General features: G+C 75.0%; 56 protein-coding genes, 2 tRNA genes and 1 riboswitch (2 of these 59 only partly in view). Of the genes, 36 read left to right on the top strand and 22 right to left on the bottom strand.

The features are described from left to right. Nucleotides 1-563 carry the beginning of a carbon starvation CstA family protein gene (locus ACI794_RS15510; RefSeq protein ID WP_456616796.1) on the bottom strand. The gene continues 1240 nt to the left of window position 1, outside the view, so the window shows 563 of its 1803 coding nt (coding positions 1-563); its start codon is at nt 561-563; its stop codon lies off the left edge, out of view. 63 nt (nt 564-626) lie between these two features. On the opposite strand from ACI794_RS15510, the gene ACI794_RS15505 reads away from it, so the two are divergent. Then, a complete protein-coding gene (locus tag ACI794_RS15505; RefSeq protein ID WP_456603051.1) occupies nt 627-1403 on the top strand; it encodes a hypothetical protein in 777 nt (258 codons plus the stop codon). Nucleotides 1404-1418: 15 nt separating this feature from the next. Here ACI794_RS15505 and ACI794_RS15500 read toward each other — a convergent pair whose 3' ends face one another. Then, nucleotides 1419-2231 carry a Nif3-like dinuclear metal center hexameric protein gene (locus tag ACI794_RS15500; RefSeq protein WP_456616795.1) on the bottom strand — a complete coding sequence of 271 codons (813 nt, stop codon included), beginning with the start codon at nt 2229-2231 and terminating at the stop codon, nt 1419-1421. A 60-nt stretch (nt 2232-2291) separates the two neighbouring features. On the opposite strand from ACI794_RS15500, the gene ACI794_RS15495 reads away from it, so the two are divergent. The 4 genes from ACI794_RS15495 (at nt 2292) to ACI794_RS15480 (ending at nt 7903) form a co-directional block, all read left to right on the top strand. After that, entirely contained in the window at nt 2292-4262 is a 1971-nt protein-coding gene (locus ACI794_RS15495; RefSeq protein WP_456603049.1) for an FUSC family protein, read from the top strand. Nucleotides 4263-4307: 45 nt separating this feature from the next. Further along, complete coding sequence (locus tag ACI794_RS15490; protein WP_456603048.1) at nt 4308-5273, top strand: alpha/beta fold hydrolase; 966 nt, start codon at nt 4308-4310, stop codon at nt 5271-5273. Between the two features lie 159 nt (nt 5274-5432). Then, nucleotides 5433-6881, top strand: a complete 1449-nt coding sequence (locus ACI794_RS15485) for a WS/DGAT/MGAT family O-acyltransferase (protein WP_456616806.1) — start codon at nt 5433-5435, stop codon at nt 6879-6881. Beyond that, nucleotides 6878-7903, top strand: coding sequence for an NAD-dependent epimerase/dehydratase family protein (locus tag ACI794_RS15480; RefSeq protein WP_456616794.1), 1026 nt, complete (start codon nt 6878-6880; stop codon nt 7901-7903). Before ACI794_RS15485 ends, ACI794_RS15480 begins: the two co-directional genes overlap by 4 nt. On the opposite strand, the gene ACI794_RS15475 is transcribed toward ACI794_RS15480, so the two are convergent. Continuing rightward, the gene (locus tag ACI794_RS15475; RefSeq protein WP_456616793.1) at nt 7884-8795 is read right to left on the bottom strand and encodes an alpha/beta fold hydrolase; all 912 of its coding nucleotides are present in this window, start codon (nt 8793-8795) and stop codon (nt 7884-7886) included. The genes ACI794_RS15480 and ACI794_RS15475 overlap by 20 nt on opposite strands. 209 nt (nt 8796-9004) lie before the next feature. On the opposite strand from ACI794_RS15475, the gene ACI794_RS15470 reads away from it, so the two are divergent. Beyond that, the gene (locus tag ACI794_RS15470; RefSeq protein ID WP_456581907.1) at nt 9005-9808 is read left to right on the top strand and encodes an esterase/lipase family protein; all 804 of its coding nucleotides are present in this window, start codon (nt 9005-9007) and stop codon (nt 9806-9808) included. 17 nt (nt 9809-9825) lie between these two features. Here the strand turns inward: ACI794_RS15470 and ACI794_RS15465 are convergent. From ACI794_RS15465 to ACI794_RS15455, 3 genes are all read right to left on the bottom strand, one after another. Then, nucleotides 9826-9897 (bottom strand) — tRNA-Val (locus ACI794_RS15465). 88 nt (nt 9898-9985) lie between these two features. Then, a complete protein-coding gene (locus ACI794_RS15460; RefSeq protein WP_456603045.1) occupies nt 9986-10447 on the bottom strand; it encodes a peroxiredoxin in 462 nt (153 codons plus the stop codon). 15 nt (nt 10448-10462) lie between these two features. Continuing rightward, on the bottom strand, nt 10463-10882 hold the full coding sequence (locus ACI794_RS15455; RefSeq protein ID WP_456581909.1) for a DUF3052 domain-containing protein: 420 nt from the start codon (nt 10880-10882) through the stop codon (nt 10463-10465). Between the two features lie 409 nt (nt 10883-11291). On the opposite strand from ACI794_RS15455, the gene aceE reads away from it, so the two are divergent. Further along, nucleotides 11292-14108, top strand: coding sequence for a pyruvate dehydrogenase (acetyl-transferring), homodimeric type (gene aceE / locus ACI794_RS15450; protein ID WP_456603044.1), 2817 nt, complete (start codon nt 11292-11294; stop codon nt 14106-14108). A gap of 46 nt (nt 14109-14154) precedes the next feature. On the opposite strand, the gene ACI794_RS15445 is transcribed toward aceE, so the two are convergent. After that, nucleotides 14155-15552 (bottom strand): GH1 family beta-glucosidase, encoded by a 1398-nt coding sequence (locus tag ACI794_RS15445; protein ID WP_456616792.1) that lies wholly within the window; start codon nt 15550-15552, stop codon nt 14155-14157. 211 nt (nt 15553-15763) lie between these two features. On the opposite strand from ACI794_RS15445, the gene ACI794_RS15440 reads away from it, so the two are divergent. Next, nucleotides 15764-16789: a LacI family DNA-binding transcriptional regulator gene (locus ACI794_RS15440; protein ID WP_456603042.1), complete on the top strand. Its 1026-nt coding sequence runs from the start codon at nt 15764-15766 to the stop codon at nt 16787-16789. Between the two features lie 10 nt (nt 16790-16799). On the opposite strand, the gene ACI794_RS15435 is transcribed toward ACI794_RS15440, so the two are convergent. Further along, nucleotides 16800-18002, bottom strand: coding sequence for a M20 metallopeptidase family protein (locus ACI794_RS15435; protein WP_456616791.1), 1203 nt, complete (start codon nt 18000-18002; stop codon nt 16800-16802). An 11-nt stretch (nt 18003-18013) separates the two neighbouring features. Beyond that, nucleotides 18014-18595 carry a pirin family protein gene (locus ACI794_RS15430; RefSeq protein ID WP_456616790.1) on the bottom strand — a complete coding sequence of 194 codons (582 nt, stop codon included), beginning with the start codon at nt 18593-18595 and terminating at the stop codon, nt 18014-18016. Nucleotides 18596-18639: 44 nt separating this feature from the next. On the opposite strand from ACI794_RS15430, the gene ACI794_RS15425 reads away from it, so the two are divergent. The 6 genes from ACI794_RS15425 to ACI794_RS15400 all read left to right on the top strand — a co-directional run bounded on the left by ACI794_RS15425 (nt 18640) and on the right by ACI794_RS15400 (nt 25316). Next, a complete protein-coding gene (locus ACI794_RS15425) occupies nt 18640-19818 on the top strand; it encodes a PucR family transcriptional regulator (protein WP_456581915.1) in 1179 nt (392 codons plus the stop codon). A 156-nt stretch (nt 19819-19974) separates the two neighbouring features. Beyond that, nucleotides 19975-21177, top strand: a complete 1203-nt coding sequence (locus ACI794_RS15420) for an acyltransferase domain-containing protein (protein ID WP_456603039.1) — start codon at nt 19975-19977, stop codon at nt 21175-21177. Then, the gene (locus ACI794_RS15415) at nt 21174-22142 is read left to right on the top strand and encodes a beta-ketoacyl-ACP synthase III (RefSeq protein WP_456603038.1); all 969 of its coding nucleotides are present in this window, start codon (nt 21174-21176) and stop codon (nt 22140-22142) included. Before ACI794_RS15420 ends, ACI794_RS15415 begins: the two co-directional genes overlap by 4 nt. A 113-nt stretch (nt 22143-22255) precedes the next feature. Next, the gene (locus tag ACI794_RS15410) at nt 22256-22498 is read left to right on the top strand and encodes an acyl carrier protein (RefSeq protein WP_091934614.1); all 243 of its coding nucleotides are present in this window, start codon (nt 22256-22258) and stop codon (nt 22496-22498) included. 87 nt (nt 22499-22585) lie between these two features. Beyond that, complete coding sequence (locus tag ACI794_RS15405) at nt 22586-23827, top strand: beta-ketoacyl-[acyl-carrier-protein] synthase family protein (protein WP_456603036.1); 1242 nt, start codon at nt 22586-22588, stop codon at nt 23825-23827. Between the two features lie 76 nt (nt 23828-23903). After that, complete coding sequence (locus tag ACI794_RS15400; RefSeq protein WP_456616789.1) at nt 23904-25316, top strand: acyl-CoA carboxylase subunit beta; 1413 nt, start codon at nt 23904-23906, stop codon at nt 25314-25316. A gap of 109 nt (nt 25317-25425) precedes the next feature. On the opposite strand, the gene ACI794_RS15395 is transcribed toward ACI794_RS15400, so the two are convergent. Together ACI794_RS15395 and ACI794_RS15390 are read right to left on the bottom strand one after the other, a co-directional pair. Then, nucleotides 25426-25893, bottom strand: a complete 468-nt coding sequence (locus ACI794_RS15395) for a DUF3145 domain-containing protein (protein WP_456603069.1) — start codon at nt 25891-25893, stop codon at nt 25426-25428. Nucleotides 25894-26249: 356 nt separating this feature from the next. Next, nucleotides 26250-26540, bottom strand: coding sequence for a diguanylate cyclase domain-containing protein (locus tag ACI794_RS15390; RefSeq protein ID WP_456616788.1), 291 nt, complete (start codon nt 26538-26540; stop codon nt 26250-26252). Nucleotides 26541-26665: 125 nt separating this feature from the next. Here ACI794_RS15390 and ACI794_RS15385 point away from each other — a divergent pair, with 125 nt between their 5' ends. Beyond that, nucleotides 26666-27559, top strand: a complete 894-nt coding sequence (locus ACI794_RS15385) for a maleylpyruvate isomerase N-terminal domain-containing protein (protein ID WP_456603033.1) — start codon at nt 26666-26668, stop codon at nt 27557-27559. On the opposite strand, the gene ACI794_RS15380 is transcribed toward ACI794_RS15385, so the two are convergent. Both ACI794_RS15380 and ACI794_RS15375 read right to left on the bottom strand, forming a co-directional pair. Further along, a complete protein-coding gene (locus ACI794_RS15380) occupies nt 27556-28224 on the bottom strand; it encodes a TVP38/TMEM64 family protein (RefSeq protein ID WP_456616787.1) in 669 nt (222 codons plus the stop codon). The two genes, ACI794_RS15385 and ACI794_RS15380, sit on opposite strands and share 4 nt — an antisense overlap. Nucleotides 28225-28259: 35 nt before the next feature. Then, complete coding sequence (locus ACI794_RS15375) at nt 28260-29468, bottom strand: peptidoglycan DD-metalloendopeptidase family protein (protein ID WP_456616805.1); 1209 nt, start codon at nt 29466-29468, stop codon at nt 28260-28262. A 33-nt stretch (nt 29469-29501) separates the two neighbouring features. Continuing rightward, nucleotides 29502-29633, bottom strand: a riboswitch (cyclic di-AMP (ydaO/yuaA leader). A gap of 169 nt (nt 29634-29802) precedes the next feature. Here ACI794_RS15375 and ACI794_RS15370 point away from each other — a divergent pair. Continuing rightward, a tRNA-Ile gene (locus tag ACI794_RS15370) sits at nt 29803-29876 on the top strand. A gap of 38 nt (nt 29877-29914) precedes the next feature. Here the strand turns inward: ACI794_RS15370 and ACI794_RS15365 are convergent. Then, a complete protein-coding gene (locus ACI794_RS15365) occupies nt 29915-30370 on the bottom strand; it encodes a response regulator (RefSeq protein ID WP_456603031.1) in 456 nt (151 codons plus the stop codon). A gap of 422 nt (nt 30371-30792) precedes the next feature. Between ACI794_RS15365 and ACI794_RS15360 the strand changes: the two genes are divergently transcribed. From ACI794_RS15360 to ACI794_RS15340, 5 genes are read left to right on the top strand one after another with little or no spacing between them, the layout of a single operon-like run. Next, on the top strand, nt 30793-31086 hold the full coding sequence (locus ACI794_RS15360; RefSeq protein ID WP_456603030.1) for a hypothetical protein: 294 nt from the start codon (nt 30793-30795) through the stop codon (nt 31084-31086). Nucleotides 31087-31096: 10 nt separating this feature from the next. Further along, the gene (locus ACI794_RS15355) at nt 31097-32176 is read left to right on the top strand and encodes a sigma-70 family RNA polymerase sigma factor (RefSeq protein WP_456603029.1); all 1080 of its coding nucleotides are present in this window, start codon (nt 31097-31099) and stop codon (nt 32174-32176) included. Further along, nucleotides 32173-33084, top strand: a complete 912-nt coding sequence (locus tag ACI794_RS15350) for an STAS domain-containing protein (RefSeq protein WP_456603028.1) — start codon at nt 32173-32175, stop codon at nt 33082-33084. The genes ACI794_RS15355 and ACI794_RS15350 overlap by 4 nt, the downstream gene beginning before the upstream one ends. Next, nucleotides 33081-33470 carry an STAS domain-containing protein gene (locus ACI794_RS15345; protein WP_456616786.1) on the top strand — a complete coding sequence of 130 codons (390 nt, stop codon included), beginning with the start codon at nt 33081-33083 and terminating at the stop codon, nt 33468-33470. Before ACI794_RS15350 ends, ACI794_RS15345 begins: the two co-directional genes overlap by 4 nt. Continuing rightward, a complete protein-coding gene (locus ACI794_RS15340; RefSeq protein WP_456603026.1) occupies nt 33467-33778 on the top strand; it encodes a phosphatase RsbU N-terminal domain-containing protein in 312 nt (103 codons plus the stop codon). Before ACI794_RS15345 ends, ACI794_RS15340 begins: the two co-directional genes overlap by 4 nt. On the opposite strand, the gene ACI794_RS15335 is transcribed toward ACI794_RS15340, so the two are convergent. From ACI794_RS15335 to ACI794_RS15320, 4 genes are read right to left on the bottom strand one after another with little or no spacing between them, the layout of a single operon-like run. Further along, nucleotides 33772-34233 carry a hypothetical protein gene (locus tag ACI794_RS15335; protein WP_456616785.1) on the bottom strand — a complete coding sequence of 154 codons (462 nt, stop codon included), beginning with the start codon at nt 34231-34233 and terminating at the stop codon, nt 33772-33774. The genes ACI794_RS15340 and ACI794_RS15335 overlap by 7 nt on opposite strands. A gap of 7 nt (nt 34234-34240) precedes the next feature. Beyond that, nucleotides 34241-35638, bottom strand: coding sequence for a hypothetical protein (locus ACI794_RS15330; RefSeq protein WP_456603024.1), 1398 nt, complete (start codon nt 35636-35638; stop codon nt 34241-34243). After that, nucleotides 35628-36350 (bottom strand): hypothetical protein, encoded by a 723-nt coding sequence (locus tag ACI794_RS15325; protein WP_456603023.1) that lies wholly within the window; start codon nt 36348-36350, stop codon nt 35628-35630. The genes ACI794_RS15330 and ACI794_RS15325 overlap by 11 nt, the downstream gene beginning before the upstream one ends. Continuing rightward, nucleotides 36347-36769, bottom strand: coding sequence for a hypothetical protein (locus ACI794_RS15320; protein ID WP_456603022.1), 423 nt, complete (start codon nt 36767-36769; stop codon nt 36347-36349). Before ACI794_RS15320 ends, ACI794_RS15325 begins: the two co-directional genes overlap by 4 nt. Before the next feature lie 102 nt (nt 36770-36871). Between ACI794_RS15320 and ACI794_RS15315 the strand changes: the two genes are divergently transcribed. Continuing rightward, the gene (locus ACI794_RS15315) at nt 36872-37303 is read left to right on the top strand and encodes a PaaI family thioesterase (RefSeq protein WP_456603021.1); all 432 of its coding nucleotides are present in this window, start codon (nt 36872-36874) and stop codon (nt 37301-37303) included. Nucleotides 37304-37309: 6 nt separating this feature from the next. Here the strand turns inward: ACI794_RS15315 and ACI794_RS15310 are convergent, their stop codons facing one another. Continuing rightward, on the bottom strand, nt 37310-38599 hold the full coding sequence (locus ACI794_RS15310; RefSeq protein WP_456603020.1) for a hydroxyacid-oxoacid transhydrogenase: 1290 nt from the start codon (nt 38597-38599) through the stop codon (nt 37310-37312). A 154-nt stretch (nt 38600-38753) separates the two neighbouring features. Here ACI794_RS15310 and ACI794_RS15305 point away from each other — a divergent pair, with 154 nt between their 5' ends. Together ACI794_RS15305 and ACI794_RS15300 are read left to right on the top strand one after the other, a co-directional pair. After that, entirely contained in the window at nt 38754-39722 is a 969-nt protein-coding gene (locus tag ACI794_RS15305; protein WP_456582403.1) for a cyclase family protein, read from the top strand. Between the two features lie 7 nt (nt 39723-39729). Beyond that, nucleotides 39730-41379, top strand: a complete 1650-nt coding sequence (locus ACI794_RS15300; protein ID WP_456582402.1) for an AMP-binding protein — start codon at nt 39730-39732, stop codon at nt 41377-41379. 45 nt (nt 41380-41424) lie between these two features. Here the strand turns inward: ACI794_RS15300 and galE are convergent, their stop codons facing one another. Beyond that, entirely contained in the window at nt 41425-42402 is a 978-nt protein-coding gene (galE, locus tag ACI794_RS15295) for a UDP-glucose 4-epimerase GalE (RefSeq protein ID WP_456616784.1), read from the bottom strand. Between the two features lie 139 nt (nt 42403-42541). On the opposite strand from galE, the gene ACI794_RS15290 reads away from it, so the two are divergent. From ACI794_RS15290 to ACI794_RS15250, 9 genes are all read left to right on the top strand, one after another. Continuing rightward, nucleotides 42542-43489, top strand: coding sequence for a UDP-glucuronic acid decarboxylase family protein (locus ACI794_RS15290; RefSeq protein WP_456616783.1), 948 nt, complete (start codon nt 42542-42544; stop codon nt 43487-43489). Continuing rightward, on the top strand, nt 43479-46220 hold the full coding sequence (locus ACI794_RS15285) for a glycosyltransferase (RefSeq protein WP_456616782.1): 2742 nt from the start codon (nt 43479-43481) through the stop codon (nt 46218-46220). Before ACI794_RS15290 ends, ACI794_RS15285 begins: the two co-directional genes overlap by 11 nt. Nucleotides 46221-46285: 65 nt before the next feature. Further along, nucleotides 46286-47032, top strand: a complete 747-nt coding sequence (locus ACI794_RS15280) for an ABC transporter permease (RefSeq protein ID WP_456616781.1) — start codon at nt 46286-46288, stop codon at nt 47030-47032. Then, a complete protein-coding gene (locus ACI794_RS15275; RefSeq protein ID WP_456603015.1) occupies nt 47029-48219 on the top strand; it encodes an ABC transporter ATP-binding protein in 1191 nt (396 codons plus the stop codon). Before ACI794_RS15280 ends, ACI794_RS15275 begins: the two co-directional genes overlap by 4 nt. A gap of 38 nt (nt 48220-48257) precedes the next feature. Next, nucleotides 48258-49478 (top strand): glycosyltransferase family 2 protein, encoded by a 1221-nt coding sequence (locus tag ACI794_RS15270; RefSeq protein WP_456603014.1) that lies wholly within the window; start codon nt 48258-48260, stop codon nt 49476-49478. Between the two features lie 38 nt (nt 49479-49516). Then, nucleotides 49517-50440: a glycosyltransferase family 2 protein gene (locus tag ACI794_RS15265; RefSeq protein ID WP_456603013.1), complete on the top strand. Its 924-nt coding sequence runs from the start codon at nt 49517-49519 to the stop codon at nt 50438-50440. Further along, entirely contained in the window at nt 50407-51375 is a 969-nt protein-coding gene (locus tag ACI794_RS15260; RefSeq protein WP_456603012.1) for a glycosyltransferase family 2 protein, read from the top strand. The genes ACI794_RS15265 and ACI794_RS15260 overlap by 34 nt, the downstream gene beginning before the upstream one ends. A 364-nt stretch (nt 51376-51739) precedes the next feature. Next, nucleotides 51740-53203, top strand: a complete 1464-nt coding sequence (locus ACI794_RS15255; RefSeq protein WP_456603011.1) for a hypothetical protein — start codon at nt 51740-51742, stop codon at nt 53201-53203. Nucleotides 53204-53249: 46 nt separating this feature from the next. Further along, nucleotides 53250-53399, top strand: coding sequence for a hypothetical protein (locus ACI794_RS15250; RefSeq protein ID WP_456603010.1), 150 nt, complete (start codon nt 53250-53252; stop codon nt 53397-53399). On the opposite strand, the gene ACI794_RS15245 is transcribed toward ACI794_RS15250, so the two are convergent. Then, the gene (locus ACI794_RS15245; RefSeq protein WP_456603009.1) at nt 53396-54433 is read right to left on the bottom strand and encodes an ion channel; all 1038 of its coding nucleotides are present in this window, start codon (nt 54431-54433) and stop codon (nt 53396-53398) included. The genes ACI794_RS15250 and ACI794_RS15245 overlap by 4 nt on opposite strands. 158 nt (nt 54434-54591) lie before the next feature. On the opposite strand from ACI794_RS15245, the gene ACI794_RS15240 reads away from it, so the two are divergent. Then, nucleotides 54592-55779, top strand: coding sequence for an acyl-CoA dehydrogenase family protein (locus ACI794_RS15240; protein ID WP_456603008.1), 1188 nt, complete (start codon nt 54592-54594; stop codon nt 55777-55779). Nucleotides 55780-55795: 16 nt separating this feature from the next. Here the strand turns inward: ACI794_RS15240 and ACI794_RS15235 are convergent, their stop codons facing one another. Further along, nucleotides 55796-56056, bottom strand: coding sequence for a hypothetical protein (locus ACI794_RS15235; protein WP_456603007.1), 261 nt, complete (start codon nt 56054-56056; stop codon nt 55796-55798). Nucleotides 56057-56208: 152 nt separating this feature from the next. Between ACI794_RS15235 and ACI794_RS15230 the strand changes: the two genes are divergently transcribed. Further along, entirely contained in the window at nt 56209-56514 is a 306-nt protein-coding gene (locus tag ACI794_RS15230; RefSeq protein ID WP_456582396.1) for a hypothetical protein, read from the top strand. 29 nt (nt 56515-56543) lie between these two features. Beyond that, a protein-coding gene (locus ACI794_RS15225; RefSeq protein WP_456616780.1) for an esterase/lipase family protein crosses the window boundary here: on the top strand, nt 56544-56590 show its 5' portion. The gene runs 730 nt beyond the window's last position; only the first 47 of its 777 coding nucleotides appear in the window; it begins with the start codon at nt 56544-56546; its stop codon lies beyond the right edge, outside the window.

Raw genomic sequence — 56590 nt, 5'->3', positions numbered from 1 at the left:
AGCAGCGCCGAGGAGCGGGTCCGGTAGATGTACACGCCGATGGCGATGGCCAGCGGGATCTCCAGCACGATCGGGATGACCGCGCCCGGGTTGGCGACGAACAGGTTGCCGATGACGACGGCGAAGACCGCGTTCACCAGGGTGAGCAGGAAGAAGATGATCACCAGGAACAGCCGCCGGGCGCGGCCGTTGATGACCTCGCCGGCCAGGGTGCCGATGCTCTTGGCCTTGTGCCGCACCGACACCGCCAGCGAGCCGAAGTCGTGCACACCGGCGGCGAAGATCGTCCCGAGCACGATCCACGTCAACGCCGGGCCCCAGCCCCAGAACACCGCGATCGCCGGGCCGACGATCGGCGCGGCACCGGCGACCGAGGTGAAGTGGTGGCCGAAGAGGACGTGCTTGTTCGTCGGCACGAAGTCGTTGCCGTCGTTGAACTCGTGCGCCGGGGTGACGAACGCCGGGTCGAGGGCGTACACCTTCCGGGCCAGGTAGCTGGAGTAGTACCGGTAGCCGAGGAAGAACAGCACCCCGACCACGGCGGCCACGACGAACGCGGGCACGGCGAACCCCCAGGTCCACGGGCGGCCTCGTCGCCGCCGTCGGAGGGAGTAGACATCCAGGCGATGGACACCACAAGTGTGGGAGCGCTGCACGCCGCAGGCGTGGCCGAACTGTTGTGGGCCGTGCCCGGCGCGCCACCCGGGGCCACCGGCGTCGTCCCCCTGGTGCTCGGCGGGCGGCCGGCGGTCGCCCTGCCCTGGGCGCACGTGGCCACCGCTCGCGCGGTCGCGGCGGCCGGCTCGGCGGCGCTGGTCCTCTCCGACCCGCGCCTCACCGGGTCCCGGTGGTCACCGCTGGCGCTGACCGGCCGCTTCACGCTGGTCGAGGACGGGACCGGCGACCTCTTCACCGAGGACCTCCTCGACCAGGAGCTGCGCAAGCACCCGCCCTCGCGGGCCCTCGCCGACTCGCACATGCTCCGCCGCGAGCACTGGTGGTACCTCCCCCGCCTGGTGCTGCTCCTCGACGCGGCGGACGTCGTCCCGGTCGACCGGCGGGAGGGTCCCGCCGACGCCGTCCTCGCCGTGGACGACGGGGGGCTCCACGTGCGCACCGTCCGGGTCGACGACTGGGACGCCGATCCGCTGGAGCTCCGCGGCGCTCCCGCGGGCGTGAACGGCCCCGCGGTGCTGGTCGGTCAGGAGCTCTCGGTGCCCGACGTCGAGCGCTGGACGGTGCACACCACCTCCGGGCGCTTCGCCGACGGCCGGATCACCGAGGTGCGCCCGGCCGCGACCCGGCAGCTGGAACCGGTCCCCGGCCTGCTCGCCCGGATCCGCCGGCAGCGTTCCCTCGAGCGGACCTGCATCCAGGCACTGCGCGCCGCCGGTCACGCCTGAGCCCGACCCCGCCGGTCAGCCGGCCCGGTAGGCCCAGGGGTCGGTGCGCGGCGCCGCGACGGCGACCTCCACCTCGCCGTCGAGGTCCTGGCGCAGCACGTCGGCGGCGACCGGCAGCCAGGGCCACTCCGAGGCGTAGTGCGCCACGTCGCAGAGCGCGGGCCCGGGCACCTCCAGCGCGTCGGACACCGGGTGGTGCTTCAGGTCGCTGGTGAGCAGCACGTCGGCCCCGGCCGCCGCGGCCGCGCCCAGCAGCGAACCCCCGCTACCCCCGCAGACCGCGACGGTGGCGATCCGGCGGTCGGGGTTGCCGGCCGCCCGCACACCACCGGCCGTGGCGGGCAGCGCCGCCGCCGCGTGCTCGGCGAACCGGCGCAGCGTCATCGGCTCGGGCAGCCGGCCGACCCGGCCCAGGCCCGCGCGCGGGTCCGCGGCGGAGGGCTCCAGGGGGACGGCGTCCTCCAGCCCGAGCGCCGCCGCCAGCGCGTCGTTGACCCCGTGGCGCGGGGCCCGGTCGGCGTTGGTGTGCGCGACGAAGAGCGCGGCGCCGGCCCGGACCAGCCGGTGCACCAGCCGGCCCCGAGGGTCGTCGGCGGGCACGCCGTGCACGGGGGTGAGGAACAGCGGGTGGTGGGTCACCAGCAGCTGCGCGCCGGTCCGCACCACCTCGTCGACGACCGCCGCCGTCGGGTCGACCGCGAACAGCACCGAGCCCACCTGCTCCGCCGGATCGCCGCAGACCAGGCCGACCGCGTCCCAGCTCTCGGCGAGGGCGGGGTCGTAGCGGGCGTCGAGGGCGGCGAGGACCTTCCCGAGCTGCACGGTCACGGCTGGTCAGCGTAGGCGGGGGTGCGCAGGACCGGCCCGGCGGAATGCCAAGCTTCCGCCGTGCGAGAGCGGCGGGGTCGGGAGCGGTCGCTGCGCGCCCCGGCCTGGCTCGAGGAGCTGGTGCGCACCACTCCCCCGCCGGTCCCGTGGCGCGACGTCGCCCGGTTCGCCGTCTCCATCCCTGCGCCCCTGGTCCTCGCCGTCGTGGTGGGCGGCGGGCTGGAGGCCGGCGGCGCGCTGGGCGCCGGCGTCTTCGGCACGATGGGCGCGCTCGCGGCGACCCTGGCGCCCCAGCCCGGCCCCCTGCGCGAGCGGCTGCGCCGCAGCGGCGCGGCCACGCTCTTCGGGATGCTCGGCCTGCTCGCCGGTCAGCACGCCACCGGCGGCGGCTGGACACCGGTCGTCGTCATCGCGGTGCTGTCGGCCGTCGCGGCCCTCGTCAGCGCGGTCAGCGCGACGCTCTCCCTGGGCGCGCTCCAGCTGCTCATCTACACCGCCCTCGCGTCGGGGCTCGTGACGCCGCTGCCGGCCGCGGCCGAGGTCGGCTCCTTCCTCTGCGGCGCGGCGTGGGCCGTGGTGATCACCCTCGTCCAGGCGCGCACCGAGCCGCTGGACCCCGACCGGTCCGCCGTCGCGGCGGTGTTCACCCGCATCGGCGAGCTGCTCGCGGCGGTGGGCAGCGATGCGGCGCCCGAGGCCCGGCGGGCGCTGACGGGCGCGCTCAACGAGGCGTACGACCGGGTCATCCGCAGCCGCAGCCGGTCCGCCGGCCGCAGCCGCGAGCTCTCCGAGCTGGCCGGCGTCCTCAACGCCGCGGCCCCCCTGGTGGAGGGCGCGGTCGCCACGGCCTCGGCGGGGGTCCCCGCCGATCCGCAGGACGTCGTCGCCGCGCACTCCCTCGCGGCGGCGGTCTCCGGCAGCGGGCAGCTCACCGACCAGCGGCCGGCGCCGCTGGCGCAGGGGCACCCCGCGGTTCGGGCGGTCCGGCACGGGCTGCGGCTGGTGTGGAACGTCGTCGGCGACCCCGAGGAGCGCGCCGGTGCCGCCGCGCCGGCCCCGCGCCCGGACCTGCGCACCCGCCTGCACGACCTCGGCGACCGCACGCTGGCCAGCGCCGACGCCCGGGCCTTCGCCGTCCGCCTCTCGCTGTGCATGACGATCGCCGAGATCGCCCGCCAGTACCTGCCGATCGAGCGCCCCTACTGGGTGCTGCTCACCGTCGCGATCGTCCTGAAGCCCGACTTCGGCTCGGTGTTCACCCGGGCCGTGCAGCGGGGCGCCGGGACGCTCCTCGGCGTCCTGATCGGGTCCGCGCTGCTGGCGGCCCTCCCGCGCAACGGCTGGGTGCTCGTCGCGCTGGCCTGCTCGGCCGCGGTGCTGCCGTGGGCGCGCAACGCCAACTTCGGCCTGTTCTCGGTCTTCCAGACGCCGCTGATCATCCTGCTGCTGGACCTCGCGCTGCCCAGCGACCCGGGACTCGTGGGCGCCCGCCTGCTCGACACCCTGATCGGCTGCGCGATCGTGCTGGTCTTCGGCTACCTGCTGTGGCCGCAGACCTGGCGCGCCCCGCTCGACGAGGCGCTGCGCGAGGCCGCTCGCGCCCTGGACGCCTTCGTCGCGGCCGCCTTCACCGGCAGCCCGACCGAGCGCCGCCGCGCCCGCCGGCGCAGCTACCGGGCGCTCACGGAGCTGCAGACCCAGCTGCAGCGGCGGCTGGCCGAGCCGCCGCCGATCAGCACGCGGGCAGCCGCCTGGTGGCCGGTGATCGTCCAGCTGGAGCGCACCTCCGACGCGGTCACCGAGGCGGTCATCGCCGGCCGCGGCGGTGAGCCCGCCCCCGACCTGGCGCAGGTGGCCGCGCTCCGCCGGGCCATCCGCGGGCTGGAGGACGACGTCCGGGCCCGGTCCGCGCCCGACGACGACGCCGAGCTGCACGCCGAGGGCGTGCTGGGCCCGGTCGCCCGGGAGGTCGACGCCGCCCGCCGCCTGGTGCGGGAGGCCGCTCCCGGGCGGCGCGGCAGCGGGCACTGACCGCTCCGGTTTGCGCCCCCGGCCCCGGGCGCCTGGGATGGCGCCGTGCCCGTCGACCCCCCGCTCCTGACCCTGCCCTCGCTCGACGGGCCGCCCCCACCGGGCTCGCGGACGGTGACCACCGACGACGGCGTGGACCTGCACGTCGAGTTCGACGGGAGGGAGGACGCCCCGCTCACCGTCGTCCTCTGCCACGGGTTCACGGCGCGGCTGGCCGAGTGGGAGCTGCAGCGCGCAGCGCTGCGGGACCGGGCGCGGCTGGTCCTCTGGGACCAACGCGGCCACGGCCGCTCCGGCTGGACGCCGCTCAGCCGCGCCACCATCGACCGCACCGGCCGGGACCTCGGCCAGGTGCTGGACGCCGTCGTCCCGACCGGGCCGGTGGTGCTCGCCGGGCACTCGATGGGCGGGATGAGCATCCTGGCACTGGCCCGGCAGCGGCCGGAGCTGTTCGGCACCCGGGTGGTCGGCGCGTTCCTGCTCGCCACCTCCGCCGGCGGGCTGGCCGACACCGGGCTGACCGGGTTCCTGCTGAGGGTGCTGCGCCGGCTCCGGCTGCTGACCCTCTACCTCTGGCTGCTTCGGCTGATCGCCCCGTCGCTGGAGAAGCGGCGACGGCGGGGCACCTTCCTGGGCCGGCGGGCCATCCGGCGGCTGCTGTTCGGGCGGGACGACGCCGACCGCCACTCGGTCCGGATGGTGCAGCAGCTGCTCGAGGAGACGCCGCTCCCGGTGACGATGGCCTTCTACGCGACCTTCCTCGACCACGACGAGAGCGCGGCGCTGGAGGTGCTGCGCCGCATCCCCGTCACCGTGGTCGCGGCGACCCACGACCGGCTGACCCCGGCGGCGCACGGCCGGCGGATCGCCGAGGCCGTCGGGCCGGGCGCCGAGCTCGTCGTGGTCCCCGGGGCCGGGCACAGCGTCAACCTGACCCGCACGGCCGTGGTCGACCGCGCCTTCACCGACCTGCTCGACCGGGTGGACGTCGAGGGGCGCAAGGCCGGTTGACCCGCTCGAATCCGGGCATCGCAGGATGTGGTCGCCGCCACACCGCGGATTTGCGTGCACGGAGAGGCACACCTAGTTTCGGCGGCCACCGACCTGGACGTGCGAGGCCCTGGTCCGAGCAGAGCGACCGGGGCGGCGAGGAGTGAAGACGTGGACCGCATGAGTGCCCTCGACAGCGGGTTCTACTTCGCCGAGAGCGAGAACACCCCGATGCACGTGGGGTCGGTGGCGGTGTTCGAAGGCCCGGCCCCCACCTACGGCGACGTCGTCCGACTGCTGCTGAGCAAGCTCCCGCTGGTCCCGCGCTACCGGCAGCGCGTGCGCCAGGTGCCGCTGCAGCTCGGCCGCCCGATGTGGGTCGACGACCCGCACTTCCAGATCCTGTACCACGTCCGGCACACCGCGGTGCCCTCCCCCGGCGGGGACGAGCAGCTGCGCAACCTCGCCGGCCGGGTCCTCGGCCAGCGCCTGGACATGGCCAAGCCGCTCTGGGAGCTGTGGCTCGTGGAGGGGCTGGCCGACGGGCGGTGGGCGCTGATCTCCAAGGTGCACCACTGCATGGTCGACGGCATCGCCGGCACCGACCTGATGCAGCTGATGTTCGACCTCGACCCCGACGCCACCCACGCCGAGCCGCGCGACTGGACGCCGCGGCGGGACCCGTCGTCGGCCGCGCTGGTGGCGGGCGCGGTCACGGAGGCGGCGACCGCCCCGCTGCGCACCCTCACCGGCCTGCCGAGCGTCGCCACCGCCGTCCGCAACGCGCGCGGCCTCACCCAGACCGGCCGCACGCTGGCCCGCACGGTGCCCTCGCTGGCCAAGCAGGCGATCACCCCCACCGCCCGGTCGCTGAACGGGCCCATCGGCCCGCACCGGCGCTGGGCGTGGACGCAGGGCAGCCTCGCGGAGTTCAAGGAGGTGCGCACGGCGCTGGGCGGCACGGTGAACGACGTCATCCTCACCGCGATCACCAAGGGGTTCCGCGACCTCCTCCAGGGCCGCGGTGAGCTGTCAGCCGAGAACCTCGTGGTGCGCACGATGGTCCCGGTGTCGGTCCGCTCGGCGAGCCGGCGCGGCTCGCTGGACAACCAGGTCTCGTGCGTCTTCGTCGACCTGCCGGTCGGCGACCCCGACCCCGACTCCCGGCTGCGGAGCATCCGCGGCCAGATGGACGAGTACAAGCGGGCGATGCAGGCCGTGGACGTGCCGTCGATCATCGCGATGGGCGACTACGTGGCTCCCAGCCTGCTCTCCCTCGGCGTGCGGGCGGGCATGCAGGCCGGCCAGATGTGGTGCCAGGCCGTGACCACGAACGTGCCGGGCCCGCGGGTTCCGCTGTACGTGCTGGGCAAGCGCATGTGCTCGGCGCACGCCTACGTGCCGATCGCCGGTGGCATCCGCTGCTCCATCGGGATCTTCAGCTACCTGGACACGATGACCTTCGGCCTCAACGCCGACTTCGACGCCTTCCCAGACGTCGACGTCCTCTCCGGCGGGATCCGCCGGGGCATCGAGGAGCTGCTCGAGCTCGCCCGCGCCGCGGCGGCGACTCCCCCGGTGGACCAGCCCACCGGCGGGAAGGCCACGACCTCGGCAGCCGCGCGGTGAGCCCGGGCAGGAAGCGCGCCCGCGAGAGCGGGCTGACCGTCGCCGTCACCGGCCCGACGGGCACCTTCGGCGCCGGGCTGGTCCCGCTGCTCCAGGACGACGACCGCGTCGACTCGGTCATCGGGATCGCCCGCCGGCCGTTCGACCCGGCGGAGCGCGGCTGGACGAAGATGCGGTACCGGCAGGGCGACGTGCGTGACCCCGAGGCGCTGCGCCAGGCCTTCGCCGGGGCCGACGTCGTCGTCCACCTGGCCTTCCTCATCACCGGCAACGCCTCCCGCGAGACGACCCGGTCCATCAACGTCGACGGCACGCTCAACGTGTTCCGCGCGGCGGCAGCGGTCGGCGCGCGGCGGTTCGTCTACGCCTCCTCGGTGGCCGCGTACGGGTTCCACCGGGACAACCCGGAGCTGATCTCCGAGGAGTGGCCGGTGCGCCCGGCGGCCCGGCTGTTCTACGCGCAGGAGAAGGCGGAGCTCGAGCGCCTGCTCGAGGAGGAGTCCGCGGTCGCGCCCGACCTGGGCCTGTACCTGCTCCGCCCACCCGTCGTGCTCGGCCCGCAGGCGGTCGGCGCCAAGGACGTGCTGCCCGGCCCGTTCGCCCCCGTCGGGCGCCGGCTCTTCGGCCGGCCGCGGCGGCTGCCGGTGCCCGTGCCGCTGCTCGTGCCGCAGCACCCGCTGCAGTTCGTGCACCAGGACGACGTCGGGCAGGCGCTGCTGCTGTGCGTGCTCGGCGCCGGCCCGCCCGGCGCCTACAACATCGCCGGCGAGGGTGTCCTCACCGCCGCCGACGTCGCCCGGGAGTTCGGGGCGCTCGCCATCCCGCTGCCCGCCGCGCCGGCGCAGGCCGCCGCCCGGGCGATGTCCCGGCTGCCGTTCCTGCCGCCGGTGGCGGAGTGGATCGAGGCGGCCAGCCGGCCGGCGATCATGGACACCACCCGGGCCCGCGAGGAGCTCGGGTGGCGACCGCGCTACACCGGCCTGGAGGCGCTGCGCGACACGCTCAGGCCCGGGAGCCGGTGAGCTGGGCGTCCCGCATCCAGTCGCGCAGCTCGGCGACCAGCCGCTCGGGCTCCTGCAGCTGCGGGACGTGGCCCACGCCGGTCCACTCGGCGTAGCGCCACGCGGGGTGCCGGCGGGCGAGGTCGCGCGCGGCCTCCACGGGGACCAGCCGGTCGCGGTCGCCGTGGACCAGCAGCACGGGGACGTCGATCGAGGCCATCGCGGCCCGGTAGCGACGCGGATCGGCGAGCACGCGCAGCAGTGAGCGGGCCGCGGCGAGGAACGCGCGGTCCATGCCCTGGACGTCGCGCCGCTCCTCCAGCAGGGTCACCGACCGGTCGATGACGTCCGACGGCATGCGGCGCGGGTCGACGCCGACGAGCTCCAGCATCTCGTGCACGCGGGCCAGCGCCGAGGTCCGCTGCCGCCGCCACCACAGGAAGCGCTCCCCGACGAAGGGGACCGCGTACAGCGCGAACATGACGGCCACCCGGGGGTCGAGCGCCCGCCGCGACCCCGGGAGGGCGGGGTCGAGCAGCACCAGCCCGCGCACCGCTTCCGGCTGCTCCCCCGTCGCGAGGATCGAGATCATGCCGCCCATCGAGTTGCCCACCAGCACCGCCGGCTCGCCCACCACCTCGGTGAGGAACCGGTGCAGGACGGCGACGTTGGCCGGCACGCTGGTCTTCCGCCCGCCCGGCTCGCTGCGCCCGAACCCGGGCAGGTCCAGCGCGAGCACGCGACCGTGCTCCCGCAGCGCCGGCGCGACGAGGTCCCAGTTCAGGTGCGAGCCGCCCAGCCCGTGCACCAGCACGACCGGCGGCCCGTCGTCCGGACCACCGAAGTCCAGGTAGTGCACCGGACCTCCGAGGTCCACCGTGCGGCTCTGCCCGGGCATCGCGTCCTCGGCCATCCTGCCTCCCTCTCGTCGTCCGTACGGTGGCACGAGGTGCCAGCGGGCGCAGCACCGCCCCGTCGCCGCCGTGGACGGAACGCGAACGTGCGCTATGGCGCAGGACACAGTTCGGCAACATGTGCCCGCGCGTATCCGGCCGACAGGTGTGAGCCAGGCCGCATCTTGGTACGGCCCATCCACGAACGGACGGCACCAGGAGGAACGACGTGGCACGACTGCAGGGTGACGGTCCGGCACTCCCGCTGTACCTGAGCGAGCCCACCAGGGCCTTCGCGGACTACGGCCTCTACCTGGCGGCCCGTCCGCTGACCCAGCGGCTGCCCAAGGGCGACGGCCACCCGGTGCTGGTCCTGCCGGGCCTGCTCGCCGACGACACCTCGACGCGTGTGCTGCGGGCGACGCTCCGGCGGCTGGACTACCGGGTGCACGGCTGGGGCCTGGGCCGCAACATCGGCCCGACCGCGATCTGCGTGAACGGCCTGCGCGACCGGCTCGACTACCTGCACAACCGCTACCGCCGCGAGGTGACGCTCATCGGCTGGAGCCTGGGCGGCATCTTCGCCCGCGACCTCGCCCGCCAGTGCCCCGACGCGGTGCGCCAGGTGATCACGCTGGGCAGCCCGTTCCGCATCGAGCGGCACACCCAGACCCGCGCCTCGAAGGCCTTCGACCGCTACGCGCACCTGCACGTGGAGCAGCGGCAGTTCCCGCTGGAGACCGAGGGGTGCCCGCTGCCCGTGCCGGCGACGTCGATCTACTCGCACTTCGACGGCATCGTGCACTGGCAGACCTGCCTGAACACGCCGGGCGAGCGCTGCGAGAACATCGCCGTCATGGCCAGCCACCTCGGCATCGGCCACCACCCGGCGGCGCTCTGGGCGATCGCCGACCGGCTGGCGCAGCGCGAGGGCGAGTGGGCCCCGTTCAAGGCACCGGCGTTCCTGCGGCCGGCCTTCCCGAAGCCCGCCGAGCCCGCGGCGCCCGGCCCGGTCGACGTCGCCGCCGCCTGACCGGGCGACGGCACGGGTGGGCGCGACAGGGTTCGAACCTGCGACCGCTCGGTTGTAAGCCGAGAGCTCTACCGCTGAGCTACACGCCCCGCGCGCCAAGCTTAAGGACCCCGCTGCCCCCCACCACTCGCACGCTCGCGGCGGGTTCCTGCAGCGGGGCCACCCGGGCGCCCGGCTTCAGGCCGCGAGCGCGGCGACGGCGTCCTTCCAGCCGGACTGCTCGCGCGCGTCGCCGGGGCCGTTCACCTCGGCGAACGCGATCGCACCCTCGGCGTCCACCAGGAAGGTGCCGCGCACGGCCATGCCCGCCTTCTCGTTGAAGACGCCGTAGGCCTTCGCGACCTCGCCGTGGGGCCAGAAGTCCGAGAGCAGCGTGAACTCGAGGTTCTCCTGCGCCTTGAACGCCTTGAGGCTGAAGACCGGGTCGGTGCTGATGGCCAGCACCGTCACGCCCGCGTCGGTGTAGTTCGTCAGCTCGTCACGCAGCTGGCAGAGCTCGCCGGTGCAGATGCCGGAGAAGGCGAACGGGTAGAAGACCAGCAGCACGGGGGTGCCCCGCAGTTCCGCGAGGGACACGACCTGCTTGTCCTGGTCGGGCAGGCTGAACTCGGGGGCGCGATCGCCGACGGAGAGGCTCATGCCGGTGATCGTGCCTCAGCGGCGGCTGCGGGCTGCCTTCGGGGTGACCAGCCGGATCCCCGACCAGTCCTTCGCCGCGGAGATGCTGGTGGTCTGCGAGAGGCCCGCCGTGGGCGCGACCTCGGTGACGTCGCCCGGCTCGACGTGCCCGGGCCGGCCCGACTTCGGGACCAGCAGCCAGACGACGCCCTCGTCGGCCAGGGAGGTCAGCGCGTCGGTGAGGGCGTCGAACAGGTCGCCGTCGTCCTCGCGCCACCAGAGCACGACGACGTCGGCGACCTCGTCGGTGTCCTCGTCCACCATCTCGCTGCCGGAAGCCTCGACGATCGAGTCGCGCAGGTCCTCGTCGGCGTCCTCGCTCCAGCCGAGCTCCTGCACGACCATGCCCGGCTTGATGCCCAACCGGGCCGCCATGCCGGTGCTGTCGACGCTCATCCCTGCTGCTCCTCCATGGGTCGGCCTGCTGCTGGCCTGGTGTGGGGTGGACGGTGCCCGGCCGGGCCGGTGACCGCGCGGGAGCGCGTCACGGGCGGACCGGGCGGGCGACGGACGGACACGCGGCGGAGATCGACACGACCAGCGGGAGAACCACCCGCACCCCGGTCATGTCACCCCTCTCGCTGTCGTCGATGCGCCCGCCACCCGGCCCTCGTGGGCGGGTGTCCGGACGGTGCCGTCTCGTCGAGGCACCGCAGGCGGAAGCGTAGGGCATAGCGGGCGGGGCGCAAGCCTGCGTGCACCGGGCGCACCGGGGCGTTGCCGGGGCGTGTCCGTCCGACACGACTTCACCGGTACATCGCGCCGCGACGTGACGAGGGCGACGTCGTCGGGAGACGATGTGTCCATGAGCGCACCGCAGCAGCCGGACGGCGACCCCGCCCGCGCAGGACAGACCCGCGCGGTCATCACCGACGGGCTCCCCAGCCAGCTGGTCGACACCGACCCCGACGAGACGCAGGAGTGGCTGGAGTCCCTCGACGCCGTCGTCGACCACGCCGGCCGCAACCGGGCGAGGTACCTGATGCTCCGCATGCTGCAGCGCAGCCGCGAGCAGCAGGTGGGCGTGCCGGCCCTGCGCAGCACCGACTACATCAACACGATCCCGCCGGAGCAGGAGCCGTGGTTCCCCGGCGACGAGGACGCCGAGCGGCGCATCCGCGCCTACATCCGGTGGAACGCCGCGATCATGGTCCACCGCGCGCAGCGCCCGGGGATCGGCGTCGGCGGGCACATCTCCTCCTACGCCAGCTCCGCCTCCCTCTACGAGGTGGGGTTCAACCACTTCTTCCGCGGCAAGGACCACCCCGGCGGCGGCGACCAGATCTGGTTCCAGGGGCACGCCTCCCCCGGCATCTACGCCCGCGCTTTCCTCGAGGGCCGGCTGACCGAGGACCAGCTCGACGGCTTCCGCCAGGAGGTCAGCCACCCCGGCGGCGGGCTGTCGTCCTACCCGCACCCGCGGCTGATGCCGGAGTTCTGGGAGTTCCCCACCGTCTCCATGGGACTCGGCCCGCTGAACGCGATCTACCAGGCCCGGTTCAACCGGTACCTGCACGCGCGCGGCATCAAGGACACCTCCGACCAGCACGTCTGGGCCTTCCTCGGCGACGGCGAGATGGACGAGCCGGAGTCGCTCGGCGTCATCGGCCTGGCCGCCCGCGAGGAGCTGGACAACCTCACCTTCGTCGTCAACTGCAACCTGCAGCGCCTCGACGGGCCGGTGCGCGGCAACGGCAAGGTGATCCAGGAGCTGGAGTCGTTCTTCCGCGGCGCCGGCTGGAACGTGGTCAAGGTGATCTGGGGCCGGGAGTGGGACCCGCTGCTGGCCGCCGACCGGGACGGCGCGCTGGTCAACCTCATGAACTCCACGCCCGACGGCGACTACCAGACCTACAAGGCCGAGGACGGCGCCTTCGTCCGCGAGCACTTCTTCGGCCGGGACGCCCGCACCCGCAAGCTCGTGGAGAGCATGAGCGACAAGGAGATCTGGGGCCTCTCGCGCGGTGGGCACGACTACCGCAAGGTGTACGCGGCGTTCAAGGCGGCGGTGGAGCACAAGGGCCAGCCGACGGTCATCCTGGCCAAGACCATCAAGGGCTGGACCCTGGGCAGCCACTTCGAGGGCCGCAACTCCACCCACCAGATGAAGAAGCTGACGGCCGAGGACCTCGCCGCCTTCCGCGACCGGCTCTACCTGGACATCCCCGACTCGGCGCTGGACAAGACCCTGCCGCCCTACTACAAGCCCGACCCGGACTCCGACGAGATGCAGTACATGCTCGAGCGGCGCCGGGCCCTGGGCGGGGCCGTGCCGCGCCGCCGCTCGGAGTTCAAGACGCTCAAGGCGCCCGAGGACAAGGCCCTCGACGTCCTGCGCCGCGGCTCGGGCAAGCAGGAGGTGGCGACGACGATGGCGTTCGTCCGCCTGCTCAAGGAGCTGCTCAAGGACTCCGAGCTCGGCCCGCGGTTCGTGCCGATCATCCCGGACGAGGCCCGCACCTTCGGGATGGACTCCCTCTTCCCGACGCAGAAGATCTACAACCCGGCCGGCCAGCGCTACACCTCGGTGGACCGGGAGCTGATGCTCACCTACAAGGAATCCGAGCAGGGGCAGATCCTGCACGAGGGCATCAACGAGGCCGGCTCGACGGCGTCGTTCACGGCCGTGGGCACCTCGTACGCCACGCACGGCGAGCCGATGATCCCGATCTACATCTTCTACTCGATGTTCGGGTTCCAGCGGACCGCCGACTCGATCTGGGCCGCCGCCGACCAGATGACCCGCGGCTTCCTCCTGGGCGCCACGGCCGGGCGGACGACGCTCAACGGCGAGGGCCTCCAGCACGAGGACGGCCACTCGCTGCTGATGGCGCAGACCAACCCCGCGGTGGTGAGCTACGACCCCGCGTTCTCCTACGAGGTCGCGCACATCACCCGGGACGCGCTGGCCCGCATGTACGGCGAGGACCCGGGCGCGCCGCTGGGCGGCTCCCGCTCCCCCGACGTCATGTACTACCTGACGGTCTACAACGAGCCGTTCAACCAGCCGGCCGAGCCCGAGGAGCTCGACGTGCAGGGCCTGCTGGCGGGCATGTACCGCTACGCCGAGGGCCCGCGGGCCGAGGACGGCGCGGCCGGCGAGGTCAAGGCGCAGCTGCTCGCCTCCGGCGTCGCCGTGCCGTGGGCGCTGCGGGCCCAGGAGCTCCTCGCGCAGGACTGGGGGGTGAGCGCCGACGTCTGGTCGGTGACCTCCTGGAACGAGCTGCGCCGCCAGGCCGACGAGTGCGAGGAGCACAACCTCCTGCACCCGGAGGAGGAGCCGCGGACGCCGTACGTCACCCAGCGGCTGCAGGAGACCGTGGGTCCGGTCGTGGCGGTGTCGGACTGGATGCGGGCGGTGCCCGACCTCATCGCGCCGTACGTGCCCGGGGGCATGGCGACGCTCGGCACCGACGGGTTCGGGCTCTCCGACACCCGCCCGGCGCTGCGGCGGCACTTCCACGTCGACGCCGAGTCGATCGTGGTGCGCACGCTCGCCTCGCTGGCCGACGAGGGGCAGGTCGACCGGGCGAAGGTGCGCGAGGCCGTGGAGAAGTACCGGATCCGGGACGTGCAGGCCGCCCCGGCCGACGAGCGGTCGGACCCCAGCCCGGCGACCTGAGGAAGTGGCCGGGGAGCGGGGCCCGTCGCGGGCCCCGCTCCCCGTCTCAGCCCTGCTCGCGGTGGCGTCGGATGACGTCGGCGTAGACGCGGCCGCTGTCCTTCACGGTGCGCCGCTGGGTCTCGTAGTCGACGTGGACGAGCCCGAACCGCTGGGCGTAGCCCCGGGCCCACTCGTAGTTGTCCAGCAGCGACCAGGCGAAGTAGCCGCGGACGTCGACGCCGTCGTCCACGGCCGCCCGCACCGCGGCGAGGTGGCGGACCAGGTAGTCGATGCGCTCGGGGTCGTGCACCCCGCCGTCCTCGGCCACCTCGTCCGCCCACGCCGAGCCGTTCTCGGTGATGACCAGCGGCAGGCCGGGCGCCTGCTCCCCGATCCACCGCAGCAGCCGGGTGAACGCCGCCGGGCTCACGCCCCAGCCCATGGACGTCGTCGGCCCCTCGGGGTCGAGCTCGACGACGCCCTCGCCGCCGATGAAGGACGTCGGATCCTCCGGGTCCCGGACGCCGACCTCGACCGTGGACTCGAAGTAGTAGTTCACGCCGAGCCAGTCCAGCGGCGCGGCGATGGTCTCCAGGTCGCCGTCCTCCACCGGGAGCGGCGCACCGGCCCCGGCGAGGTCGGTGACGACGTCCTCGGGGTACGCGCCGGTGACCACCGGCAGGAGGAACATCCGGTTCTGCTGCCCGTCCAGCCTCCGCGCGGCGTCGACGTCCTCGGGCCGGTCGCTCGCCGGCGTCATCGGCGTGAAGTTCAGCGTGATCCCCAGGCTCTCGGCGCCCTGGTCGCGCAGCACGCGGCTGGCCAGGCCGTGCCCGAGCAGCAGGTGGTGGGTGGCCCGCGCGGCGGCCACCGGGTCGCGCTGCCCCGGCGCGTGCTGGCCGGACATGTGGCCCAGCAGCGCGCTGCACATCGGCTCGTTGAGCGTGGACCAGTGCCGCACCCGGTCGCCCAGCGCGTCGTGCACGATCCCCGCGTAGTCGGCGAAGCGGGCGGCGGTGTCGCGGGCCGCCCAGCCGCCCTGGTCCTGCAGCGCCTGCGGGAGGTCCCAGTGGTAGAGCGTCAGCCAGGGGTCCACGCCGTTCTCGAGCAGCTCGTCGACCAGCCGGCGGTAGAAGTCCAGCCCCCGCTGCTCGATCCGACCCGCGCCCTCGGGCAGCACGCGCGACCACGCGACCGAGAACCGGTAGGCCGAGAGCCCGAGCTCGACCATCAGCGCGACGTCCTCGGGGTAGCGGGTGTAGTGCTCGGCGGCGACGTCGCCGGTGTGCCCCTGGAAGGTGCGGCCGGGGGTGTGGCTGAACGTGTCCCAGATGGAGGGGCCGCGGCCGTCGGCCTGCACCGCGCCCTCGATCTGGTAGGCGGCCGTGGCGGCGCCGAAGAAGAACCCGGGCGGGAAGACCAGCCCGGAGGCCGGTTCCGGTCGGAGGTCGGTCGAGGACATGGGCGCGCTGCTCCTTGGCGGGTCGGTCGGTCCGGGGCGCTGGTCGGCGGCGTGCACCCCGATGCGGTGAGAACGTTCTCACACCCGCCGCACCCACGCCCGGCCCGGACGGGCGGTCCACGCCGCGGACCTCGTGCGGGGATCGATCCGGCACTACGGTGACCACCCGGCGGCCGGCGCGGGCGCCACCGGGAACCGCCGAGGAGGTGCCATGACCACCGATGCGCGGCCGGCGAGCCCCACGCTGCACGAGGTCGCCGAGCTGGCGGGGGTCTCCCGGGCGACCGTCTCGCGGGTGATCAACGACTCCCCGCGCGTCAGCCCGGAGGCCCGCCGGGCCGTGGAGGCCGCCGTCGAGACGCTGCGCTACGTGCCGAACCGGGCGGCCCGCAGCCTGGTCACCCGGCGCACCGACACGATCGCCCTGGTCCTGTCGGAGTCCGACACCCAGGTGTTCTCCGACCCGTTCTTCGCCAGCATCGTCCGGGGGCTCTCCGGCCGGCTGGCCGACACCGAGCTGAACCTCGTGCTGCTGGCCGCCCGCGGGGAGCGGGAGCAGGCGAAGATCGGCCGGTACGTGCGGCAGGGGCACGTCGACGGCGTGATCCTCATGTCGCTGCACCGCGACGACACGCTGCCCGACATCCTGGCCACGGCCCACGTCCCGGTGGTGCTGTCCGGGCGCCCGCTGGACGGCCGCGCCATGGCCTACGTCGACGCCGACAACGCCGGTGGGGCCGCCGCCGCCACCCGGCACCTGCTCGGGCTGGGCCGCGGCCGCGTCGCGACGATCACCGGGCCGATGGACATGGTCGCCGGGCTGGACCGGCTCGCCGGCTACCGGGCCGCGCTCGCCGAGGCCGGCCGCGCCGGGGCGCCGGAGCTCGTCGCGGAGGGCGATTTCACCGAGGCCGGCGGCCGGCGCGCCATGACCCGGCTGCTGGCCGACGCCCCCGACCTGGATGCCGTGTTCGTCGCCTCCGACCCGATGGCCTGCGGTGCGCTCCAGGCGCTGCGGGCAGCCGGCCGGAAGGTGCCCGAGGACGTCGCCGTGGTCGGCTTCGACGACGCGGCGGTGGCGGCGACCTGCGACCCGCCGCTGACCACCGTCGCGCAGCCGCTGGACGAGATGACCGCGGCGCTGGTCGACCTGCTGCTGGGGCAGATCGAGTCGGGCGAGGGCGCCGGGGAGAGCCGGCTGTGCGCGACCTCGCTGGTCCGGCGCGCGTCGGCCTGAGCGCGGCCCCTCAGCCGGACAGGGCCTGGAAAGCCATCTGCGCGTAGAGGGCGACGCCGGCCGGCAGCGGCTCCTCGTCGAAGACGACCAGGTTGGAGTGGTTGGGCGGGGCCGTGGCGGGGTCCACACCGTGCGGGCGGGCGCCGAGCCACGCCATCACGCCGGGCACCCGCTGCAGCACGTAGGAGAAGTCCTCGGCGCCCATCAGCGGGGCGGGCATCAGCACCGCGGCCTCCCGGCCGAGCAGCTCGGCGGCCGTCGTCAGCACGCGGGCGGCCATGCCCGGGTCGTTCATCGTCACCGGGTAGCCCTCGGCGTGCTCCCAGTGCAGCTCGAGCTCGTGCGCGGCGGCCACGTGGGTGGCGACCCGCTGCACCGAGGCGACGACGTCGGCCCGCCGCTCGGCCGAGAGGGTCCGGATCGTCCCCTCCAGGTAGGCGGTGTCGGGGATGACGTTGTTCGTGGAGCCCGCCTCGATGTGGGCGACGGTCACGACCGCCGGGTCGAAGACGTCGACGCGACGGGTGACCATCGACTGCAGGGCCAGCACGATCTCGGCCGCCACGGGGATCGGGTCGGCCGCCGCGTGCGGCTCGGAGGCGTGCCCGCCGCGCCCGCGGAGCGTCATGCGCCACTGGTCGGCCGCCGCCATCACCGGGCCGGGCCGGAGGTTCACCGTCCCGCTGGGCAGGGTCGAGGAGACGTGCAGCGCGAACGCGCCGCTGACCGGCGCCTCGGGGACGACCTCGAGCAGGCCCTCGTCCAGCATGTAGCGCGCGCCGTGGAACCCCTCCTCCCCGGGCTGCGCCATGAAGACGACCTGGCCGGCCAGCTCCTCCCGGTGGGCCGAGAGCACCCGCGCCGCGCCGACCAGCATCGCGACGTGGGTGTCGTGGCCGCAGGCGTGCATGACGCCGGGCACCTCGGAGGCGAACGACAGGGCGCTGTCCTCGTGCACCGGAAGGGCGTCCATGTCGCCGCGCAGCAGGAAGGTCGGCCCCGGGCGGGCGCCGCGCAGCACGCCGACCACCGAGCTGGTCGTGGTGCCGGTGGTCACCTCCAGCGGCAGCTCGGCGAACGCCTCCAGGACCGCCGCCTGCGTCCGGGGCAGGTGCAGCCCGATCTCCGGGTGCCGGTGCAGCTGCCGGCGCAGCTCGATCGTGCGGTCGGCGTCGGAGTACGCCGCGGCGAGCAGGTCGGAGGGACTCGGCATGCCCCCCACTCTCACACGGCCCAGGCCGGCCGGGCGGCGTCGACCTGCCAGACGACGACCGCCGCGGGCTCGGCCACCCGCACCGGACCGTCGCCCCAGCGCGCCACCTCGGTACCCGCGACCAGCACGAGCCCCGGCGGCACCGCGAGCTCCTCCCCCGGCACCGCGTGCCCGACCCACAACCGCGCGTCCCGCCGGCCCAGATCGACCGCGCCCGCGGCCGACCGGTGCACCGCGTGCGCGGCGGGCACCGCGGGAGCGGCGCTGCGCAGGTAGCACTGCAGCACCCGGGCCCCCTGCGCGCCGGCCACCTCGTCGTGGGCCAGCCCGTCACCGGCGCGGAGCACCGCGACGTCGCCGGCGGTGACGGTGACCCCGGCGCCCCACCGGTGGTGCAGCGCCCCGGCCAGGACGACGGCGACGACGTCGACGGCGCGGTGCTCGTGCCGGCCGTAGCCCTGCCCGGGTCCCAGCCGGTCGTCGGCGATCCGCAGCAGCGGGCCCAGCGAGCCGTCGTCGGGGGCGAGCACCACGCGGGAGTCCGGGCCGGCGGGCGCGCCGTCCCGGAGGGCACCGACCGGGGGAACGTCCACGGCCTCACTCTCCCCGATCCGGACGGGCGTGACACGCTGACCCGGTGAGCCGGGTGAGCAACCACCCGCCGAGCGACGCGACGCTCCGGCGGCTGGAGCGGGCGTCGGGGTCGTTGGCCACGCAGGCCGTCGCCCGGATGGACGAGGACCTGCCCTGGTTCCGCGCCATGCCGGCCGACCAGCGCTCGTGGGTCACCCTCGTGGCCCAGGCCGGGATCGCCTCCCTCGTCGAGTGGTGCCGCAGCCCCGGCCGGCCGCCGCGGCTCACCGGCGAGGTGTTCGGCGCCGCGCCCCGCGAGCTGGTCCGGGCGGTGGCCCTGAAGCAGACGGTCGACCTGATCAAGGTCACCGTGGAGGTGATGGAGGAACGCGTCACCTCCGTCGCCGAGCCCGGGGACGAGGAGACCCTGCGGCTGGCCGTGCTGCAGTTCAGCCGCGAGGTCGCGTTCGCCACCGCGCACGTCTACGCGAGCTTCGCCGAGAGCCGGGGCGCCTGGGACGCGCGGCTGGAGGCTCTCGTCGTCGACGCGCTGGTGCGGGGCGAGCGTTCGGAGGAGCTCTCCGGGCGGGCCGCGGCGCTGGGCTGGGCCGCGGGCACCCCGGCGCTCGTCGTGGTCGGGGCGACGCCCACCGGAGGCGAGGACCCGCACGGGGCCGTGCGCCGGGCCGCCCGCAGCCTGCACTGCGACGTGCTGGTCGGGGTGCACGCCGACCAGCTGGTGGTCGTCCTGGGCGGCACCGGCGACCTCGACGCGGCGGCCGATCGGGTCGCCGACGAGTGCGGCGACGGGCCCGTGGTCACCGGCCCGGTCGTGGACGGCCTGGGGCGCGCCGCCGTCTCCGCCGCGGCGGCGCTCGCCGGGCTCCGGGCCGCGGGCGCGTGGCCGGAGGCGCCGCGCCCGGTGGCGGCCGACGCCCTGCTCGCCGAGCGCGCGCTCGCCGGCGACCCGCTGGCCCGGACGGCGCTGCACGACCACGTGGCCGCGCCGCTGCGCGCCGCGGGTGGCGGGGTGCTGGAGACGGTCCGGGCCGTGCTGAGCACCGGCGGCAACCTGGAGGCGAGCGCGCGGGCGATCTTCGTGCACCCCAACACCGTCCGGTACCGGCTGCGCCGCGCGGCCGAGCTGACCGGGCTCTCCGCGACCGACCCGCGGGGCAGCTGGACGCTCCAGGTGGCCCTCGCGCTCGCCGCCCTGGACCGCGACCGCTCCCTCTGGCACTGAGCGCGACACCGGGCCCGCACGTCCGGTTCCCACCACAGGCGAGCCCTCCGACCCGCCGTATTGCCGCGTGTGTTGGAGGGTTCCCACAAAGAACGGCCGTGGGCTTTTGCCCCCGTCGCCGCGCGGGGAAGCGGTGATCACTGGCACGGTGGAGAGGTGCTCGCCGTCCTCGCCCCGGGTCAGGGTGCGCAGAAGCCCGGGATGCTGACCGACTGGCTCGACCTCCCCGGCGCCGAACCGTTCTTCCGCTGGGCCGGTGCCATCGCCGGTGCCGACCTGCTGTCGCTCGGCACGACCGGGGACGCCGAGGCGATCAAGGACACCGCGGTCACCCAGCCGCTCGTCGTCGCGATGAGCCTGTTCGTCGCCCGTGAGCTGGGCGGGCTGCCCGGCCCGGTGTCGCACACCCCGCACACCGGCCGCGACGTCGTCATCGCCGGGCACAGCGTCGGTGAGCTCACCGCCGCTGCGCTCGCCGGCGTGCTGAGCGTCGAGGCGGCGATCGCGCTGACCGCCGTCCGCGGCCGGGCCATGGCCGCGGCGTGCGCGCAGACGCCCACCGGCATGTCCGCCGTCCTGGGCGGCGACCCCGACGAGGTCCTCGCCGCCCTGGAGCGGCACGGTCTGACCCCGGCCAACATGAACGGCGCCGGGCAGGTCGTCGCCGCCGGCCCCGTCGACGGGCTGGCCGCGCTGAAGGCGGAGCCGCCGGCCAAGGCGCGCATCATGCCGCTCCCGGTGGCGGGCGCCTTCCACACCGCCTACATGGCCCCGGCGCGCGAGGAGCTCGAAGGGCTGGTCGGCGGCCTCCGCCCGGCCGACCCGAGCCGGCTGCTGCTCTCCAACGCCGACGGCGCCGCCGTCGACTCCGGCGCCGGGGTGCTGGCCCGCCTGGTCAGCCAGGTGACCAGCCCGGTGCGCTTCGACTCCTGCCTGGCCACGATGCGCGACCTCGGCGTCACCGCCGTCCTGGAGCTGCCGCCGGCCGGGGCCCTCGCCGGGCTGGCCAAGCGCGAGTGGAAGGGCGCCGGCATCGAGGTGCTCGCCGTCAGCTCACCGGCCGATCTCGACCGCGCCCGGGAGCTGATCGCGGCCGAGCGCGGCCGGGCCGAGGCCGAGCACCTGCCCGACTGGCGCATGGTCGTCGCCCCGGCCCGCGGGACCGTGAGCCCCGCCGAGATCGCGGAGGGCACCCACCTCCCCGCGGGCACCCCGCTCGGCTGCATCCGCGGCCGGCGGGAGGAGGTCAACGTCTCCGCCGGCTACGACGGCGTGCTCGCCGAGTGGCTGGTGCACGACGGGGATCTCGTCGACGCCGGCGACCCGATCGCCCGGCTCTACCCGGAGGTGACCACGTGACCAGGCTGAAGCTGTCCCAGGGCGCCGCGGGCGCCCGGATCGTGGGGTTCGGGAGCTACCGCCCGCGGCGGCGGGTGACCAACGACGACCTCGCCCAGCGCATGGACACCAACGACGAGTGGATCCAGGCGCGGGTCGGCATCGCGGAGCGCCGGTGGGCCGAGCCCGACGAGACGCTGGTGGAGATGTCGGTCGCGGCCGGCGGCAAGGCCCTGGCCGCCAGCGGGTACGACGCCGGCGACATCGACCTGGTGCTGCTCGCGACCACCAGCCCGCCCAAGGCCATCCCGGGCCTCGCGCCGCGGATCGCCCACCAGCTGGGCGTCCCCCGCCCGGGTGCCTTCGACGTCAACGCCGGCTGCGCCGGGTGGTGCTACGCGCTCAGCGCCGCGGCCGACGCCATCCGCAGCGGCACCGCGCGCAACGCCCTGGTCATCGGTGGGGAGCGGCTCACCGACTACACCAACCTCGAGGACCGGGCGACGGCGGTCATCTTCGCCGATGGCGCAGGCGCCGCGGTGGTCACCGCGTCGGACGAGCCGGCCATCGGCCCGGCGGTGTGGGGCAGTGACGGCGACCTGCACGAGGCGATCGCCATCCCTCCGGACGAGACCGGCATGAGCATGGCCGGCCAGGCCGTCTACCGCTGGGCGACGACGAAGCTCACCGACACCCTCGTCGAGGCGATGCGCCGGGCCGGCGTCGGGCCCGAGGACATCGACGTCTTCGCGCCGCACCAGGCCAACCTGCGGATCATCGAGCTGATGGCCAAGCGGCTCAAGCTCCCCGAGCGGACCGTCATCGCCCGCGACATCGTGCGCTCGGGCAACACCTCGTCGGCCTCCGTGCCGCTGGCGTTGGCGGCGCTCATGGAGAGCGGCGAGGCGAAGAGCGGTGATCTGGCCCTGCTCCTGGGGTACGGAGCCGGTCTGACCTTCGCCGGTCAGGTCGTCGTCCTGCCGTGAGCTCAGCGGCCGGGAGCCCCACCGCTCCCCCCAGATCCCCGGGACACCCGTCCCGGACGTCGACGGCACCCCGCCCCGGGGTCGCCGTCCCATCCGAGAGAGAGGACCCCGCGTTGGCAAGCACCCAGGAGATCCAGGCCGGACTCGCCGAGATCCTCGAGGAGGTGGCCGGCGTGACCCCTGCCGACGCCACCCCGGAGAAGTCCTTCACCGAGGACCTCGACGTCGACTCCCTGTCGATGGTCGAGATCGCCACCGCCGTCGAGGACAAGTTCGGCGTCGCCATCCCCGACGACCAGCTCGCCAACATCAAGACCGTCGGCGACGCCATCAGCTTCATCGAGAGCAACCAGTAGAAGGACCCCCTGCCCCCACCACTCGCACGCTCGCGGCGGGGCCCTGCAGGGGGCCTCGCCGCGAGCACCCGTACGAGGAGACATCCCATGAGCCCGTCCACCACCGACGTCGTCGTCACCGGCCTCGGGGCCACCACGCCCCTCGGCGGGGACGTGACCGGCACCTGGGACGCCCTGCTCGCCGGCCGCTCGGGCGTCAGCCGGATCACCGAGGAGTGGGTGCAGGAGTTCCCGGCCCAGCTGGTCGCCCGCCTCGCGATCGACCCCGCTGAGCAGATCGACCGCGTCCGCGCCCGCCGCCTGGACCGGAGCCAGCAGGTGGCGGTCGTCGCCGCCGAGCAGGCGTGGGCGGAGTCCGGCGCAGCGGACTCGGGGGTCGCCCCCGAGCGGATCGCCGTGGTCTTCGGCACCGGCATCGGCGGCGCGCTGACGCTGCTCGGGCAGGACGACGTGCTCGAGCAGAAGGGACCCAAGCGGGTCTCGCCCTTCACCATCCCGATGCTGATGCCCAACGGCCCGGCGGCGGCCGTCGGCCTGGCCATCGGCGCCAAGGGCGGGGTGCACGCCCCCGTGAGCGCCTGCGCTTCCGGCGCGGAGGCCATCCGCTGGGGCCTGGACCTGCTGCGCTTCGACCGCGCGGACATCGTCCTCGTCGGCGGCGCCGAGGCCTGCGTCCACCCGCTCCCCATGGCCGGGTTCGCCGCGATGCGCGCCATGTCCACCCGCAACGACGAGCCCGAGCGCGCTTCCCGGCCGTTCGACAAGGGCCGCGACGGCTTCGTGCTCGGCGAGGGCGCGGCCGCGCTGGTCCTGGAGCGGGCCGACTCCGCCGCCGCCCGCGGCGCCCGGGTGCACGCCCGGCTCGCCGGCGCCGGCGCCACCGCCGACGGCTACGACCTCGTCGCCCCCCACCCCGAGGGCGAGGGCGCCGGCCGGGCGATCACCGCCGCGTTGCGCGACGCCGGCCTCTCCCCCACCGACATCGGGCACGTCAACGCCCACGCGACCTCCACCCCGGTCGGCGACACCGCGGAGGCCGCCGCCATCCACTCGTCGCTGGGCGAGCACGTGCTGGTCAGCGCCACCAAGAGCCAGACCGGTCACCTGCTGGGCGCCGCCGGCGCGCTGGAGGCGGTGTTCACCATCCTCGCGCTGCGCGAGCAGGTGGTCCCGGCGACGGCGAACCTCGACGACCCCGACGACGACGCTGCCGTCCAGGCCCTCGACATCGTGCGCCGTGAGCCGCGCAAGGCCCAGCTGAACGCGGCGGTCAACGACTCGTTCGGCTTCGGCGGTCACAACATCGCGCTGGTCTTCACCACCGCCTGACGAAGGACCCCGTCCCCTCACCCTTCGCAGGCTCCGGGCGAGCCTCCGGACGGGGCCACATGACCCGGAGGTACCCGTGACGACAGTCCAGGCAGCGCCCGCCGTGACCGCGCCCGACCCCCGCGACCCGGAGGACCGGCTGCGGCGGTTCTTCGACGAGGGCTCCCTGCAGCTGCTCGGCACCCACGACACCTCCGGGGTGCTGGCGGGCCGCGGCACGGTGCAGGGCACCCCCGCCATCGCCTTCTGCACCGACGCCACGGTGATGGGCGGGGCGATGGGCATCGACGGCTGCCGGCACATCGTCGACGCGATCGATTCGGCCCTGCGGGAGCGGGTGCCGGTCATCGGCATCTGGCACTCCGGCGGGGCGCGCCTGGCCGAGGGCGTGACCGCCCTGCACGCGGTCGGCGAGGTGTTCGCGGCGATGGTCCGGGCGTCGGGCCGCATCCCGCAGATCTCGGTGGTGCTGGGCCCGGCCGCCGGTGGGGCCGCCTACGGGCCGGCGCTCACCGACCTGGTGATCATGGGGCCGGCCGGCCGGGTGTTCGTGACCGGGCCCGAGGTGGTTCGGTCGGTCACCGGCGAGAACGTCGACATGGAGAGCCTGGGCGGCCCCGACACCCACGGGCGGCGGAGCGGCGTCGTGCACGTGGTCACCGACTCCGAGCCCGCAGCGCTGGAGACGGCACGGCTGGCCGTCGACCTGCTGGCCGCGCAGGGCAGCTTCGCCCCGGCCGCGGACCAGACGGGCACCGACCTGGGCGCGCTGCTGCCCGAGCAGACCAACCGCGCCTACGACGTGAAGCCGCTGGTCTCCTCGATCCTGGACGAGCCGGGGCTGGAGCTGCACCCGCGGTTCGCGCCCAACGTGGTCACCACGCTCGGCCGGCTGGCCGGGCGCACCGTCGGCGTGGTCGCCAACAACCCGCTCCGCCTGGGCGGCTGCCTGGACTCGGCGTCGGCGGAGAAGGCGGCTCGGTTCGTGCGCATGTGCGACGCCTTCGGCGTCCCGCTGGTGGTGCTGGTCGACGTCCCGGGCTACCTGCCCGGCGTCGGGCAGGAGTGGGACGGCGTCGTGCGCCGGGGGGCCAAGCTGCTGCACGCGTTCGCCGAGGCGGTGGTCCCCCGCGTCACCCTGGTGACCCGCAAGTCCTACGGCGGCGCCTACATCGCGATGAACTCCCGCTCCCTGGGCGCGACCGCGGTGTTCGCATGGCCCGGGGCCGAGGTCGCCGTCATGGGCGCCAAGGCGGCCGTCGGCATCCTCCACCGCAAGAAGCTGGCCGCGGCGCCTCCCGGCGAGCGCGAGGCGCTGCACGCCCAGCTGGCCGAGGAGCACGAGCGGATCGCCGGTGGGGTCAACCGGGCGCTTCAGATCGGCGTCGTCGACGAGGTCGTCGAGCCGGTGCGCACCCGGCAGCGGCTCGTCGAGGCGCTCGCCGCCGCCCCGCACGGCCGCGGGGCCCACGGCAACATCCCGCTCTGACGTGGAAAGGCCGTCCCGGCGCCGCTTCCCCGACGGCGCCCGGACGGCCCGCTCCAGGCTACGACGACTCCCCGACCAGGCCGGGAGTGTCGTGCCCCGATCGTGACCTTCAGACCACCTGGTGGAGCCAGGTCACCGGGCTGCCGTCGCCGGCGTGCCGGTAGACCTCCAGGTCGGCGTCCCAGGCCGCGCCCAGCAGCTCGTCCACCCCGTGCCGGAAGGCCTCGATGGAGGTCGCCGTGGCCGCCAGGTGCCGCAGCTGCTGCTCGGTGACGATGAGGTCGCCGTTCGCGCTGGTGGGCGCGCGGAAGACCCCGTGGCCCGGCACGTAGGACATGCGCTCGCCGTCGTTGCCGTGGCTGGCTTCCTCGGTGACCTCGAAGCGCAGCATCGGCCACGCGCGCAGCGCAGCCACGAGCTTGGCGCCGGTACCGGGCGAACCCGTCCACGCCACTTCGGCACGGTATGCACCGTGCGCCGCAGGCTGCTCAGCCCACGACAGGGAGACCGGCGCGCCGACGACGCGTTCCAGCGCCCACTCGACATGCTGGCAGAGCGCCTTCGGGCACGAGTGCACGAAGACGACACCCTGGGTTGACCGTCGCTGCACCGGGCACCTCCATCGACTCGATCGGTCTCGTCTTCCCCTACGGACCCATCGATTCGGTGACGCGCCGTTATCGGCAGTGGCGGAGCAGGGCTCCCGCGACAAGTCTGCACGATGGAGGCCCCATCGCGCCAGCCCGGCTGTGACTCCTGGGACGCAGGTGGCATCGCTGCATCAGATCGGCGCCTTGTTGCTGGTCAGCGGCCAATACCATCTGTGACCGAGCACGTCCAGCCATGTCAGCGTATTCACAGGTCCACGCGCTCGGCGGGCGCCGTGCCGGTCGGCTCGCCCTCTGCTCGGCGCCCAGGTGGTCGACCCTCCGATCACTGAGCGTAGTTGCTCGGTGGGACGCGGGCGCCGCGTTCACGGCCTGCGACCAGCCGATCCGGTCGGGCGATCGTTGACTCTGCGTGGCGACTGGGCGACACGGCGTGGACGGACGAGGGTCCGGCGTCCAGCACGGCGGGCTCGTCGCCGCCCAGCCGGGCCACGGTGTCGGCCTCGCGCACGGCGCCGGCGAGCGCCGTCGCCACCGCGGAGAGCGGGACGTCGCCGGCCGCGTGGCCCTCCCGGTAGGCCGCCGGCGCGGGGAGCCCGCGCGCCGGCTCCGCCACAGCCGCCGACCCCGAGAGTCCTCCCGAGCCCGCCGGCGGTGCCTGGCGCCGTCATCCTCGTGCGCGTGACCGGGGCCACGATCGGCGATGCCTGCACCGCGCGACGTGCGGGTAGGGCCTGCGCCGTGGGCGCGCACCAGGGCATGGCCGAGGCCGGTCGGGACGTCGTCGCCGGCATGGTGCTGGAGGCGTGGGACGTCTTCCTGGCCCAGGCGGAGTCGGTGGACCTCGACCGCTCCTCACGCCTGCCGGGGTGGCGGGCGCACGAGATCTGCGTGCACCTGGGCTGCTGGGACGACCACGCCGCCCTGCGCGACCTCGTCGCCTCGGCGCGGGCCGGCGCGACCGGGACGCCGCCGGACCCGGACGCGGTGAACGCGCGGGTGACCGCAGCCCACCGCGGCGCCTCGCGGGAGGAGGTGCTGGCCGCGGTGCGCCGCAACCGCGAGGCGACCGCCCGGTACCTGGCCGAGGAGCCCGTGGAGCTCGACACCGCGCCCGCGGTCTCCGTCGTCGGCCGGCTGCCGCTGCTCAGCGTCGTCCTCGGCCAGGCGTACGAGCTCGCCGTCCACGGGCTGGACCTGGTCTCCTGCGGCGCGGAACCGCCGCCCACCTCGGTGCTGCAGTCGGGGCTGGCGGCGCTGACGGACGTCACCGGCGCCCTCGCGGCCTCGACCGGCATCTCCGGGCGGGTCAGCCTGGTCACGCCCGACGGCGGCTGGGGGTTCACCTCGGCGGGCGGCGGGTGGGAGGTGCGCCGGGTGCCGGCCGGGGTCGTCGAGGGGCCGGCCGTCGAGGCCGCCGCCGCCCTTCTGCTCGATGCCGCGTCCGGGCGGGTCAACCCCGTCCCGGCGGCGGCCCGCCGCAGGCTGAAGGTGCACGACGTGCCGGGCCTGCTGCAGCTGGCGCCGATCGTGCAGCAGGTGCCGGGCATCCCGGGCGGACCGATCCTGCAGCTGGCCGCCCGCACCGTCGGTGGCGCCGGCGGCGTGCTCGGGCGGCTGTTCGGCCGCGGTTAGGCGTTGCCGCGCGCGAGCCGCGTCGTCCGGCCCCGGCACCACCAGGCGATGCCGGCAGCGAGCGCGACGAGGGCGCAGACGGTGCCCGGGACGACGACGGAAGCGCCCAGGTGGGCCAGGAGCACGCCGGCCGAGGCGCCGACGCCGACCTGCAGCACCGTGCTCGGGACCAGCCCCACGGCCGTGGCGGCCACGAAGGGCACCAGCTGGACACCCGCCAGGCCGGCCCCGTAGTTGACGCCGACGAAGGGCACGACCGGCACCAGCCGGGTGACCAGCACCGCAGCGAACGAGCGCCCCGCGACCAACCGGTCCAGGCGCGGCCCGGCCAGCCGGGCGACGGCCGGGCGCCCCAGCCCACGGGCGAGCCCGAACGCCAGGACGGCGGCGAGCAGCCCGCCGGCGAACGCCACGGCCAGCCCCGCCGCCAGCCCGAAGACCGCGCCGAGCAGGGCCGAGACGACCGACCGCGGCACCGGCGCCAGCAGCACGAGCGCCACGGCGCCCACCAGCACCGGCCAGGCGGCGACGCCGGCGCCCGCCACGGCCGCCCGCAGGTGGTCCGCCGACGGCAGGTCCAGCGTCAGCGCCGCTGTCGCACCGCCGACCAGCAGGACGCCGAGGACGGCTGCCCGCAGCCAGGTCCGATCCACCGCCGTCCGCACGCCCCGATCCTGCCGCACGGGGCGCGCGGGACCGGTCAGCTGCAGCTGCCGCCCAGGGAGATGCCGCGCTGCGCCAGCCACGGGACGGGGTTCGTCCGGTCGGCGTAGAGGCCGCCGCGGTGCACCTCGAAGTGCAGGTGCGGACCGGTGGACTGGCCGCGGTTGCCGACCTCGGCGATCTGCTGCCCGCCGCTGACGACCTGCCCCGGTGACACGAAGAACTGGTTCACGTGCCCGTAGACGGTGATGACCCCGTCGTGGTGCTGGATCGCGACGGCGAGCCCGAAGCCGCTGGCCGGCCCGGCCTGCAGCACCACGCCCGGCTCGGGCGTGTAGATCGGGGTGCCGATCGGCGCGGCGATGTCCACGCCGAGGTGCATCGTGCCCCAGCGCGCCCCGTAGCAGGAGGTGACCCGGCCCTGGGTGAGCGCGGCACCGCTACCACCCGGCGCGGCCGCCACCGTCATGACCGCGGCCTGCTCCGCCGCCTGCGCGGCGTCGTACGCGCGGGCGGCGTCCTCGGCGCCCCTGACCTCGAGCAGCCGGATCTCCGCGTCCCGCAGCTGCTGGTCCAGGCTGGCCTTCTCCGCGGTCAAGGCGTCGAACTCGGACTGCGCCGCGGCGAGCAGACGGTCGGCCTCCGCCTGGGCCTCCTGCGCCGTGCGGGCGGCGGCGTCGCGCTCGGCGACGGCGGCCTTGGCCTCCTGGTCGAGCCGTGCCTCGCGCGCCTCGGCGATCCGCAGCTCCTCCAGGACCCGGGCGCGGTCCTCGCCGAGCAGATCCAGCGTCGCGGCCTGCTGCAGCAGCTCACCCGGGCCCTCGGCGTGCAGGACCATCTCGAGCTCGGTGAACGCCTCGTCGCTGCCCATGTAGGCCTCCCGGCCCAGGGTGGCGACGTCGTCCTGGGTGCGGCCGACGGCCTCCCGGACGGCGGCGAGCTCGGCGGCGATCGCGTCGGCGTGCTGCCTGGCGCGGTCGAGCTCGGCCTGGGCGGTGAGCACGGCGCCGCTGGCCTCCTCGGCCTGCAGCGTCATCTGCTGCAGCCGCTCCTCGGCCTCGCGGACGCGCTGCTCGATCGTCGCGACCTCGGCGGCGACGCGGTCGTGCTCGCTCTGCGCTCCACTCGGGGCCGCCGACGAGGACTGCGTCCCGATCAGGGACAGGGCCAGCAGCGCGGTGAGGGCGATGGTCGCCCGGCCGGCGGCGCGGCGTGGTCGCCGCAGGCTGCGGCGCAGGTGGTGCATGGTCGCCAAGGCGACGGTCTCCGTTCCTCGGTCCGCCTACCAGGTCAGCTGACGGGTTCGGGCCGGAACGTGCCCTACCAGCCTGCCCGTGGAGGCGCAGGCGGGATTCACCCCAGAGAACATGGGTCCCCGGTCCCCGCGGCGGTCAGACCGCGGAGTTCGGCGGGGCCCGCCCGAGCCCCCGGGTTCGGGAGCGGGATCGGGTGGGCCGCGAGAGACGGTACAAGCTAAACCTGGATATGTCACAGGCGCATAACGAACCATCTCGGTCCGCCACTCGGGTCCCGAGTCGCGACGCGGGTGACGTACCGGCGTCTGGCAGGCTGCTAGAGCCGGGGCGGTAGCTCAGCCGGTCAGAGCATGGGACTCATAATCCCTGGGTCGTGGGTTCGAGCCCCACCCGCCCCACTCGGCGCCCTCTGGGCGAGGCCCGGACATGAGGAGTGTCACGTTCCCGGGTCGTGCGGTTCGGGGTCCGCCGTCCCGGGCTCGTCGCCGAGCAGTGCCGCGGCGCGCGGGTGCCACGCCGAGCCGCCGGCCGCGACGGCCCGGATGTGACCGGAGAGCTCGGCGGGATCGTCGTCCTTCAGCAGGTAGCCGGCTGCGCCGATCGCCCGGGCCTCGCGGACGCTGGCCGGGTCGAGGCCGCCGGTGAGGAAGACGATGCGGACCTCCGGGTGAGCGGTCCGCACACCACGGGCCGCCGTCAGGCCGTCCATCACGGGCATCTGCAGATCCAGGAGCAGGACGTCGGGGCGCAGCTGCCGCACGGCGTCGGCGACCTCCGTCCCGTCCGCGCACTGCCCGACCACGGCGATGCCGCCGGCCGCCTCGAGCAGCTCGGTGAGCGCTTCCCGCAGGAAGGGGTGGTCGTCCACGACCACCACCCGGATCTCGGACACCTCTCGTCCCGCCTTCCGTGCCCCCCGTGCGTCACGGAACGCGCGGACCGCGTGCGCCCCTTCCCGGCTGCCGTGCAGGGCCGTGCCGCGCCCGGTCGCCGTCACCGGCCTCCCTCCGCGCCCGACGGATCCGCACAGCGTCATGGCACCGGAGCGGTGGCGCATGGTCCCCCCTCTGGTCACGCCCCCGCCTCCCGTCCGCCCCGCGCCGGAGGCTCTCTGACTGATACGCGGCAGGACGCGGTGCATGACGCGACGCATGACGCGGCACCGGTCGGTCCCGCGCTGGAAGAGGCGCGGATCCCTGGTGCATGACGCGGGATCCGCGCCTCGTCACGTCGTCCTGGACCTGCGCGTCATGCGGTGCGCGTCGCCGCGTCCTCACCGGTGCACGGGGAACCGGCAGGAATTCGAGGTGTGCCATGACCACGGACCAGCATGCGCGCGTCAGGTCCGCGGGACTCCAGGACGGGCCGCCCCAGCGCCAGGAGCGGCTCCGGCGGCTCGCGCGGATGCGACGGGCGGCCGGGCACCTGGTGACCGCCGAGATCCTCGAACGCCGCGCCGATCAGGCCACGAGCCCGGTGCTGGCGTCGCTGCTGCGCGAGCGCGCCGGTGAGCGACGCTCGCTGGGAGAGCGGCTCCTCGCGCCCCCGGCTGAAGCCCGGCCCGAGCCGTGCGCGGGAGGGGAGGCGGTGCGCGTCCGCCGGTTGTAGCGTCCGGCCCATGGCAGCCGCGGGGCCGGCTGGCTCCGAGGAGGAGCGACCGGGGTCGGTCGAGTTCATGGCGCTCGTGCCGCTCGTCCGGCGGATCGTCGCGTCCCGGGTCCGGGACGCCGCCACCGTGGACGACCTGGTGCAGGAGACGCTGGCCCGCGTGCTGGCCGCGGCCGGACGGATCGAGCCGGGGATGCTCGAGCCCTACGCGATCGTCACCGCGCGCAACGTCGTCACCTCGCTGTGGCGGGAGCAGGACCGGCAGCGGCGGAACCAGCACCGCGTCGTCGACCTCCACCCCTCCGCCGCACCGGACGAGGACGTGCTGGCGCGCGAGGACCGGGACGCCGTGAGCGCCGCGCTGCGCCGGCTCGGCGACCGGGAGCGGGTCACCCTGCTGGCCCACGAGGTGGCCGGGCAGGACACCCGCTCGCTCGCTGCCGAGCTCGGCTCGACGGCCGGCGCGGTGGCCGCCCAGCTCAACCGCACGCGGGCACGGCTGCGCGTGGAGTACCTGCTGGCCCTGGAGACGGCCGACCCGCCGACGGACCGGTGCCGGCCGGTGCTGCTCGCCCTCTCCAGCGGCGACCGGCGCCGGCAGCGGGAGATCGACGCGGCGAGGCACCTGCTCGGGTGCGACTTCTGCGCCGGGCTGAGCGGCCCCCTCATGGAGCGCGGCCGGGCCCGGGAGGACGAGGTGCGCGTCCCCGTGCGGGCCGACGCCGACGTCGTCGCCGCCCGGCAGGCGGCCCGCGAGGTGGCGGCCCGGATGGGGTTCCCACCGACCGACCTCACGGTGATCGCCACCGCCGTCTCCGAGGTGACCCGCAACGTCGTGCGGTTCGCCGAGGCCGGCGAGGTGGTCGTCGACGTGCTCGAGGAGCCGCGGCGCGGGATCCGCGTCGTCGTGCGCGACGTCGGCCCGGGCATCCCCGACGTCGAGCAGGCGCTGCAGGACGGCTTCAGCAGCTACGCGGGCCTGGGCCTGGGCCTGCCGGGCGCCCGGCGCCTGATGGACGAGTTCACGGTCGTGTCGGAGGTGGGTCGCGGCACCACCGTGACCATGACGAAGTGGTGGGGAGAGCGATGACCGGCAGCCAGGACGGGAACGCGACCAGGGTCTCCGAGGCCGCGTCGCCGGGGAGGCCCGGGGACGAGGAGGTCCTGCTCCCCGAGCTCGTCGCGCACCTGCGCGAGCACCGCACCCGGTTGCGCCAGGAGTGGACGACGCGCATCGGCGAGGCGCACCTGCTCCAGGCGATGACCAACCAGGAGGTGGCCGCGGAGACCACGTCGGTCTACGACAACTACGTGGAGGTGCTGGAGACCGGCAGCGTGGAGGCCCTGCAGCACTACGCGCGGGACCTCTCGGAGCGGATCATCCCCAGGGGCGTGGAGACGCACGAGGTGGTCGGCATCGTGCTGCTCCTGCGCGACGTGCTGGCCCGCTCGCTGTTCGAGAAGTACCAGCGCGACTTCGGCCTGCTCAACCGGGTCCTGGACGCCTACGAGCCGGCCGCCAACCGCATCGCGAACACCGTGGCGGTGAGTTTCGTCGACGAGCGGGAGCGCGTCATCCGGCAGCAACAGGACGCGATCCTCGAGCTCTCGACGCCAGTCCTGCCCGTCCGGGAGCGGCTGCTCATCCTCCCGATCATCGGCGTGCTCGACAGCGAACGCGCCAAGCAGCTGACCGTGCAGCTGCTCAGCGGCATCCGCACGCACCGCGCCAAGGTCGTCGTCATCGACATCACCGGCGTCCCGGCGATCGACCAGACGGTGGCCAACCACCTCGTCCAGACCGTCGACGCCTCCCGCCTGATGGGGGCCAACGTGATCATCACCGGGTTGTCGCCGGACATCGCCCGGACCCTGGTGACCATCGGCGTCGACCTGAGCAAGATGGACACCGTCGGTGACCTGCAGGGAGGGCTCGAGGAGGCCGAGCGGATGCTCGGGTACACGTCGGTGCACCGCGACGGGTCGATCGGGCCATGAGCTCCGGGCCGCGGCTGTTCTCCATCCTCAAGCAGGGCCCGACGCTGATCGCCTCGATCCACACCGCGCTGGACGACTCGCAGCTCGAGCGCTTCCGCGAGGACCTCGTCGACCGCATCGGACGTGACCGCGCCCGCGGGGTGATCATCGACCTCGCGGCGCTGGACGTCCTCGACTCGTTCGCCACCCGCATGCTGCGGGACATCGCCGAGATGGCGCGGCTGCGGGGCGCGCGGACGGTCGTCGTCGGCATCCAGCCCGACGTCGCGTTCGTCATCGTGCGGCTCGGGATGGACACCGGCACGCTGGAGACGGCCCTGGACCTCGAGGAGGGGCTCGAACGCCTGGCCGGCCGCGGGGCCCCCACGGTGGGCCTCACCAGGTGACGGCCCTCGACGACCTGCGCCGCGACCACCGCGCGGCCTTCCTGCGCCACCTGGGCCACCGGCGCGAGTCCTCGCTGCACGCGGGCTACGAGCTGGGGCGGTCTGCCCTGGCCGCCGGCATCAGCCTGCTCGAGGTGATCCGCGTCCACCACGACGTCCTCATCGAGGTGCTCGGCACCACCCGGCCCGAGGAGGTGCAGGCGGTCGCCGAGGCCGCCTCGGACTTCCTCCTCGAGGTCGTCGCGAGCTTCGACATGTCGCAGCGCCGGCCGCCGGGCGGCCGGGGGCGCCCGCGGCCTCCTCACTGACCGGGGCGCGGGCCGAAGCGCTCCTCCAGCAGCGCCCGGTCGGCGACGTCGAGCAGGTCCACCACCTCCGACAGCCCCCGCACCGGCTCATCGGGGTCGACGACGTTCACCCCGATGGAGTACAGCGGCTGCAGGGGGCTCTGCCACACCAGGCGCACTGCCTCGTCGCGGATGGCGGGCGCATCCGCGCCGGGCTCCGCGGTGACGTCCACGGTGCCGCTCGCCGGGTCGGTCGCCGTGTCCTTGTACCGGACCTCCACGGCGGCGACGTCGTCCCGGGCCAGCAGCTCGTCCTCGATCGCGGCACCGATCGCGGCGGCGTCCGGCGATGGTGCCGGCGGCGTGCCACCGCCACCGCCACCGCCTCCGCTGCCACCGCCGCCGGAGCAGCCGGCCACGGCGAGCAGCACCGCCGCGGGCACGAGCAGGCCCCCCGCCCGTCCCGAGCAGCGCACGGACCGCTCACCCCCTGCTGATCGAGTAGACGCGGGCCACGACGGTCACGTCCTCGCCGGGCCCGGCCAGGAAGGGTGCCGCGCCCGCCCGGTAGGCCGCAAGCGAGGGGTCCGCGCTGCGGTCGACCAACCGGGCGCCGTGCAGGTAGGCGTTCCGGAGCCCGTGGTCGGCGCCGAGGCTCCCGTTCCGCCGGTCGAAGGTCACCGTGGTCACGTTCGCGTCGTCGTCGTTGTCCCGCCCGTCCAGGTGCGGGACGACGTCGTGCTCGTTCTCCAGGGCCAGCACCTGCACCCCGGCCGGCACCGCCACCCGGCCGATCGGCGAGCCCGCGGTGAGGACGCACCGGACGTCGTAGGGGAAGTCGGCGGTGCCGGCGCCGTGCGCCGCCTGGGCGGCCACCATGCCGCCCTGGCTGTGCCCCACGAGCATCACCGGGTCGGCGGGCCCGGCGCCGGCCCGCCGCAGCGCCTCGGCGATCGCCCGCTGCCGGGTCGTGACGTCGCCGCCGAGCACCCGCACGTTGGTGCCCAGGTCGTGGGTCGCCGCGTTCACCGGGCCACCGGGCAGGTCCCAGTCCTGCGTGCCGGGGATGTCGACGACGTAGGCGGTGGTGCCGTCGGCGCGGGTCAGCACCCGGACGCCGATGTGGTCGCGCTCGGGCCCGGACTCCTCCGAGCGCAGGTCGAGGGCCGCCAGCAGGTCGGCGACCCCGCGGGGCGGCCGGACCGCCGCCGCGCGGACGTCGTCCGGGCGGTCCTGCACGACCGGCACGCCGTCGGGCCACAGCCGCCCCAGGCGGGCGGCCGCTGACCGGACGTCGCCTCCGCCGAGCCACGGGGAGAGCAGGCCGCCGGTGGTGAGGCCCAGCCGCGAGGCGGTGCCGGGAGCGGCGTTGACGACGTGGTCGACCAGGCCCGGGTGCTCGGTCAGCCAGCGCTCGGGGTCGTCGGCGAGCTCCCGGACCTCCGCCACGGTGCCGCCCGGATCGGTGAGGAGCTGCCCGGCGCCCAGGACCAGGAGGGCGCCGCCGGTGACCTCGGGGAAGAAGCCGGCCGCCCAGTGCAGGTCGTCGGCCAGCTCGGCGAGGGCGGCGTCGGCGGCCGCGTAGGCCTCGACCGCCGCCCGCAGCGTGGCCGCGCGCGCGGCGAACGCGACGGCGAGCGCCGAGAGGCCACCCGGCCCGTCCAGCGCCTCCAACAGCGCGGCCTGGAACCGGGCGACGCCGGCCGGGTCGAGCACCGCCGAGGCGAGCAGGTCGGGATCCACCAGCAGCGGGTGGCAGGCCGCGCTCGTGGCGGCCAGCGCCTCGCCGAGGTCCAGGCTGCCGCCCGCCAGCGCAGCGAGATCGGCGAGGTCGGCCTCCACCCCGCCCGCTCCCCCGCGGACCTCGATCTCAGCGCCCACCGGGTGCCTCCAGGAGTGCGGCCACGGTGGGCGCGATCCAGCTGCCCAGGTCGGCCGGCTGGACGGGCACGAGGTCGACCAGTCGAGCCGGCCCCTCCCCCAGGCACGGCCGCAGCCCCACCCAGCCGGCGTCGGTCGCCAGCCAGGACACCTGCCCCGCCCCGGCGCCGGAGCCGACGCGGCCCAGGACGAGGCAGTCCAGCGCCCCGCCCGTCCGGCGCCCGAGCTCGCGGTCCAGCTCCGTCACCGCGAGGCGACCCGAGGGCGCGGCGACCCCGCCGGCCGCCGGTGCGCCGCTCACCGCCCCCACCTCGGGCACGGCCCGCGCCAGCTCCGCACCCAGCCGGGCGGCGGGGGCCACCGACAGCTCCACCCCGCCCCCGGGCAGGGACAGCACGCCGACGACCACCCCGGCGCCCAGGGCGAACCACCCTGCCCGCTCCCCCACCGGCCCGGCCACCTCCAGGCGCACGGTGAGCAGCGGCCGGGCGAGCACCGCGAGGTCGGCGGCGACCGCCGGCACCGGTCGCACCGGCCCGTCCCCGGGCGCTGCCAGCACCCCGTCGGCGAGCAGCGCGGTGGTGGCCGCCTCCCGCTCGGCGGCCCCGAGCGCTGCGGGAGCGAGGGCCCGGGGCGCACCGGGCAGCCGGCCGGCCGCGAGGACGGCCCACCCGGCGGCGGGGATGGCCAGCCGCCGGGCCGCGACGCTCACCACAGGCCCGCGCTGCTCAGCCGGGCCGACACCGTGCGCCACGCGTCGGCGCCCGCCTCGGGCAGCTCCGCCACGACGTCGCCGAGCTCCTCGAGCAGGTCGCCGCCCCGGGCGGCCTGGTCGGCCAGCCACGAGCGGACCGACCGCTCGGCGCGCGCGATCGCCGCCAGCCGGGAGCGCACCTCGTCGGCGTGCCGGCGCAGCAAGCCTGCGGCGTGCTCGATCGCGTCGGCCGCGGCGTCGACGTCCGCGCAGTCCCGCACGTGCCGCTGCCGGTACGCCTCGGCGGCGTCGGACACCCAGCGGGTGCGGGCGCCCGCGCGCCGGTGCTCCTCCCCCGCCGCGCGCACCGCCCTCGCCCGTCCGGCCAGCTCGTCGGCCAGCCCGTCGAGGGCATCGGGATCCCCGTACCCGCCCACCTCGGCCTCCTCCCGGTCCCCTCACCAGGGCGGAGCCTAGGAACGTGGGCGCCCTCCCCGCGGCCCTCGGGCCGGGCCTGTGGGCAGCCGCCGGAGCTGTTGATGGATGCTGACCCGGTGACCGGCGTCCCCGTCCCCCGTGCCCTCGTGCAGGCAGTCCTCGACATCCCGCTGCACCGGTTCCTCGGCGTCGAGCTGCGCGACGACGCCGATCCGGCAGCGGGGATCCGGTTCCCGGTGGGCCCGGCCGCCCAGAACCCGGCCGGGATGCTGCACGGTGGCGTCGTCTACGCCCTCCTCGACGTCGCCTCGTTCCTGGCGCTGCTCCCCCACCTCGGCGACGGCGAGCACGCGGTCACCCACGACGTCTCCGCATCGCTGCTGCGGCCGGTCGGCGCCGACTCCGCCGTGGAGGTCACCGCCACTGTGCTGCGCCGCGGCCGGGCGGTCGCGTTCATGCGCGCGGAGGCCACCGTCGACGGCGTCCTGGTGGCCACCGGACAGGTCACCAAGACCGTCGTCGCCCCCCGCTGAGCCGCCTCACCAGAGGGAGAGCGACCGCCGGAAGATGCCGGCGAGGTCGTCCTCGGTGACCGCGCGCGGGCAGGTGGCGAGCAGCCGCTGCTGCTTCATCGCGCCGTCGACCAGGTCGGGGATGTCGCCCTCGCCGAACCCGACCGCCCCCACGCCGTTCGGGATGTCGATGTCGCGCATCAGGTCGGCGAGCACCGTGGGCAGGAACTCCGCGGCGTCCGACGGGCGGTCGGCACCGGGCGCGAGCAGCTCGGCGGCGCGGACGTGCCGCTCCGGCGAGGCCTCGAAGGTGAAGCGGAACGCCTCGGGCGCGGTCAGCGCGACCGACATCCCGTGCGGCACCATCGCCTCGCCGGCCGGGTAGTCCTTGGGGTGGAAGTCCTTCACCTGCCCGGCGATCGGGTAGGCGTTGGCGTGCGGGATGTGCACCCCGGCGTTGCCGAACCCCATGCCGGCGAAGGTGGCGGCCATCGCCATCTCCGCGCGGGCCTGCGTGTCGTCGCCGTTGCGGACGGCCGTGCGGAACGACCCGGCCAGCAGGCTCATCGCCTTCTCCGACCACATGTCCGAGATCGGGTTCGAGCCGCAGTAGGGCACCCGCTGATCGGGCGACTTGTGCTCGTACGTGGTGTACCAGCGCGCCGTGTAGCTCTCCAGCGCGTGGCAGAGGATGTCCATGCCCGACGCCGCTGTCACCCCGGCCGGCTGGCTGCGGGTGAGGTCGGGGTCGATGACGGCGAGGGTCGGCCGGAGCCGGGCGTGGCTGATGCCGGTCTTCACCCGGGCCGAGATCACGTCCATCACGCAGATCGTGGTGCTCTCGGCCCCGGTGCCCGTCGTCGTCGGGACGGCCACCAGGGGCTTGAGCGGGTTGGGCGGCGCCTGCCCCTTGCCGACCGGCACGTTGACGTAGTCCATGAGCTCGCCGGGGTTGGTCGTGAGCAGGTTGATCGCCTTCGCGGTGTCGATGCTCGACCCGCCACCGACGGCGACGAACGCGTCCCAGGGCCCCGACGACCGCGCCTCCTCGATGGCGGCGACCAGGCTGACGTCGGTCGGCTCGACGTGGACGCCGTCGAAGACCCGGGCCTCGATGCCGAACTGCGCCATCTGGTCGGCCACCCGCTGGGGGTGCCCGGTGGCCGCCACCCCGGGATCGGTGACGACGAGGACCCGGCGCACGCCGAAGCGGCTGAGGTCGAAGCCGATCTCGTCGGAGGCGCCGTTGCCGAACTTCAACTGCGGCGCCCCGTAGGTGAAGACGGACTCGGGGGTGCCGGGCACGGTGCTGGTCACGGGGTCTCCCTGGGGCTGGGACGGCGCTCCGGGCGGTGCGCGGTTGCACCGAATGTTGCACGCCGGTTGTGGCTGGCACCACACCGGCGAACACTCCGAGGCACTGCCCCGCCCGTCCGACGGACGGGCCTCCGCCCATCCCCTGGAGGCACCTGTGACCGACAGCCCCGCGACCGCGCCGTACCTCGGTGAGCTGCTCAAGGACGCGCCGACCAACTGGGGCAAGTGGGGGCCCGACGACGAGGTCGGCGCGCTGAACTACCTCGGGCCGGAGCAGGTGCTCGCCGCGGTCAAGCTCGTGCGCTCGGGCAAGGTCTTCACGCTGCAGCGGCTCATCGGCGACCCGAAGGGCGACCCGGTCTGGCCCGGCCGCACCCCCGCCGTCCGCACCCAGGTGCTCGACGAGAGCGACTGGGACGAGGGCGGCAAGGGAGCCGACTACCCCGGCGGGCTGCACTACGCCGACGACAAGATCGACGCCTACCTGCAGGGCTCGACGCAGTACGACGCCCTCGGCCACCTCTGGTACGACGGCAAGATCTGGAACGGCTACGACGCCCGCACCACCGTCGGCGGGCTGGAGAAGGCCAGCGTCGAGCCGATCGCCCAGCGCGGCGTCGTCGGCCGGGCCGTCCTGCTGGACATGGCCCGCTTCCGCGGCAAGGCCACCCTCGACAAGGGCGAGACCTTCACCCACGAGGACCTCGTCGCCTGCGCCGAGGCCCAGGGCACGCCCATCGAGAAGCGCGACATCCTGGTCATCCGGACCAACTTCCTGCAGCTGTTCCACGAGCAGGGCGAGGCGTTCTACGAGGGCTTCAACGAGCCGGGGCTGGTCTACTCCCCCGAGCTCGTGCAGTGGTTCCAGGACATGGAGATCCCGAACCTGGTCACCGACACGATCGCCAACGAGGTCACCTTCGACCCGAACAACGGGGTGGCCCTGGTGCTGCACAACGCGCTCATGCGCAACCTCGGCGTGACGCTCACGGAGATCGCCGACCTGGAGGCGCTGGCCGCCGACTGCGCCGAGGACGGGCAGTACGCCTTCCTCTACGTGGCCGCCCCGCTCAAGGTCGCCAAGGCCGCCGGCACCCCGGTCAACCCCGTCGTCATCAAGTAGCGCCCCCATGAGCGCCTACGACGAGCGACCCTGGCTGGCGCTCTACGGCGACCAGCCGGCCGACTACGCGATCGAGTTCGAGACCGCCCTGGAGATGTTCCGGGCCGGCGTCGAGCGGGACCCCGACGGCGTGGCCCTGCGGTACTTCGACGGGGCCATCACCCGCCGCGAGCTCGACGAGCTCAGCGACGCCCTAGCCGTCGGGCTGCTGGCCCGCGGCTTCGGGCCGGGTGATCGGCTGGCGGTCTACCTGCAGAACGTGCCGCAGTTCGTCATCGCCATGGTCGCCGCCTGGAAGGCCGGCGGGATCATGGTGTCGATCAACCCGATGAGCCGGGCCCGCGAGCTCTCCTACCTGCTCGAGGACTCCGGCGCGACGGTGCTGCTGTCGCTGGAGACCCTCTACGAGCAGGTGGCTCGCGAGGTGGTCCCCTCGACCGGTGTGCGCCTGGTGCTCACCACCAGCGAGCTGGAGTTCCAGACCCGGGACGACGACCGGCTGTTCGCGGGCACCACCCGGCAGCGCCACGAGGGGACGACGGACTTCTCCGAGTTCGTCGCCGTCCACCGCGGCCAGGTGCCCCCGCCGGTCGGCCTCCGCTCCGACGACGTGGCGTTCCTGACCTACACCTCGGGCACCACGGGCGTGCCCAAGGGCGCGATGAACACCCACCGGAACGTCGTCTTCACCGCCCAGGTGTACCGGGACTGGGTGCACGCGGGCCGGGACGGTGCGATCTTCGGCGTCGCCCCGCTGTTCCACATCACCGGGCTGATCGGGCACATCGCGGTCAGCCTGCTGGTGCCGGCGCCGCTGGTGCTGGCCTACCGGTTCGAGCCCCAGGTCGTGCTCGACGCCTTCGCCGAGCACCGCCCGGCCTTCACCATCGGCGCGATCACCGCCTTCACCGCGCTGCTCAACGCCCCGGGGTTCAGCAAGGACCACTTCGCCTCGTTCACGTCCCTCTACTCCGGCGGGGCGGCCATCTCCCCCACGGCCGAGCAGAACTTCCTGGCCGCCACCGGAAAGCAGGTGCACAACGCCTACGGCCTGACCGAGACCACCTCGCCGATGACCGTGACCCCGTTCGGGTCGCCGTCCCCGGTGGACCCGGTGTCGGGCGCGCTGTCGGTCGGGGTGCCCGCCCCGAACACGGTCGTGCGCATCCAGGACGACGAGGGGCGCGACCTGCCGCTGGGCGAGGTGGGCGAGATCGTCGCCGAGGGCCCCCAGGTCGTCGCCGGCTACTGGGGCAAGCCCGAGGAGACCGCGGCCGGGCTGCCCGGCGGGGCGCTCAAGAGCGGTGACGTCGGCTTCATGAACGCCGAGGGCTGGGTGTTCATCGTCGACCGCAAGAAGGACATGATCAACGCCTCCGGCTACAAGGTCTGGCCCCGCGAGGTCGAGGACGTCCTCGCCGAGCACCCGGCCGTCCGCGAGTCCGCGGTGGTGGGGGTCCCCGACGAGAAGCGCGGCGAGACCGTCAAGGCGTTCGTGAGCCTGAAGCCGGGAGCGAGCACCACGCCGGAGGAGCTGATCGCCCACTGCAAGGAGCGGATGGCGGCCTACAAGTACCCGCGCAGCGTGGAGCTGGTGGACGAACTGCCCAAGACGGTCACCGGCAAGATCCTCCGCCGGGAGCTGAGGGGACGATAGGGCGGCCGCAGGGCGGCCCCCGCGCGCCGTGTCCACCCGGCGCGATCAGCCGCCCTGCGGGATGCCCTGCTCGGCGGCCCACGCGCTGCTCACCATGTCGTACAGGTCGCGTCGCGCGGTCCAGCCCAGCTCCCGTGCGATGCGGTCGACCCGGGCCACGATCCGCGCGGGGTCGCCGGGCCGGCGGTCGGCGGCCTCGTACGGGATGGCCCGGCCCGTCACCGACTCCATCATGGTGAGGACCTCGAGCACGCTGCTGCCGCGAGCGCAGCCGATGTTGTACGTGGCGACGCGCTTGCCCTCCTCGAGCGCCTGGGCCGCGCGGACGTGCGCGTCCGCGACGTCCCGAACGTCCACGTAGTCGCGCACGCAGGTGCCGTCCGGCGTCGGGTAGTCGGTGCCGAAGACACGCGGCCGCTCCCCGGCGCGCACCGCCCGAAAGACCAGGGGGAAGAGGTTGTGCGCGCCGGTGTCCCGCAGCTCCGGGCCGGCGGCGCCCACGGCGTTGAAGTACCGGAGGTTGATGACGCCGAAGCCGTGGGCGGCGGCCGCGGCGTTCAGGATCCGCTCGCCGTAGAGCTTGGAGTCCCCGTAGGGGCTCTCCGGCAGGGTCGGCGCCGCCTCGTCGACGACCTCGGCGACCGGCGTGCCGTAGACCGAGCAGCTCGACGAGAAGACGATCCGGTCCCCGCCCGCGGCCCGCACCGCCTCGATCAGGCTGATCACGCCGACGACGTTCTCCCGCGCGTACAGGAGCGGATCGGCCATGGACTCGGTGGGCGACTTCCTGCCCGCCAGGTGGACGACCCCGGTGGGGCGCACGCGCTGCACGACGTCGGCCAGCGCCGCCGTGTCCACGACGCTGACCTCGTGCAGCTCGACGCCCTCCGGTACCCGTGAGCGCAACCCCGTGGACAGGTTGTCCACGACGACCGGTTCCCGCCCGGACCGCAGCAGACCGTGCACCACGTGGGCACCGATGTAACCTGCGCCGCCGGTGACCAGCCATCGCGTCCCTGCCATGGCGCGCACGGTATCCGGGGTGCTCACCCGCCGAGGGGAGGTGCTCGACCCCGCGCCTTGCCACCCCCGTCCGAGGGTGATCAGGTTGAGTGGTCGCCGCTCCCGGCTCAGGAGACGGCCCGGGGGTCTGGAGGAACGCGTGGCGCGTGTCGTCGTGACCGGTGGTGCCGGCTTCCTCGGTTCCCACCTCTGCGAACGGTTGCTCTCCGAGGGGCACGAGGTCGTCGCCCTGGACAACCTGTCCACCGGGACCCCGGCCAACGTGCAGCACCTCCTGCCGCTGCCGAACTTCAGGCTGGTCACCTACGACATCACCAACTACATCCACGTGCCGGGGCCGGTCGACCACGTGCTGCACTTCGCGAGCCCGGCATCGCCGATCGACTACCTCCGGTTGCCGATCGAGACGCTGAAGGTCGGCGCCATCGGCACGCTGCACGCCCTGGGGATGGCGCGGGAGAAGGGCGCCCGGCTGCTGCTGGCCTCGACGAGCGAGACCTACGGCGACCCGCAGGTCCACCCGCAACCCGAGACCTACTGGGGGCACGTCAACCCGGTCGGCCCCCGCGGGGTCTACGACGAGGCCAAGCGGTACGCCGAAGCGCTCGCCACCGCGTACCGGACCTTCCACGGGGTGGACACGACGATCGTGCGGATCTTCAACACCTTCGGTCCGCGCATGCGACCGGACGACGGCCGCGCGATCCCCACGTTCATCCGCCAGGCCCTGTCCGGGGAACCCCTGACCGTCGCCGGCGACGGCACCCAGACCCGCTCGGTCTGCTACGTGAGCGACCTCGTCGACGGCGTGCTCCGCCTCCTCCGCTCCCAGCACCCCGGTCCGGTCAACATCGGGAACCCGTTCGAGATGTCCATCCTTGACCTCGCCCGGATGGTGCTGGAGGTGACCGGCTCCCCGTCGCCGATCTCGTTCATCTCCCGGCCGCAGGACGACCCCCACGTGCGACAGCCCGACATCGCGCTCGCCCGGGAGGTCCTCGGCTGGGAGCCCTCGATCCCCGTCCGGGAGGGTCTGGCCACGACGGTGGAGTGGTTCCGCGACCAGGAACCCCGGCGTGCCGCCTGAACCGGTCACGCCGGCGGCCGCGGAGGGGCTGGCCGCCGGGTTCGACGTCCCGGCCGAAGGTGTCGTCCCGGGAGCGCCCGACGACCCGGTCGCCATGCCTCCGGGGCCCCGTCGGCGCCGCCTGTCCGCGCGGGGCAGCCTGCGCATGCGCCGTCCGGACGGGTCACGCCACTACCGCGCCCTCGCCGTCGCCGACGTCGACCTGGACCGCCGCACGGCCACCCTCCTCCCCGCGCTGACGGCGTTCGAGCAGCCGGCCGAGGGCGTGCACGCGCTCGTCTGGTTCCACGGCGAGCCCATCGGCGAGATCACCGTGCCGGGCGACCCCGCGACCGTGCTCGCGGCCCTCCCCCGGGTCGCCGCCCGGGAATGCGCGCGCGCCGTCGCGGAGCACCTGCTGAGGGACTGCCTGGCCGTTCCGGGCGGCGTCGCGGAGGCGTCCTCCCACGGCCTGCCGCGGGTGGGCCACCCGGACCTGCCGCCGGTGGACGGCTCCGTGGTGACGGTCGCGATCTGCACCCGTGACCGACCCGACGACCTCCGCCGCTGCCTCGAGGCCGTCGCCGGTCTCGACACCCGCCCGGCGGACGTGCTGGTGGTCGACAACGCCTCCCGGGACGACCGCACCCGTCAGGTGGCCGAGGAGTTCGGGGTGCGCTACGTCCGCGAACCCCGGGCCGGCCTGGACTGGGCGCGCAACCGCGCCCTCCTCGAGGCGGGGACGCGCATCGTGGCCTTCACCGACGACGACGTGCTCGTCCACCCCTGCTGGTTGCGGGGCATCGTGCGCGCGTTCGCGGAGGAGCCCGACGCCGTCGTGGTGACCGGGCTGGTCGCGCCCGCCGAGCTCGCCACGCGCGCGCAGGTGCTGTTCGAGGCGTTCGGGGGGTTCGGCCGCGGCTACGCCCGCCGGTGGATGTCCGTGGGCGTCGCCTCCGGCGAGGTCGCCGCCCAGCTCTACCCCGGCACCGGTGTCGCGGGCACGGGAGCCAACATGGCGCTCCTCCGGGAGGACGCGCTGGCGCTGGGTGGCTTCGACCCCGCGCTGGACGTGGGCACCCCCACCGGGGGCGGCGGGGACCTCGAGATGTACTTCCGCGTGCTGGCCTCCGGCGGGTTGCTCGTCTACGAGCCCACGGCCGTGGTGCGCCACGTGCACCGCCGGACGATGCCCGAGCTCGCCCGCCAGATGGCCGGCAACGGCACCGGCGTCTACAGCATCTTCGCCGGGGCCGGTCCCCGGTACGGGCCCGCGCAGGCGCGCGCGCTGCTGGCCTTCGGCGCCCGGTGGGCGGGTCGTCACCACTTGCGCGGCAACCTCCGCAGCCTGCTCTGGCCGCGCGTGTGGCCGGGGGCGGTGGTGCGCGCGGACACCCGCGGGATGCTCGACGCGCTGGGCGGGCGGCTGTACGCGCGCGCCCGGGCGCAGGCGGAGGCGGAGTCCGCACGCCACCCGCACGAACCCACCGCGCCACCGCTGGTCCACCCGCGCCCGACCCGTCGCTCCCCGCGGAGCCCGGATCCGGCGATCGTCGTCGACCTGGTCGCCGGGCGGCTGCCCGACCCGTCCACGCTCCGTCCCGTCGAGGACCACCGACGCGCGCGGCGGTTGCGCGTGCGGGTGGAGCGGGACGGGCGGCCGCAGGCCGACGTCTCGATCCGGACCGCCGGCTCCCGCCCTTCGCCGGCCCGGCTCCGCTGGGAGATCGTCGGCCGGCTGGGTCCGGCGGTGCTCACCCCGGGAGCGTCCTGGCAGGACGTAGCCCTCGGGGAGGACGGCGCGCTCACCCCGGCGGACGCCCGGCCGGCAGGCGCCACGGGAGCGCCGGACGCCACCGCGATCAGCATCCTGCTGGTGACCGGGGGCGGTCCCGCCACCGTGCCGGCCGGCCTCGCGGCCCTGCCGGCCACGAGCGGCCGGGTGCTCCAGGTGGTCGTCGTGGACACCACGCCCGGCGGCGGCCCGCCCGTGGCCACCGACAGCCCCGGGGTGGAGCTCGTGCACGCACCGGGGCTCGGGCGCGCCGCAGCCTGGAATGCGGCGCTCCCCCACCTCCGGGGCGAGGTCGTGGTCTTCCTCGACGACGACGTGACGCCCGCCGACGGCTGGCTCGAGGCGCTGGTCGGCCCGTTCGGCGACCGGTCCGTGACGGCGGTGACGGGGAACGTCCTGCCGGCGGACCCGGGATCTCTCGAGGCCCAGCTGCTCGAGGACCTGGGCAGGCTGGACGGGGGCCCGCACCGGCAGGTCCTCGACCGGTCGTGGGTGCGCACGGGGCGGGGGCCGGCGCCGACGTGGCGGATCGGGACGCTGTCCAACGCGGCGATCCGCCGGGAGGCCCTGCACCGCCTGGGGGAACTCGACCCCGCCCTGGGAGCCGAGGCCGGCACCGAGTACCTGCACCGGGTCCTGGTGGCCGGTGGACGGGTGGTCTACGAGCCGACGGCCGTGGTGCTGCGCGACCACGGCTCCTCGGGCTCGGCCCTCGGCACCCGGCTGCGGGTATCCGCCGGCGAGCACGTGGGCTACCTGCTCGACCTGCTGGTCCGCCACCACGACGTGCGCGGCCTGGCCCGGCTCGTCCTGGCCCTCCCCCGCGAGTACGCGCGCCGCGCCTGGTGGGTCGTCCGGCTGCGCGACGACTACCCGGTCCGCCTCCTGCGGGCGGAGGTCGGCGGGTCGCTGGCCGGCATCCCCCGGTGGATCCGCGCACGCGGGCGGACACGGTGAGCCACCCCCCGGCGTCGCCTCCCGCCGGCCGGTCGCGGCCGCGCACCCAGAGGTTGCGGCGCACCGTGCAGGTGGTCCTGCACCTGACCGCGCGCGAGTTCCGCATCCGCTACCAGGCCGCCTTCCTCGGCTGGTTGTGGGCGCTGGCCCCCGCCGTCGCCCGGTTCCTCGTCCTCGGGCTGGTGTTCTCCGCGCTCTTCTCCGGCGGTGGGCCGGACTACCTGGCCGAGCTGGCGGTCGGGGTCCTCGCCTGGAACTGGTTCAACGCGGGCGTGTCCAACGCCTCCACCAGCGCGGTCGACCGCAGGGACCTGCTCGGGCACCCGACGCTGCCGCGGCAGGCCGTGCCCACGATCAGCCTCCTCACCGACGCCTTCGACTACCTCGCCGGCCTGCCGGTGCTGCTCCTGGTGGTCTGGATCGACACCGGGCGCCTCCCGGTGACCGCGTTCCTGCTCGCCTTCCTGCTCGTCCTGCAAGGCCTGCTCATGCTCGGCATCGGGATGGCCGCCTCCGTGGCCGACGTCCGCTGGCGGGACGCCCGCCTGGCGGTCCAGCTGGTGCTCTCCGTGGGCTTCTTCCTGACCCCGGTCTTCTACACCGCCCAGGCGGTCACCGACGGCCTCCTGCAGACCCTGATCGACTGGAACCCCGTCGCCGCGCTCATCACCGCGCAGCGGCAGGTGCTGGTGGACGGCACGGTGCCCGGCGCGGCGGAGATGCTCGTGGTCACCGCCGTCTGCGCCGGGGTCTTCGTCCTCGGCTGGGCCCTGCACACGCGCACCTCCGCGAACTTCCTGGACCACCTGTGAGCGAGCCGGTCCTGGTGCTCGAGGGGGTGGGGAAGCGCTACCGCCGGGGCGGGGCGGCGACGCTGCGCCAGCGGTTCACCGGAAGCGCCGGCCGGAGCCGGTGGGAACCGGTTCTCCGGGACGTCGACCTGACGCTCCGGCCGGGGGAGGTCGTCGGGGTCGTCGGCCGCAACGGCGGGGGGAAGTCCACGCTGCTCCGGATCGCGGCGGGGCTGACGAAGCCATCGAGCGGGACGATCCACCGCCACGCCGCCGTCTCCGGCCTGCTGACGCTCAACGCCTCGGCCAACGACGAGCTCTCCGGCGCCGACAACGCCGTCACGGCGGCGGTGCTGGCCGGGCTCAGCCCCCGGCAGGCCCGCGGCCGCCTCGACGACATCGCCGAGTTCGCCGAGCTGGACGAGGCGACCCTGCGTGAGCCGCTGCGGACCTACAGCGACGGCATGAAGCTGCGCCTCGCGTTCGCGGCGGCCGCCGTCACCGACCCGGAGCTGCTGCTCATCGACGAGGTGCTCGCGGTGGGCGACATCGCCTTCCAGGAGAAGTGCCTGACGCACGTGGAGCGGCTCCAGGGGCGGGGCTGCGCCCTGCTCGTCGCCTCGCACGTCATGGGCCAGCTCCGCCGCCTCGCGACGGACGTCGTCTGGCTGCGCGCCGGGACGGTGCACGCCCGCGGCCCCGCCGCGGAGGTCCTGGACGCCTACGAACGCTCGCTGGACGAGCGGGCGGGACCCACCCAGGAGCTGCCCGACGGCGGCTATCGCAAGGGGGACGGGCGCGTGCTCGTCACGGGGATCTCCTGCACCGGGGCCCAGGACGCCCCGGCCGGCGCCACGGTGCTCGGTGGAGGCTTGACCGTCCGCATCCGGTACCGCACGGTCGACGACGCGGTGAGCAGCGCGCTGTTCAGCGTCTCGCTGCGCCGGGTGGGGACCGACGCCCCGATCGTCGACCTGACCACCGAGGCGAGCCGGGCCGGTTCGGTCCCGCTGGCCGGGACGGGCGAGGTCACGCTGACCCTCGACCGGGTGGACCTGGAGCCCGGCGCCTACTGGGTCGACGCGGGTATCTACTCCCCCGACTGGGAGGTGCCCCACGACTACCGCTGGGACAGCGTGAAGGTGCTGGTGCTCGGCACCACGACCAGCGGCTCCGTGCAGCCGCCGCACCGGTGGAGCGCCACGTGACCGGGGGACCGGGCAGGGACGGGGGAAGAGGAGCACTCATGGGTTTCCTGGGCAGACGTGCCACCGGTAGGACCGGCCGAGCCGCGGACGGCGGCTTCGCGGAGGTCGTCCACGTGCTCTTCGACGACCGCGGGCGGGTGCCGACCGGCGACTGGGCCGGACGGCTCACCCTGCTGGTCCTCTGGGCCGGGGACCGGCCGGTGGCCCAGAAGTGGGTGGCGCCCGCGGACGATCCCGAGGCGGCCCTCCGAGACCTGTTCTCGTCGGCCGCGCCGGTGCCCGCACCGGAGGCCCCGGCCGCGCGGCCGACCCCGACGGTCAGCGTGGTCATCTGCACGCGTGACCGGCCGGAGGAGCTCGCCCGCTGCCTGGCCAGCCTCCCGCGGCAGAGCCACCCGCCGGACGAGGTCATCGTGGTGGACAACGCCTCCACGGGGCCGCGGACGCGGGAAGTGGCCGTCGCCGCGGGGGTCCACTACGTGCGCGAGGACCGCCCCGGGCTCGACATCGCCCGCAACACGGGGCTGCTGGCGGCCCGGTCGGACCTGATCGCCTACACCGACGACGACACCGAGCTGCACCCGCGCTGGCTGGAGCGGCTGGTGGCCGCCTTCGAGGACGACGAGGAGGTGTTGGCCGTCACCGGGCTGGTGCTGCCGGCCGAGCTCGACACGGAGGCGCAGTGGATCTTCGAGTCCCGATGGGGCTTCGGCCGGGGGTTCATGCGGATCGACTTCGGGCCGGACTTCTACCGCGCGAAGCGCCCCTACGGCTGCCCCGCCTGGGAGATCGGCGCCGGCGCCAACATGGCCTTCCGCCGCTCCGTCGTCGACGAGGTGGGTCTGTTCGACGAGCGGCTGGACGTCGGCGCCGCCGGGTGCTCGGGCGACTCCGAGTACTGGTACCGCATCCTGGCCGCCGGCCGGACCTGCCGATACGAGCCCTCGGCGGTGGTCTTCCACCACCACCGCGCCGGCATGGCCGGGCTCCGGAGCCAGATCTTCCACTACATGCGCGGCCACGTCACCGCACTGCTCGTGCAGTACGAGCGCACGGGTGATCTCGGCAACCTGCGGCGCGCCTTCCTGAGCCTGCCCTCCTACTACCTGCGCAGGAGCGTGCGGCGCGTGACGAGGGGGCGGGAACCCGGCGACCGCGTCTTCGGACGCGAGGTCAGCGGGGCGCTCGCGGGTGTCGTGTTCTACCTCCGCAACCGGCGTACCCGCACGCGGCCGGCCGCGGTCGGGGGCCCGAGGTGAGCGGCGGGCACGACCGGAGTGACGACGCGGTGACGGTGGTGATCCCGACGCGCGACCGTCGTCGGCTGGTCCTCCGCGCCATCGACTCCGTCCTGCGGCAGCGGGAGGTGCAGGCCGAGGTCGTCGTCGTCGACGACGGGAGCCAGGACGGGACGGCGGACGCGGTCGAGGGCCTCGCCCACCCCCGTGTCCGGCTGGTGAGGCACGAGCGGAGCAGGGGCGTGTCGGGTGCCCGCAACGCCGGGCTGGCCGAGGTCCGGACGCCGTGGGTCGCCTTCCTGGACGACGATGACCTGTGGGCGCCGGGCAAGTTGCGCGCCCAGCTCGCGGCCCTGCGCGCGGTCCCCGGGGCGCTGTGGTCCTGCGTGGGGGCGCTCCACGTCGACGGCGACCTCCGGGCGACGGAGTACGCCCCGGCCCCGGCCTCCGGGCGGCTCCTCGGGGAGCTGTCGCGCCGCCCGGCCGTTCCGGGGGGCGGTTCCGGAGTCCTCGTCCGCACCACGGAGGCGAGGGACGTGGGCGGCTTCGACGAGGAGCTGTCCATCCTGGCCGACTGGGACTTCTACGTCCGTCTGGGTGCCGGCTCGCCCGTCGCCGCGGTCGACCAGCCGCTGCTGGCCTACTACGTGCACTCCGACAGCATGTACCACGACCCGGACGGGGTGGTCCGGGAGCTGACCCGTCTCCGGCACAAGCACCGCGACCTCGCCGGTGGCGAGCGGTTCGACCCGGACCTGGCGCACTGGTACGTCCGGGTGGCACGGATGGCCCAGTTGCTGGGTGCCCCCGGCACGGCGGTCCGGCTGCTGGGCAGAGGCGTGGCGGAGGCCGGCATCGTCCCCGTGAGCCGGCAGCTGGCCCGCCGCCTCACCGGCCAGCTGGGCAGCGACGCGCGCGGGGTCGGTGCGGCCCCCGCGCCGCCGCCCGAATGGCTGGCCGCGTACGCCGGCTGGGCACGATGACGACGGGGCCCGCCGTCACGGTCGTCATCCCCACACGGAACCGCCTGGACCTCGTCCGCCGGAGCGTGTCGTCGGCTCTTGCCCAGGACGGTGTCCCGGTGGACGTCGTGGTCGTGGACGACGGGAGCGACGCCGCCACGGCCGGAGCCCTGGACGCCCTGGCGAGCTGCCGGGTGCGGATCATCCACCACCCCGCGAGCCTGGGTGTGTCCCGGGCGCGGAACGCGGGGATCGCCGTGGCCAGGACGGCGTGGGTGGCCCTCTGCGACGACGACGACTACTGGGCCCCGGACAAGCTGCGCAGCCAGCTCGAGGCCCTGGCCGCCGCGCCGGGAGCCGGCTGGTCCTCCGTCGGGGCGGTGCACGTGGACGACGCCTTCCGCCCCCTGCACTGGCACGAGCCACCGACGCCCGAGACGACGCCCTCCGTGCTGGCGCGCACCGGCGGCATCCCCGGCGGTGGGTCCGGCGTCCTGGCGGCGACCGCCCTCGCCCGGCAGGTCGGTGGGTTCGACCCAGCGCTCAGCATCCTCGCCGACTGGGACTTCTACTACCGGCTCGCCCTGGCCGCACCGGTTGCGCCGGTGAACAGGCCGCTCGTCGGCTACTACCGGCACTCCGACAGCATGTTCCACGACCCGGTCGGGTTGGACCGGGAGCTCGTGGCCATCGAGCGGAAGTACCGCACCGGTGCGGCACCCATGGACCTCGACCACACCAGCTGGGCGGTGCAGCTGCTGCTGATGGCCGTCCGGTCCCGGGATCCCCGCGTGGTGGCGAAGATCCTGCGCAGCCGGGTGCTGCGGCAGGCCCGGAAGCCCGCCCTCGCCCGTGCCGCCATCGCCCGCGTGCGCGCGGGGGCGGACAAGGACCGGCGGCACTGCCCGTCCGCCTGGTCGGGCGAATCGCTGGAGTGGGTGACGTGGACGGTCTGACCGAGCACCGCTGACCACGGATTACCCGGAGGTGCCGCTGCCCGGGCGCCGACCGGCCAGACCGGGGGGACGTGCCGACCCCCAAGAGTGGGTGAACGGATCGGTTCCGACTCCGGACCAGCTCCGGGACGCCGTGCCGCCGGTTAGCGTTCGACCGCTCCTCCCCGGATGTTCCCCCGGCTCGCAGACCCTGGCGGTGATGACGATGACCACCTCGCCCCCGCCGGCGCCTGGAGCCGATCCGGGCGGCGACCCGCGGTCCGTCTCCCCTGCCCCCGGAGCCGGCTGCGGGCCACGGCGACCGACGCCGTTCCCGCGCGATCCCTCCGCCGCCCGGCCGGTGGCACCGCCGGTGCGCCGGCGCGTGGTCCCGGCTCGGTCGGCACCACGGCCGTCGCCGCCGGCCCGGTACCAGGCCCAGCTGCTGGCCCGCCGCCGGCTGCGTGCGCTGGCCGCCATGACCGGCGGCGTGGGCTCCGCGGCCCTGCTCGCCCTGACCGGGTTCGGGGCACCGGTGCCGGTGGCCGGCGCCGTGGAGGTGGCAGCCGACGACCGGGTGGACCCGCAGGCCTGGGTCCTGCCCGAGGGCGCCGGCATGGGGCCGCTGGTGATCCCGACCATCGGTGCGCTCCCCCCCGGCTCCGCCGACTGGTTCCTCCCTGGCGCGCCCGCCGCGGCCGCCCCCGTCGCCGATTCCCCCGCCGTCTCCGTCAGCTCCGTCCGGAAGGTGGTGTCATCGGCCGAGCGCGCCCTCGACGCCGCCGTCGACGCCGCCCTCGACGCCGAACTCGACCTCGACTCGGGCCCCGGCCCCTCCGCGGCGCCGGCGGCGCCCACGACCGCGCCGCCCCCGTCCGCGGCGGACCGCGGTGAGTCCCGGGACCAGGCCGTCGCGCCGCCCACCCACCCGGCACCGCCCGCCGGGTCCACGGCCCCGGCGACGACCCTGCCGCCGTCCGGACCGTCCTCCTCGGTACAGCCCTCCCCGGCGACCACCCCACCGGCGACGACCCTGCCGCCGTCCGGACCGTCCTCCTCGGTGCAGCCCTCCCCGGCGACCACCCCACCGGCGACCACCCCACCGGCGACGACCCTGCCGCCGTCCGGACCGTCCTCCTCGGTGCAGCCCTCCCCGGCGACCACCCCACCGGCGACCACCCTGCCGCCCGCGAACCCCTCACCCACGGAGCCGACCCCCGCGGCCCCCTCACCCGCCGTCCCTACACCCGCCGTCCCGACGCCCACGGACCCGACACCCGCGGCCCCCTCACCGGCCGACCCGACGCCCACCGACCCACCCCCGGTGGAGCCACCCCCGGCCGCGGAGCCGCCGCCTGTCGAGGAGCCGCCGCCTGTCGAGGAGCCGCCGCCACCCGCCGTGGAGCCGCCGCCCGCCGAGCCGGTCGAGCCGGCGCCGGTGGAGCCGCCGCCGGTCGTGATCGTCCCGGGATCCGCCGTGGACGTGCCCGACCCCGCAGGCGGTTCCGCCCTCACCGTCACCGTGGAACACGTCCTCGCGGGCGCGTCCTGCGCCGACAGCTCCGTCGTCGCGGGCATCGGCACGCTGGTGGCCGTCCGCATCACGGTGACCACCGGCGCCGACCTGGCCCCCCTGGGTGGGGAGCGCAGCGTGGGGCCCGGCGACTTCCGCCTGGTGGGGGACGACGGGAGCGTGGCCACCGGCGGCGCACCCGCCGGCTCCTGCGACACCGGTGCGGCGGCCTTCCCGGGCGGTCCGCTGGCGCCGTCCTCCGCAGTCACCGGCACCGTGGTGCTGGACGTGCCGGCGCGGTCGGGCACCGTGGTCTTCCGCCCGGCCTGGCTGTGAGCCTGGTGAGGCAGCGGGCCGGGGTGCGCTGCGGCAGGGTGGGGGCATGACGACGCCGGAGCCCGAGACGCCGCAGCCCCGCGACATCGCCCTGGAGCAGGAGTCGCCCGAGATGGCGGCGTCCCTGGAGGCGCAGAGCGCCCCGCGCGAGGCGCCGCAGGGCGACGAGGGGGACCTCGAGGGCCACCCCTCCTAGGCCTGGGAGCGGGCCCCGCCGGTGAGCTGCCGGGCGGGGATGCGGCCCTCGGCCACGTAGTACAGCGTCGTCCCGGCTTCCAGCGGGGTGTCCCACGTCGGGCTGACCGCGAGCCCCTGGGGGCCGCGCACCGCGAGCACGGTCGCGCCGAAGGTCGCGCCGAAGTGGCGCTGGCACTCGCCGAACGTGCCGTGCGGGAAGCCCCGCGGCACCGTCAGCGAGTAGGTGTTGCGCCCGCCGTGGGTCATCAGCTCGCTGTAGACCTGGGTGATCCCGGGGTCGTTCGCCTCCTCGGTCAGCAGCGAGGGCATGTGCCACTGCACGGCCTGCACCCCGGCGCTGACGTAGCTCAGCGTCTCCCGCCGCTCGAGGTCGCGCAGGGCGGCGACGAGGTGGACCCCCGGCCGGGCGTGCTCGACGGCGACCGCGACGGCGAGCGTCTCGTTGTCGTCCCGGGCGTCGATGACCACCGTCCGCGCCGCCGGCACGCACGCCCGCCGCATGACGTCCTCGTGGGTGAGGTCGCCGCGGACGAAGTGCACCGCCGGCACGTCGGGCATCGGGTTCTCGCCGACCTCGTCCCAGGCGCAGAGCACCACCTGGGTCCGCCCCTCGGCGGTGAGCTCGGCGACGATCCGCTCGGTGCGCCCGGGCCAGTAGCCCAGCAGCACCACGTGGTCGGACATGTCCAGGGGGACCACACCTCTCAGACGCCGGCCCCGCAGCGACTGCAGGGCCTCGGACAGCTGGGTGAACAGCAGGGTCAGGGTGACGATGCCGCCCACGATCACGTAGGCGCCGATCAACCGGCCGCCGGTCGAGCTCGGGAAGACGTCGCCGTAGCCCACGGTCGCGGCGGTGACGAGGAAGTACCACCAGTAGGTGCCCGGCGCGGTGATCCCGCTGTCCGCCGGCTCGACCAGCGCCATCGCCAGCCAGCTGGAGAGGAAGACGAACGCCGCGACGGCGAGCGGCAGCCGCCAGCCGCTCAGGCGCAGCCGGACGAACCGGGCGAAGTGGACGAAGAACGGCAACGGAGCTCCTGGGGCGGGAACCGGGACGACGCAAGCTACCGCGGCAGGCCCCCTCCCAGCACCGCGCCGATCGGTCCGGCCGGCGCCTCTGCCGGTCGATGCGTGATAGCACGCTGCACGAGGGGCAGCATCCGCCGGTTCGCCGTACGTTCGGGGTCGTGACCGTCGACAGCCCAGACTTCTACGCCATCGAGGACCTGCTCGAGCCCGCCGAGATCGAGCTCCGCGACCGGGTGCGCGCCTTCTGCGACGCCGAGGTCACACCGCACATCAACGACTACTGGGAGCGCGCGGACTTCCCGTTCGAGATGGCGCAGAAGCTCGCGGGGGTGGGGGTCGTCGGCGGCACCATCGAGGGTTACGGGTGCCCGGGGATGAGCAACGTCGCCGCGGGCCTCGTCGCCGCCGAGCTCGCCCGCGCCGACGGCAGCATCGGCACCTTCAACGGGGTGCACAGCTTCCTCGCGATGCAGTCGATCGCCGTGCTCGGCGACGAGGAGCAGCGGGAGCGCTGGCTGCCGGAGATGGCGCGGCTGGAGAAGATCGGCGCCTTCGGCCTCACGGAGCCCGCGCACGGCTCGGACGCCGTCGCCCTGGAGACCTCGGCCCGCCGCGACGGCGACGCCTACGTGCTGAACGGGCAGAAGAAGTGGATCGGCAACGGCTCGATCGCCGACTACGTGATCATCTGGGCCCGCGGTGAGGACGGCGCGGTGGGCGGCTACGTGGTGGAGAAGGGCACGCCGGGCTACGAGGCCACCGTCATGACCGGCAAGACGGCGCTGCGGGCGGTGTGGCAGGCGGAGATCACGCTGACCGACGTCCGGGTGCCGGCGGAGAACAAGCTGGCCAACTGCCACTCCTTCAAGGACGTCTCCCAGATGCTCGACCGGACCCGGTACACCGTGGCCTGGCGGGCGCTGGGGCTGGCGACGGCGTCCTACGAGCTCGCGCTGGCCCATGCGCTGCGGCGGGAGCAGTTCGGCCAGCCGATCGCGGGGTTCCAGCTGGTCCAGGACAAGCTCGCGCGGATGCTCGCCGAGATCACCTCGATGCAGCTGATGTGCTGGCGGCTGTCCAAGCTCGCCGACTCCGGCCGGATGACCGCGGCCATGGCGTCGCTGGCCAAGATGAACCACGCGGCCAAGGCCCGGGCGATCGTCGCCGACGCCCGCGACATCCTCGGTGGTGACGGCATCCTCCTGGACCACCACATCGCCCGGCACCACGCCGACATGGAGGCGATCTTCACCTTCGAGGGCACCGACTCGGTGCAGGCGCTGATCGTCGGGCGGGCGATCACCGGGCTGTCCGCGATCAGCGGCCGGAAGCCCGAGAAGCGCTGAGCCGGCCGGCCGGGGGTCAGCGGGCGGAGGTCAGCCGGCTGTCGACGGCGGTGATGCGCGCGCACTCGGGGCAGCCGGTGCGGCCGACGCCGACGCGCTCCCACCTCTGCGAGCCCCAGACCTGGACGATGGCGCCGCAGACGGCCAGCTCGACCTCGCCGTCCAGCTCGGCCGGCGGGCGGTGCGCCTCGACGGCGTGCCACGGGTAGCTCTGCTCGGTCCGCTGCCCGGCCGACCAGCGGTCGGGTCGGGCGAATCCCACGGCGTACGTGTCCACGGGTCACACGTGCCCCAGATCACTCCCGCTCAATCCCCTCGATCGGGCGAACACGGCTCCGGTTCGGGCGCAACGCGAGGCCCGACCCGCACGCCGGTGCGGGCGGCCCGCGCGCGCTACCGTCGGAGGCCTCGCGCGGGAGGTGCACGCAGATGGATCCGATCAGCCTGCTGGTGGGCGCCGGGCTGCTGGGCGCCGGCTTCCTCGCCGGCCGGATGGGCCGCCGCCGGGGCAGCGCCCCGCCGCCACCGGTCACGCCGCTGTGCGGCTGCGGGCACACCCTGAGCCAGCACGACACCGGGACCAACACCTGCTACGCCGAGCTGCGCCGGGACACCTACGACAAGCGCGGCCGCTGGTCCGGGCACAGCTGGGTGCCGTGCACCTGCCGCCAGTACGTCGGCCCGCGGCCGATCGACGAGGTGTTCGTGCCCCGGGTGCTCCCACCGGGCGACTGACACCTGCGCCTCGCGGGCATGCAGGTCGGGTGAGCACTCCGTCCGGGCGCCCCCGCGCCGCCCGCACCGACGACCT

It is taken from the genome of Blastococcus sp. SYSU DS0541 (assembly GCF_054050875.1).
Note: the sequence above shows the minus strand (reverse complement) of the source record. Positions and strands in the feature narration are given on the sequence as shown.

Bases quoted from the DNA above. Each gene is read 5' to 3' on its own strand.
- ACI794_RS15505 (WP_456603051.1), top strand. From the start codon at position 627: ATGGACACCACAAGTGTGGGAGCGCTGCACGCCGCAGGCGTGGCCGAA.
- ACI794_RS15485 (WP_456616806.1), top strand. From the start codon at position 5,433: ATGAGTGCCCTCGACAGCGGGTTCTACTTCGCCGAGAGCGAGAACACC.
- ACI794_RS15475 (WP_456616793.1), bottom strand. From the start codon at position 8,795: ATGGCCGAGGACGCGATGCCCGGGCAGAGCCGCACGGTGGACCTCGGA.
- ACI794_RS15460 (WP_456603045.1), bottom strand. From the start codon at position 10,447: ATGAGCCTCTCCGTCGGCGATCGCGCCCCCGAGTTCAGCCTGCCCGAC.
- ACI794_RS15455 (WP_456581909.1), bottom strand. From the start codon at position 10,882: ATGAGCGTCGACAGCACCGGCATGGCGGCCCGGTTGGGCATCAAGCCG.
- aceE (WP_456603044.1), top strand. From the start codon at position 11,292: ATGAGCGCACCGCAGCAGCCGGACGGCGACCCCGCCCGCGCAGGACAG.
- ACI794_RS15445 (WP_456616792.1), bottom strand. From the start codon at position 15,552: ATGTCCTCGACCGACCTCCGACCGGAACCGGCCTCCGGGCTGGTCTTC.
- ACI794_RS15440 (WP_456603042.1), top strand. From the start codon at position 15,764: ATGACCACCGATGCGCGGCCGGCGAGCCCCACGCTGCACGAGGTCGCC.
- ACI794_RS15435 (WP_456616791.1), bottom strand. From the start codon at position 18,002: ATGCCGAGTCCCTCCGACCTGCTCGCCGCGGCGTACTCCGACGCCGAC.
- ACI794_RS15405 (WP_456603036.1), top strand. From the start codon at position 22,586: ATGAGCCCGTCCACCACCGACGTCGTCGTCACCGGCCTCGGGGCCACC.
- ACI794_RS15375 (WP_456616805.1), bottom strand. From the start codon at position 29,468: ATGCACCACCTGCGCCGCAGCCTGCGGCGACCACGCCGCGCCGCCGGC.
- ACI794_RS15360 (WP_456603030.1), top strand. From the start codon at position 30,793: ATGACCACGGACCAGCATGCGCGCGTCAGGTCCGCGGGACTCCAGGAC.
- ACI794_RS15355 (WP_456603029.1), top strand. From the start codon at position 31,097: ATGGCAGCCGCGGGGCCGGCTGGCTCCGAGGAGGAGCGACCGGGGTCG.
- ACI794_RS15350 (WP_456603028.1), top strand. From the start codon at position 32,173: ATGACCGGCAGCCAGGACGGGAACGCGACCAGGGTCTCCGAGGCCGCG.
- ACI794_RS15345 (WP_456616786.1), top strand. From the start codon at position 33,081: ATGAGCTCCGGGCCGCGGCTGTTCTCCATCCTCAAGCAGGGCCCGACG.
- ACI794_RS15315 (WP_456603021.1), top strand. From the start codon at position 36,872: ATGGATGCTGACCCGGTGACCGGCGTCCCCGTCCCCCGTGCCCTCGTG.
- ACI794_RS15300 (WP_456582402.1), top strand. From the start codon at position 39,730: ATGAGCGCCTACGACGAGCGACCCTGGCTGGCGCTCTACGGCGACCAG.
- galE (WP_456616784.1), bottom strand. From the start codon at position 42,402: ATGGCAGGGACGCGATGGCTGGTCACCGGCGGCGCAGGTTACATCGGT.
- ACI794_RS15270 (WP_456603014.1), top strand. From the start codon at position 48,258: ATGGGTTTCCTGGGCAGACGTGCCACCGGTAGGACCGGCCGAGCCGCG.
- ACI794_RS15260 (WP_456603012.1), top strand. From the start codon at position 50,407: ATGGCTGGCCGCGTACGCCGGCTGGGCACGATGACGACGGGGCCCGCC.
- ACI794_RS15250 (WP_456603010.1), top strand. From the start codon at position 53,250: ATGACGACGCCGGAGCCCGAGACGCCGCAGCCCCGCGACATCGCCCTG.
- ACI794_RS15230 (WP_456582396.1), top strand. From the start codon at position 56,209: ATGGATCCGATCAGCCTGCTGGTGGGCGCCGGGCTGCTGGGCGCCGGC.